Genomic DNA, 57,671 nt, shown 5'->3' with positions numbered 1-57,671 from the left:
TAATACGGCTTCGTTCATGGGGATTTATAGTGATAAAGTAGCCAATCAATTTACATGGTCGTACATTCGTCCGCAAGAATGTGGTAACAAAACCGATGCACGATGGATTCAATTAAGCAATCAAAAGAATAGCTTGACTATTCGCGGAATGCAACCTCTTAGTTTTAGTGCTTTACCGGTTAGTGCCGAAAGTTTAGATCCAGGGGTAAAGAAAAACCAGCGCCACACCAACGATGTGCATCCAGAAAATAAAATATATTTAATGGTTGATTTGCTGCAAAGTGGAGTGGGCGGTGATACCAGTTGGGGTGCCTTACCACACGCACCTTATCGATTGAGCGCTCCCCAATATACCTACAGTTATACACTGAGTTTGGAAGGCAATTAAAGCTATTATTTTTTGTTTTATACATCCCAACCTTACTTGTTTGCTTTAAAAACGAGTAAGGTTTTTTTATAAAATCGAATTTTTTTAGGAATATTTTAAAATTAGAGAGGCAATATTTATGGTTTTTATAGGTTTATAATAGAACTAAAAAAAGAGCTAAATGCATGCTTTTTTTTGAAAAAGTGAAGATTTTATATTCCGTAAAAACGAATCAACAGGAAACAAAAAGTTGTTTTATTAATTAGAAAAATATGAAGAAAATTGCGTTTATATTAATTGGGCTAGGAAGCATTTGCTCTGTAGCCGCTCAGGATGAACTGAATAAAAATTTCAAACCGATTCCGCCAAAAAAAGCAAATGTTGAAAAAGGTATTCCGCCCCAATCGCAACCACAAGTTATCGATTCGGTTGCGGTCGCACCCAATCCCAATCCGTTATATGTGAATCCTGACGAGCTTTTTAAAGATACTAACAAGTACAAAAAAGAAAGCAATTCGGCGGGTGTTTTGTATCGAAGAAATCAGTTTTTAGGTAATTTCACTACCAATTCGTTTACTTCGACAGTTCGTTTTCGTGATGCTGCTTTTGTAGATGGGGATAAAGTGAGGGTTTTGTTAAACGATAAAGTAGTATCGCCCGAAACAAGTTTGGAATCTGACTTTGAAAGTTTAAAATTAGATTTGGTGCCTGGTGTAAATAAAATAGATATCGAAGCCTTAAACGAAGGTTTTGCAGCACCCAACACGGCCGAATTACAAATTTACGACGACAAAGGCAAAGCGATTTTAGTAGATCAATGGAATGTAGGGACGGGTTATAAAGCCACCATTGTAATTATTCGAGAATAAAAAATCATAAAAAAGGTCAAAAAAAAGAGCCGCATCATTAAAATTGATACGGCTCTTTTTTGGTTTTATAAAGGTTGAGGTTACATTTTAACAGCTCCTTTTTTAACTGCTTTACCAATTTCAGTTTTAGGTTTTAAGTTGGATGGTAATTGAATATTCTCACTCGCATTTCCGTCAATAGTTACTGCTTTTGCTGAGGTTGAATTAAATTCGATGTTTTTTAAGACCATGTTTTTACCATTATAAATCTGGAAAACGTTTGGTTCTTTAATATCCAATTTGAAATTCTCCAATTTAATTCCCTTGGCATCAATGATAGAAACTCCTTTTTCAGCTTTTCCAGTTAAATTTGAAATCTGAATGTTTTCTAAATTCATTTCTGGTAAACCTTGTAAAAATACAGCTTGTTGAGCACCATCAATAAAAACGTTTTTGATCACGATATTTTTAAACTGAGGTGTTTTTTCATCAACAGGAACCGACGCTTGAGCAACAGCATCACCGCCTTCGGCTAATTTTTCAGCAATAGATTTTCCGCCATAATACAAATCAAACGATACAGCTTGTGAAGGAATGTTAATCATGTAAATATCGGAAATGTAGATGTTTTCAACCACACCACCACGACCGCGTGTACTTTTAAAACGAAGACCTACATCAGTTCCCATGAAAGAACAGTTTGAAACGTGCATGTTTTTTACACCACCCGACATTTCGCTTCCTACCGTAACACCTCCGTGTCCGTGATACACTACGTTGTTTTTAATGATGACATTTTCGCAAGGAATACCACGATCACGACCGTCTTTATCTTTTCCTGATTTCACACAAATAGCATCGTCTCCCACATCAAAACTTGAGTTTTCAACCAATACATTTTTACATGATTCTACATCAAGTCCATCACCATTTTGCGAATACCAAGGGTTACGAACGGTTGTATTTCGAATGATTAAATCTTCAATCATAAGCGGATGAATGTTCCAAGCAGGTGAATTTTGAAAAACTGGGCCATCAAATAAAACACGTTTGCTATTTTGAATGCTCACCATAACTGGACGCAAAAAGTCACGAATTTTCTCAAATTCTTCTTTGGTTTTTAAATCTGGGCGAACGTTTTGATCGGCACCTTCAATAGCATCTTTGTATTGTTGCGACGGATACCAACTTACTTTTTTATCGTTTAAAACACCTCCCGAAGCTACTAAATCTTTCCATTGACCTTCGGTTAGTTTTCCTTTTTTTACCATTCGCCATACTTCGCCAGAACCGTCCCAAACACCATTTCCAGTAAAGGCAACATCTTCTAGGTTTTTTCCATAAATAGGCGAAATACAACGCCACGTATCCAATCCTTCAAAACTGGTTTCTACCAAAGGATATAAATCTTTGTTCGGAGAAAATTTAATCAAAGCGCCACGTTGTGCGTGTAATTCAATTTTACTTTTTAAGATAATCGGACCGGTAAGCCAAATTCCAGGAGGGATTATTACTTTACCGCCACCTTTTTTTGAAACCGCATCTATAGCATCGGCAAAAGCTTTGGTACATAAAGTAGTGCCGCCATTTACAGCACCAAAATCAACAATGCTTACCGTATTATTCGGAATTTTGGGTTCGTTAATTTTATTCATTTTAAACTCAATTCCGCTATACGAATCGGATGTGTTTTTTTTGCTTTGAGCCAAAACCGTTTCAGAACAGCTTGTAAGAGCCACAACGGATGTGAAAAATAATAGTTTGGTTAACTTAAGTTTCATTTTGTTTGTAAAGTATTTATTTGTTTAGAATTTTATATGGATTTGCGGTTGATGAAATTAAAAGGCACTTTAACTTGTCCTATTTCTTTGTTTAAAATCATTCTCGCCGCCGTTTCGCCCATAACTTTAAAATCGGTCGACATTACGGTGATGCCCAACAACTCTTTTAATGGGGTGTCGTTATACGAAATAACTCCAATATCCTTGCCAAGTTTTAATTTTTCGCTTTTTATTTGTTTTACCAAATTCACCAAATCTGATTCTTCGATGGTGATAAATAAGTCGCCTTTTTTTAATACAATATCGTCGTAGACTTCGTGTAAGATTTCGTAATTAATTTCAAATTCGGCACAAAATTTTCTAAAACCATGTAAAATTCGGCGCGGATACGGATAAACGGCTTTTTCGGGATATACTAAAATCAAACGTTTGTAGGCTTTGATTTTTTCTAGTCCTTCTTTAAGTGCATTGTAAATATCATTTTCAAAATCTTGGTAAATTTTAGTCACACTACTGTCCATTCCTAATTTGATATTATCCATGATAATCAATTTCTCTTTCGGAATTTTATTGATTGCGTTCACGACTTCATCGGTAAAACTCAAGTGTTTTAAATCCTCGGTTTTAAAGTGAGTGGTAATAATATAGTAATCGTAGGCTCCTTCGTATTTGTCAAGTAAATTCAGAAAAAGTGTTTCGTCGCAGTGGTAAATTTGCAAATCGGTATGTGCATTGGCGCCAATGGCATTTACAAATGCATTATAAGTCGCCATTTTGTAGGAGCTCAATTTGTTGTATAAAAAGAGCACATTTACTTTCGAAACCAATTTGGTTCGGGTAATATAATACCCTTTTCCGCGAATCGAAGAAATGATTTTACGCTCTTTTAAAATGTTGTATGCTTTTTCAACCGTATCACGAGACATGTAAAATTCTTCGCTAAAACTATTAATAGACGGAATTTTTTGATTTATTTTCAAATTTCCGTTAGCGATATTTGTTAAAATAGAATCTACAATTTGTTTGTATTTCGGCACACGAGAATCTTCGTCTATTTTAATAATTTTTATCATAAAAAAGCGCTTTTCGAATGTTTCTTTACTAAAATCACTTTATAGAATATCCAAATTAAATAAGGATATTTATAAAGTTGAGCGTCAACTTATAGGGTGTTGATTTGGGGTTGTGCGTCAACAGTTTTGTTTCATTATAATTAAAAAAACAACTTCAGATTCTGTAAATTTTATAAAAAGTTAAACATGTAATCGATTGCCCAAATATATACCTTAAAATTAGTTATTCGAAATAATTGGGGTTGTTTTTTTAAAATTCGCTTAAAATTAAACACTTAATAATTAATAGTGAAAAAAATCAGGGCTAAAATATCGATATTTCTCAAAATGTAATTTTTTTACAAAATTCTTCTTACAAAAGGAGAGTTTGAAAGCTTGTTTCATCAATAATTTTTTTGCTAAAAAAGAATTGGCTTTGTGATAATCATTTGTTTAAAGGATAGTACAGGATAGTTTTCTTTTAGCTATTCTATTATTTTACAATCCAAATTATTACTAACTAACCTAAAAAAGTACATTTAATGGAATCAATACTAGGAATTTTGTATCACTCCATAGGGGGTTTTTCTTCTGGGAGTTTTTATATGCCTTTCAAAAAGGTAAAAGGATGGGCTTGGGAAAGCTATTGGCTGGTAGGAGGAATTTTCTCTTGGCTAATTGTTCCGCCATTGGCAGCCTATCTTACCATTCCTAATTTTGCCGAAATTATTAGCACTGCCTCTCCAACCATCAAAATGTTTACCTATTCGATGGGGTTAATTTGGGGAATTGGAGGTTTAACCTACGGATTAGGAGTTCGTTACCTAGGAATGTCGTTAGGAAACTCGATAACCTTAGGATTTTGTTCGGCTTTTGGTGCGTTGATTCCGCCAATATATTACCAATTTAATGCGGTTCAAGGGAAAGAATCCATCGGAGATATGTTTTCGAACCAAGGTGGACAATTGGTTTTACTGGGTGTTTTAGTTTGCATTGTCGGTATTGCCATTTTGGGAAAAGCGGGCATTCTTAAAGAAAAAGATTTTGCTAAAGATATAGAAGAACATGATAAAGAGTTTAGCCTTGTTAAAGGGTTGATAATAGCCATCGTTTCGGGTATTTTAAGTTCATTTTTTAACTTCGGAATTGAAGCAGGTAAACCAATGGCTGAAGAAGCCGTAAGACAAGGATTTAATCCGTTGTTTCAAAATAATGTAACGTATGTAGTATTGCTTTGGGGCGGATTGACCACCAACTTTATTTGGTGTGTGTATCTAAATTTTAAAAACAAAACAGGATCTGATTATACCAATAAAGCAACGCCAATTAGCAAAAATGTAATGTTCTCGGCATTGGCAGGAACCATGTGGTTTTTACAGTTTTTCTTTTACGGAATGGGTGAAAGTAAACTCGGAAATGGTGCAAGTTCTTGGATTTTGCACATGTCAACCATTATTCTTACGGCAAATTTTTGGGGATTTTATTTAAAAGAATGGACCGGAGTGTCTAAAAAAACATTCAATACATTTCTGTTAGGAATTGCCTTGATGTTTCTCTCGATTGTGTTAGTCGGAATTGGAAATTCATTATAAACAACCAACATATAAATATTTATACAAATGTCAAATACAAATACAGAAAATATGACTTTTAAGCATGTGAGCTATCTTTGGGATGAAGCTAAAGCACAAGAATTAGCAGGAGATGAAGTAGCGCTTTTTATTTATCGCTCTAATTTGTTAGGAGCTGACTTGAGATTAACCAATTATGGAGGAGGTAATACATCTGTTAAAATTACTGATAAAGATCCTTTAACTGGTGCTGATACAGAAGTAATGTGGATTAAAGGTTCGGGTGGTGACATCGGAACATTGACTAAAGCTGGTTGTGCCGCATTATACTTAGAGCGTTTGCGTAATTTAGAAAACGTGTACCGCGGAATCGAATTTGAAGACGAAATGGTGGAATTATTCAACCACTGTATTTTTGATTTAGCTTCAAAAGCGCCTTCTATAGATACGCCTTTACACGGTTTTTTACCGTTTAAACATATTGACCACTTGCATCCAGATGCGGCAATTGCTATTGCAGCAGCAAAAGATGGTAAAAAAATCACCGAAGAATTATTTGATGGCGAAATCGGATGGGTAGGATGGCAGCGTCCAGGCTTTGACTTAGGGCTTCAATTGAGAGCTTGTTTAGAAGAAGCGGAGAAAAACGGAAAAAAATTACGCGGAATCATGTTAGGTTCTCACGGGTTGTTTACTTGGGGAGATACTGCATACGAGAGTTATGTAAATACTTTGGAAGTAATTGAAAAATGCGCTGAATATTTAGAAAATAACTACGGTAAATCACGACCAGTTTTTGGAGGTCAAAAAATAGATAGTTTAGCACAAGAGGCTCGTAAAGTACAAGCAGCCAAAGTAGCCCCAATTTTAAGAGGTTTCTGTTCTTCAGAACGTCAAATGATTGGACATTTTACAGATGATAATCGTGTGTTAGAGTTTGTAAATTCAAATGATTTAGATAAGTTAGCGCCGTTAGGAACTTCTTGCCCAGATCACTTCTTGAGAACTAAAATCAGTCCGTTGGTATTGACTTTAAGTCCAAACGAAGATTTGACCGATGTGGCAGCTATTAAAGAAAAATTAGCGCCTGCTTTTGAAGCATACCGCAAAATGTATTCGGATTACTACCAAGCTTGTAAAAGAGACAATTCACCTGCTATGCGCGATCCAAACCCAGTGGTAATTTTATATCCTGGAGTAGGAATGTTCACTTTTGCTAAAGATAAAACAATGGCGCGTTTAGCATCAGAATATTATATCAATGCGGTTAATGTAATGAAAGGGGCTGAGGCAGTTTCAGAATATACTTCATTACCTCACCAAGAAGCTTTTGATATCGAATATTGGTTGTTAGAAGAAGCTAAATTACAACGTATGCCAAAACCAAAAGCATTATCAGGTAGAATTGCTTTGGTAACGGGTTCTGGTGGTGGAATTGGAAAAGCGATTGCTAAAAAATTCGCCGAAGAAGGTGCTTGTGTAATCATTAACGATATTAACGAAGAGCGTGTTCAAGCTACTTTTGAAGAATTTACTAAAAAATTCGGAAAAGATGCCGTGTCTAAAACCTTATTAAATGTAACCGATACCGATAGTACAGTCAATGCCATTGATGATGCTAGCTTAGCATTTGGAGGAGTGGATATTATTGTAAACAATGCCGGAATTAGTATTTCAAAATCAATCGCAGAGCATTCATTAGAAGAGTGGGACAGGTTATACGATATTTTAGTTAAAGGACAATTTATTGTGTCTAAAGCGGGTATCGAAGTAATGCGTAAACAAGGCTTTGGTGGCGATATCGTGAACATTGTATCTAAAAATGCAGTAGTTGCAGGACCAAACAATCCGGGTTACGGTTCGGCTAAAGCGGCTCAAGCACATTTAACACGTTTGATGGCGGCCGAATTAGGAGCCGATAAAATTCGTGTAAACACGGTTAATCCAGATGCGGTAATCTCTGATTCAAATATTTGGTCAGGTGGTTGGGCTGAAGGACGTGCAAAAGCATACGGTGTAACCGTGGCCGAATTACCAGCGTATTACGCTAAACGTACTTTATTAAACGAAATCATTTTGCCAGATGATATTGCTAACGCTTGTTATGCATTTGTAGGTGGCTTGTTGAGCAAATCAACAGGAAATGCTTTAAATGTTGATGGTGGTGTATCAATGGGCTTTTATAGATAAAAATTTTAAGTTTGGTTTATTGGTTTAACCTTGAGAGTCTAACGCTCGATATTTTTTCGGGCGTTGGCTTTTTTAATCCGTAAATTGCAAACACTAAAAATAAAAAACAAGTAGCATGTTACTAGATTCATATAAAATAGCAGCGCACAATGACGATTTATTAAAAAGTCATTCTAATAAATTAAACTTTACACTTTCTGAAATTGCTAATGCTGAAGCAATTATTCAAAAGTTAATCGATTTTCAAATCGCAATTCCGTCTTGGGCTTTAGGTACTGGAGGAACGCGTTTTGGTCGTTTTGCAGGGGGAGGAGAACCTCGTTCGTTAGAAGAAAAAATAGAAGATGTCGGCTTACTTCATGCTTTAAACAACGCTTCAGGAGCTATTTCGTTACACATTCCTTGGGATATTCCTCAAAATTATAACGAAATCAAAGCTTTGGCAGCGCAACATAATTTGAAATTTGATGCGGTAAATTCCAATACATTTCAAGACCAAGCCGACAGTAAATATTCGTACCGTTACGGTTCTTTGCAAAATGTGAACAAAGCGATTCGCAAACAAGCTGTCGATCACAATATCGAAGTAATCAAACATGGAATCGAATTGGGCTCTGATTCGTTAACAGTTTGGTTGGCCGATGGATCTAATTTTCCAGGACAATTAAATTTTAGAAATGCTTACGAAAACACCTTAGAAAGCCTTCAAGAAATTTATGAGGCTTTACCAGCAGATTGGAAATTATTTTTAGAATACAAATCGGCTGAGCCTAACTTTTATTCTACCACTGTTGCCGACTGGGGACAATCGTATTCGTATGTGCAAAAATTAGGAGACAAAGCCAAAACGTTGGTCGATTTAGGGCACCATTTGCCAAACGCAAACATCGAACAAATTGTTTCCTTGTTGTTGATGGAAAACAAATTAGGTGGTTTCCACTTTAATGATTCGAAATATGGGGATGACGATTTAACTGCTGGTGCATTAAAACCATACCAATTATTCTTAATCTTTAATGAATTGGTTGAAGGTATGGATACTCGCGGAATGAATCATGCTAAAGATTTAGGATGGATGATTGATGCTTCTCACAATATTAAAGATCCTTTAGAAGATTTATTGCAATCGGTAGAAGCGATTATGATTGCGTATGCGCAAGCATTATCAGTGGATAGAAAAGCATTAGTACAAGCACAAGCTGAAAATGATGTGGTACGTGCGCAGGAGATTCTACAAAATGCATTCCGTACAGATGTTAGAGCATTAGTTGCCGAAGCTCGTTTACGTTCTGGTGCAGCTTTACGTCCGGTAGAATTATACCGTCAGTTAAATGTTCGTAAAGAACTTATTGGTGAGCGTGGACTTAAAACTATGGCTACCGGATTATAAAAAAGCAAATCAATGAATGTAGTTGCAATTTTTGATATCGGTAAAACCAATAAAAAAGTATTTCTTTTTGACGAAAATTATAAAATTGTTTGGGAGAAATCGGTAAACTTTCAAGAAACTGTTGATGAAGATGGTTTCCCATGTGAAAATATCGATTTACTCACTAGTTGGATTCAAGAACGGCTGTCAGAAATAAAAGGTCTGACAGCCTATGTTTTAAAAGCGATAAACTTTAGTACCTACGGGGCAAGTTTTGTGTATCTTGATGAGAACGGAAAAGTTTTAACGCCGCTTTACAACTATTTAAAAGAGTATCCCGAAAGCTTAAAAAAGGAGTTTTACGACACCTACAAAGGCGAAGAAATTTTTGCAGTAAAAACAGCCTCGCCGGTATTAGGAAGTTTAAATTCGGGAATGCAAATTTATCGTCTTAAAAAAGAACAACCAGAAGTTTTTGAAAAAGTTAAATATTGTTTGCATTTGCCACAGTACTTAAGTTTTTTATTGACAGGTCAGTTTTTTACTGATATCACCAGTATTGGATGTCATACCAATTTGTGGAATTTTAAAAAGATGAAATACCACAAGTGGTTAAAAAAGGAAGAAATTCTGCCTAAACTCCCTCCGTTGCATTACGGAAAAGATGTCATTAAAAACGAAGAGGGTTTGGCAGTAGGAATTGGTCTTCATGACAGTTCCTCAGCTATGATTCCGTATACAATTAATTTTACAGAGCCTTTTGTTTTATTGTCTACAGGAACTTGGAGTATTTCAATGAATCCTTTTAACAACAAACGATTGACATTTGAAGAATTAGATCAGGATTGCTTGTGTTATTTGCAATACACCGAAAAACCAGTAAAAGCAGCACGTTTATTTGCGGGTAACGAACACGAAGTGCAAGCGAAACGTTTGGCTGAACATTTTCAGGTTCCATTTGATACCTTCAAAGAAGTGTATTATGACAAAAAAATTATATCCAATTTAAGAGCTTTAAATTATAACTTTGCTGTTTCGGGAGATGTTGAAGAGGATATTTTAACGAATTGTCCTTTTTCCGAAAGAGATCTCAATCAATTTAAAAGTTATGAAGTTGCTTACCATCAATTGATTTTGGATTTGATAGAGCAACAAGTTTTTTCGACCAATTTGGTCATCCATAATAGTCCGGTGAAAAAGATTTTTGTAGACGGCGGATTTAGTAAAAATCCGATTTTTATGAATTTATTAGCCGAGGCATATCCGAATATAGAAGTCTACGCGGCATCTATGGCACAAGCCAGCGCGCTCGGAGCAGCATTGGCAATCCACGAAAATTGGAATCCAAATCCACTGCAAAACGACTTAATAGATTTAAAATTTTACAAACATTAAGATCATGAAATTCGCATAATAAATTCTAAATCAAAAGATAAAGAAAGTTATGCGAATTTTGTTTTTCAATAAAAACAAAAAGGAGGAAGAAATGAAGGTTGGACTTTTTATACCCTGTTACGTTGACCAATTTTATCCGAATGTAGGTATAGCTACTTACGAATTATTACAAAAATTAGGATGCGAAGTTGATTTTCCTATGAATCAAACCTGCTGTGGGCAGCCTATGGCTAACAGTGGTTACGAACACCTAACAGGAGATTGCAACACAAATTTTATTGCAAATTTTTCTGGATTTGACTACGTTGTCTGCCCATCCGGAAGTTGTACACTACATGTTAAAGATCATTTACACAGTGATTCTGAAGAACCAAAAGCAGAACATATTCGAAAAACGGTTTATGAATTAACCGAATTTTTGACAGATGTATTAAAAGTTGAAACGATTGAGGGCGAATTTCCATACAAAGTAGGAATGCACCAAAGTTGTCACGGTCAGCGTGGTTTAAAACTGGCACAAATGACCGAATTAAATGCAACCCCTTTTTCTAAACCTGGTCAATTATTGGAAGGAATTAAAGGGTTAGAATTGGTGTCGCTTTCCAGAAAAGATGAATGCTGTGGTTTTGGTGGTACTTTTTGTGTAACCGAAGAAGCGGTTTCGGTAAAAATGGGGCAAGATCGAATCAAAGATCATGAAAAACACGAAGTACAGTTTATTACCGGAGGAGATATGTCCTGTCTAATGCATTTAGAAGGAATTTTACGCAGACAAAAAAGCCCGATTAAAACCATTCATATCGCCGAAATTTTAAATACACTTCAAGTAAAATAAGAAGATAAAATGAAGAAATTCTTTGGCTTTTTTAGTATTGTTTTAGTAATTAGTTGTTTTTTTTCTTTTACGGAAAAAGATAATGAAATTGCATTAACCGAAGTAAAAGTTACCGCTCCATTTGAAATGCCGAGTATTTATATTCCGAATTTTCAAAACGCTAAAAAGTTCGTGATTACTAAATTTGGCGCAAAAAAGGAAGACAAAGTAGCTACTTCTGAAGCAATTGCCAAAGCAATTGATGCAGCCAATAAAAATGGCGGTGGTATTGTAGTTATCCCAAAAGGGGAATGGCTTACCGGTAAAGTTCATTTGAAAAGTAATGTGAATCTACATCTAGAAAAAGACGCTATTCTTTTATTTTCTGATGATCCTAAAGATTATCTACCAGCAGTTCGTTCTACTTGGGAAGGATATGAATGTTATAATTATTCGCCTTTAATTTACGCTTACAATTGTAAAAAAGTAGCAATCACAGGCGAAGGTGAGTTAAAAGCGAAAATGGACGTTTGGAAAACTTGGTTCACAAGGCCTAAACCTCACATGGAAAATTTAAAACGATTATACTATTCGGCTTCGTATCAAAAACCAGTTGAAGAACGTCAAATGGTAAATGATACTGCCAATTTGCGTCCGCATTTTATTCAATTCAATCGTTGTGAAAATGTATTGTTAGAAGGGGTTAAGATTACCAATAGTCCTTTTTGGACCATTCATCCATTCTTGTCTAAAAATGTGGTGATCAGAAATATTCAGGTATATGCACATGGTCACAATAACGATGGAGTAGATCCCGAAATGTCTCAAAATGTATTAATTGAAAATTGTTTTTTTGACCAAGGGGATGATGCAATTGCGATAAAATCGGGTTGCGGAATTGATGCATGGAATTTGAACACACCTTCAAAAAATATTGTTATTCGAAATGTAACGGTGAAAAATGGGCATCAATTGTTAGCTTTAGGAAGCGAACTTTCGGGCGGAATCGAGAATGTGTTTTTAGACAATTGTCAAGTTTTAGAGGGAGCCAAATTATTTCATTTGTTATTCATTAAAACCAATGAACGAAGAGGCGGTTATGTGAAAAATATTTATACCAGCAATATTACTTCCGGAAAAATTGGCCAAGGTGTTTTAGGAATTGAAACCGATGTTTTATACCAATGGCGTGATTTGGTTCCAACAATTGACCGTAAATTGACACCTATCGAGAATATTTATTTAGAAGATTATAATGTTAAAGAAGTTAAATTCATTGCCCGAATTTTAGGTCAGAAAGAATTACCTGTTAAAGATGTTTTTCTAAAAAATATTAAAACGGAAAAGGTAACAGAACAAAAATATATAACCGAAAACGTAACGAATTTTTCGGATAAAGAATAAAAACAAAACAAAATGAATTCAGACAAAACGATCCAACATAGTGATGCGGCTACCGTTTTTAATAAAAACGTTGAGCGTGTTAATTGGCACGATGAAACACTTTGGTTTGTGCGTGAAAAAAGAGATCGCTCAGCACATCAAATTCCAGAGTGGGAATTGCTGCGCGAAACGGCTTCTCAAATAAAATTTAATGTATTATCCAATATTCATGATTATTTAGTTGAATTTGAGGAAAATGCTAAAAAAAATGGAGTAATTGTGCATTGGGCAGCCGATGCAAAAGAGCATAATGAAATTGTACATTCCATTTTAAAAAAACATGAAGTAACGCAATTGGTAAAATCAAAATCAATGCTTACCGAAGAATGTCATTTGAACGATTATTTAGCCGATAGAGGTGTCGAGGTTATTGATTCTGATTTAGGGGAATACATTGTACAACTTCGTAAAGAACCACCAAGTCATATTGTATTACCTGCTATTCACCTCAAAAAAGAAGATGTTAGCGAGACTTTTCACGAACATTTAGGAACCGAAAAAGGGAATATTGATCCGCAATATTTAACAGAATCGGCCCGTCAGAGTTTGCGTAATACATTTTTAACACGTAGAGCGGCTTTAACGGGGGTAAACTTTGCAGTAGCAGAAACAGGCGAATTCGTAGTGTGTACCAATGAAGGAAATGCCGATATGGGCGCTCATTTAGCCGATGTTCATATCGCGAGCATGGGATTTGAAAAATTAGTTCCAAAACGTAAACACTTAGGTGTATTTTTAAGATTATTGGCCAGAAGTGCTACAGGACAACCGATAACTACTTTTTCAAGTCATTTTAAAAAACCAAGAGAAGGAAAAGAAATGCACATCGTAATTGTAGATAACGGAAGAAGTGTGCAATTAGGGCGACCAGAATTTAAAAATTCATTAAAATGTATTCGCTGTGGAGCGTGTATGAATACGTGTCCGGTATATCGTAGAAGTGGCGGTCACAGTTATCACAATGCGGTTGCAGGACCTATTGGTTCTATTTTGGCACCCAATTTAGACATGAAAAAAAATGCCGATCTACCATTTGCGAGTACGCTTTGTGGTTCCTGCACGAATGTTTGTCCGGTAAAAATTGACATTCACGACCAATTGTACAAATGGCGTCAGGTTTTGGTAAAAGAAGGATATACGCCAAAATCCAAAACCATTGCGATGAAAACGATGACTACTGTTTTAGCCAATCCAACCGTATTTGAAATAGCTGGTAAAACAGGTCGATTTATGATGAAAAATTTTCCAATGGTGGTAAATAATAAATTGAACAAATGGTACGATAACCGCGAAATGCCCGAAGTGCCAAAAGAATCGTTTAGAGAATGGTATAAGAAAAACGGCAAAGCCAATAAAGGGAAAAAGGATGAGTAGTAGAGAATCAATTTTAAATAAAATAAAACAAAACCAACCCAAAGAAATTAACGAACTTCCAGATTTGGAACCGTTGAAAGCATTTGATGGGGATGTTGTAGGGCAATACAAAACCGTTTTAAAAGGAATAGGCGGAAATCCTGTTGAAGTAAATAATTACGAGGAAATTATTCAGTACATTCAGTCGAATTATGCTATTCAAAAAAGGGTTTTAACTACTTTGCCGGAGTTGGCTTCTATTGCCAAATTAGATTGGAAAACGGATGATCCGCATTCGTTAGAAAATGTTGAATTGATGGTTGTAAAAGCACACTTTGGGGTGGCAGAAAATAGCTCGCTCTATGTTACCGATGCTATAATGGGACAACGGGTTGCTACTTTTATTCCGCAATATTTGGCTATTATTGTCAATAAAAAAGATATTTTGCCCAAAATGCACCATGCTTATGAACGAATTGGGGACTTAGATTATGGCTTTGCCACTTTCATAGCGGGTCCATCAAAAACAGCAGATATTGAACAATCATTGGTTTTAGGTGCCCATGGAGCCCGAAGTTTAACAGTGTTTATTGTAGCGTAATTTTAGAAATAGTAAAAATTTAAAAGAATAAAATTGAAAACAGATTTTAATTTAACCGATAAAGTAATCGTAGTTACTGGCGCTACAGGAGTTTTAGGCGAAGCTTTTGTAAATAGTATTGCAGCCGCAGGAGCCATAGTTGGGGTTTTAGGTAGAAATGAAAAAGTAGCCAACGAGAGAGCCAATGCCATAATTGCAAATGGTGGAAAAGCAATTGCGCTTATTGCCGACGTAACTATTGAAGCCGATTTAGTAAAAGCAAAAGATTTGGTTTTGGCTACTTACGGTCGCATTGACGGATTGGTAAATGCAGCTGGTGGAAATATGCCAGAAGCGGTTATCCAACCTGAACAAGATATTTTTGATTTGAATATGGATGCATTGCAAAAAGTGATGAATCTGAATTTATTCGGAACTTTATTGCCAACACAAATTTTTGGAAAAGCCATTCAAGAAACCGCAGGTACTGGTAGTATTGTTAATATTTCATCAGTGGCACCAGTCCAGGCTATTACCAAAGTTTTAGGTTATAGTTTGGCAAAATCAGCCATAGATTTATATACCAAATGGTTCGCTGTAGAATTATCTAGACGTTATGGAGATACTATTCGTATGAACGGAATCGTTCCTGGATTTTTCTTGACCGAGCAAAATCGTACATTATTAACTAATGAAGATGGAAGTTTAACCGAAAGAGGTAATTTGATTATTAAAAATACACCTTATAAACGTTTCGGAAATCCAGACGAATTATCCGGTGCTTTAGTTTGGTTATTAAGTGATGCTTCAAAATTTGTAACGGGTTCTAATGTTACTATTGATGGAGGTTTTACCATTTTTAGTGGGGTTTAATTTTATTTAGAAAAAAGATATGTATAGAATGATACAAACCTGGAGATGGTTCGGACCAAATGATCCAGTTAGTTTACCTTATGTAAAACAATCCGGAGCAACCGGAATTGTTTCTGCTTTACATCACGTTCCGCATGGAGATGTATGGACAGTTGAAGAAATTAATAAAAGAAAAGCTGAAATTGAAGCAGCTGGTTTAACTTGGGATGTGGTAGAAAGTATCACGGTTCATGAATCTATTAAAACCAGAAGTGGTAATTTTCAAGAGTATATCGAAAAATATAAACAAAGTATTCGTAACGTAGCTGCTTGTGGTATTCCGGTGATTACTTATAATTTCATGCCGGTAAACGATTGGACTCGTACACAATTGGATTACGTGATGCCCGATGGTTCTGAGGCCTTATACTTTAATTGGGTTGATTTGGCTATTTTTGATATTTATATTTTACAAAGAGAAAATGCCTCGGCTTCTTTTCCAGAAAATATAGTTGCCAAAGCAAAAGATAAACATTCTAAAATGTCGGCTCAAGATTTACAAGATTTAGCCGATGTGGTAATGTTTGGAATTCCAGGCGAAAAGAAAATGACTGTTGAAGGAATGCGCGAAGCATTAAAAGCATACGATAACATTGACCGTGACGTTTTACGTAGCAATTTGACTTATTTTTTAAATGAAATTTGTCCTGTTGCTGATGAAGTAGGAGTAAAATTAGCGATACATCCAGACGATCCACCGTTTGATATTTTAGGTTTACCTCGCATCGTAAATTGCATGGAAGATTATGAGTATATTTTATCAAATGCACCGTATAAGTCTAACGGAATTTGTTTTTGCACAGGATCTTTAGGAGCCAATACTAAAAATGATTTACCAGAAATTGTAAAGCAATTAGATGATAAAATCCATTTTATTCATTTAAGAAACGTGCGTTCTGACGAAGAAGGAAACTTTTTTGAAGCCGATCATTTAGACGGTAATACAGACATGTATGCCGTTGTAAAAGAGTTGTTGTTAATGCAACAAAAACACCAACTTGAAATTCCGTTCCGTCCAGATCATGGTCACCAAATGTTAGATGATTTAGGAAAAGTGAATAATCCTGGATATTCTGCCATTGGTCGCCTTCGAGGATTAGCCGAATTAAGAGGATTAGAAGAAGGAATTATCCGTTCGTTATAAAAGTAAAACCCCTGTAAAAGGAATATGCCTCAAAAGTTACATACTTTTGGGGCATTTTTATATTGTCAAATCCATTGTAGTTAAACTCTTTTTATACACTCAATTTTCCTCTAAAACCTCGGGCAGCATAATATGATTCTGCACCATTATGATACACAAAAACTGTATCAAAACGAAAATCACCAAATATAGCGCCTCCCAATTTTCTTATGTTTTCAGGGGTTTGTAGCCACGATGATGTTTTGGCATCAAAAGTACCTAACGTTTGTAAAAAACGGTAATCACTTTCATCCAGAAGTTCAATTCCTATAGATTTGGCAGCTTCTACAGCACTATTTTTGGGCTTATTTTCTTTACGCTTATCCAAAGCTTCTTTATCATAACAGTAACTACGTCTTGATTTTGGGCTCTCGGCTACACAATCAAAAAATAAAAACTCGTTTTTGGTTTGATCATAAGCTACTACATCAGGTTCACCATCTGTAGTTTCCATTTTAAGCAAATTAGATAATTTATCAGGATTGGCTTTTAATTTATCTTCTACATCGCTCCAATTAATCGCCGTATGACGTTGTTTGTTTTTTTCAAAACGCACTTTTAGAACAGATAAAAATTCTTTTTGTTCGTTTTCGGAAAGTGATTTCATTTTAGATATTTTAGTAATTAGCAAACTATAAATTTATAAAAAGAAATGGATGTTTGTAAATCACTTTTTCAGAATATATGTTTTGAAGTTTTTAGATTGAATCGATTTTCCTTTATCCGTGATAATATAGAAATCGTACTGTGGATAATTTTTAAGAAATGGTAATGCCTTTTCTTTTCCTAAAACCATAGCAGATGTACTCAAACTATTTGCAGTTTCTGCATTTGGACCTATAATAGTAACACTACACAAACCGGTGGCCGGATAGCCTGTTTTAGGATTGATGATGTGAGAATAACGTTTGCCATTAAAGATTACAAATTTTTCGTAAGAGCCAGATGTGGTGATAGCGCCATTGGTTAGGCCTACAATTTTTACGATTTTTTGTTTTTTAAACGGATTGGTAATACCAACTTTCCAAGGTTCTCCATTGGGTTGGGTACCCCAAGAACTAATATCACCTGTAGCATTTATTAAACCCGACTGAATGCCTTTTGCTAACATCATCTCTCTGCATTTGTGAGTAGCATAACCTTCACCCAATGCTCCAAATCCTATTTTCATTCCTTTTTCTTTTAAAAAAACGGTCGAATTAACACTGTCTAATACGATTTTTTGATAGCCAACTTTTTCCACCGATTTTTGGATGGCTTCCGGACTAGGCATTTCGGTCATCGATTCGTCAAATTTCCAAATCCGATCCATCGCGGCAAAACTAATATCAAATGCGCCATCGGTTACTTTAGAAAAATGCAAAGCTCTTTTGGTAAGTTCAAAAACTTCAGTATCCACTTTTACCGGCTGTATGCCTGCATTTTGATTGACTTGCGATATTTGCGTTGTTGTAATCCAATCGGAAATTAAATATTCAATTCGACTAATTTCGGCAATAATGTCATCAATACTTTTTTGTGCTGTTATAGAATCTTGCGCTACAATAGAAATTTCAAATCGACCACCCATTAGTTGAGCCGATTTTTTACATAAAACTTGTGCATTTGCGCTACTATTGGTTAGTAAAACAAAAAGAATACAAAAGAGGAAAATGAACTTCTTTTTCAAAATATAATTTTTTACAAGCTTTAAAATTGGTTTAACCTAAAAACTAATATTAATAACAATCGGTTAAAATTTGACCTTTGCCTATATATTCGGATAAAGTTTTATTGTGGTGAGCTAAACAAATAGCATCTAAAACATTTTCTACATCAAACTGCATTTTTAAGGCACCACAAATCATAATATGACCGCCGTTTTCGAGTAAATTGGCAAAAAAAGTTTCGTCTCTTTTAACCAAATCCATAACATAATGGTGGTCTTTTTCACGCGAAAAAGCCAAATGAAAATGAACCAATCGTTTCTTTTGGAACATTCTGTTAGCAAAATTTTGATAGTAAAGCGTAGTTTCATTTTCTTGGCGAAATCCACTATACAAATGAATCGGCGTGTTTTTTTTGTTTTGAGCAATCATTCCTAAGAAAGGGGCAATTCCCGTTCCATTCGAAATAAGTACCACTTCTTTGGCTTTTTTAGGAAGATGAAAAGCTGGATTATTTACAATTCGTGCTTTGATGGTATCACCAATTTTCAGATTGTGCAAAAAGCCAGATCCCAAACCATGTGGGTGTAATTTTATGGCCAATTGCAGCATGCCATTGTTATTGGCTATCGAATACAAACGTTCGCGGTTGTCATTATTCGGATAAATCGCCAACAAGTCTCCCGATGTAAACGGGCAGGCAATACTGGTTTTGAAAGTGATTAAAAAAGTTTGATCGCTAGCGGTAACTTCTGTTTTGTTTACAACCATGAATTTTTGTAAACTATTCGGAACCGTGTTGTAAAGTGAAGGTGTGGTAGATAAAGAAAAGTTGGTTTTGGCATTCCAAAGTTTTACCCAATTTACAAATTCTTCTGCCGATTTATCATTTACGGTTTGCACGTCGAGCAAACGGTTGGCCCAATTTTTATTTGCCAATTCAATGTCGATTTTTTTGGCGTAACCACAAAAATCGGGATATGATTTGGAACCAAATCCGACTACACTGTAGTTAATGTTTTGATTTTGCGGAATTTGATGGACTAAGTTTTCAAATTTGGTGGCATTTGATGGCGCATCGCCCAAACCATAAGTCGAGCTAAAAACAATTAAATTTTCGGCTTTTGGATAACTTTGGTATTCGTTCATTTGGCTAATAAAAGCCGTTTCGCCTTGCCCAATAAGTTGCTTGTAAATGGCATTGGCAAAACGCAAGGAACTTCCGTTTTCCGAACCAACTAATAAAATATGTTTGCTTTCGGTTGCTTTAAATTTGTTTTTTATACGTACCGCGCGACGTTTAAACGTCATAGCAAATCCGGAGTAAATAAAAAAGAGAATGTTTGCGCTGGCCAAAGCTAAAATGAATGCCCAAGCCATATTAGCGCGACCCGTATGCAAATCCAAACTCAGTTCCGATAAAAGCGCTGAAGTAGCATAAGGCTCGTTTTTTAAAATTTCGTATGAATATTGATTGACCTCGATTTTGCGGTCGTTCAGTTCAAAAATGTAAAAATCTTCTTCGTCATCTGAAAACGGAAATTCAATTTTTTTAACCTCGGATAAAGGCGTGTTTTTAAAATCAAATTTTGAATCGGAAGTGGCTTCAACAGGTGCTTTTTTAGTTTCTTTCGAATCGAAAGCTTGGAATCGATTCAAAGATAAATACGTTCCTGAAAGCGCAATGATTAAAATGGGAACCAAGGCGATTCGACCCAAAACAACATGGTAATATTGTGCAAAATAGTCCTTGACAATTTTAGAAAAGAATTTCCGAATTCCCTTTTGCCTTTTCACTACTAAAACGAGTCCAGTTAAGGCAATTAAAACCAAAATAAACGAATTAATTCCGATTAAGATGCGGCCAGTTTCATGTAAAAATAAAGAGCGGTGTAAACTGGTAATCCATTGAATAAAATTGGATTTTTTTGATGCTTTGCCTAAAATTTTTCCGGTAGTAGGATCAATATAAGCATGAACATCGTTTCCTTCTTTATCAATAGCTTGCAAGGTTACAAATTGATTGTGATCGATGCTTAGCTCGGTAATTTCGGGATATATTTTGCGTAAGTTAGGAAGGCTTTCCTGAAGGGTAATAGTATCAAAATGACCCACTTTATATGGTGGTGTTTTCTCGCAAACGGCATCGACTGCCAAAATAATTCCGGTGGTAGCCGCTAAGAATAAAAATACAGAAGAAAACACCGCCAAGGCTAAGTGTAAATAACGCCAAAAAGAAAGAGTCATTTAGAGAATTTTATATTATAATTTACTAAAACGTACATAACGAATGTATCCTTTACCGTCTGTTTTGGCAGCCAAAGCTTCTGTAGTAAGTGGTAATTCGACATCGGTTACATGGTATTTTTGGTCTTCTACAGCTGATTCAAATCGCAATTTGTATCCGTTATTGATTTTAGCATTTTCAATTTCGAAAGTTGTAATGCTACGGTCGCCACCCGTTACGGAAGCACCAGTAATAGCACTTAAATTACTTGGTTTTTTTGTTTGAAATTTATGCCATTCTTTCAAGCTATTGTACCATTTTTTATCATCGCCCATCACATAAAGGGTCTTTTCGTAAGTGCCTTTTGCATCTATTAGTGAGACTACGATGTAGGCTCCTTCACCCGTGTAATTGGCCATTTGCAACATGCATTTGTATTTGCTGCTTTGCGCAAATGTGGAAATAGTAACGAATAAAAAAAGAATAGTTACAGTGGCTAATTTTGAAATTGATTTCATTTTATGATTTTAAAAATTCTACAGATACGTTTTGTTTGGTTAGGGTTTCGTTTTCTTTGGCTAACGCGTAGGCGGTTTCGTCAAACTCGGTTTTGGTTTCTTTTTGTGCTCCAATCGAAAGTAGGTATTTCAACAGTTGGTCATCGTTAGAAACCATAGCCGCTTTGTGTAATGCTGTCAACCCATCGGTGTTTTTTGAATTAACATCAATTTGTAAAGGTTGTAATTTTTTGACCAAATTGAGGTCGTTTTTTACTACTGCAAAATGATACAAAGTACTTCCGTCTTTTTGAGCTGCTGCCAAATCGAGTCCGCTTTTTTGCAACAAATCACTTTTAGCTTCAAATGGGTCTACTTTTGGACCTTCATTGTTTTCTGGACCTCTTCCTCCCATTTGTGGACGATACGATTGAATTAAATAGTACCCTAAATTATAGCCTTCTTTGTCTAAAATTTGACTGTTGGCTTTGGTGTTTAATAAAAGTTCTACCGATTTAGGTGATCCCGATTTTACCGCCATCGTTAAGGCTGATTCTCCTTTGATGTTTTGTGTATTGATGTCTTTCGTTTTCGAAATAAACAACTCCAAAGCCTCGGTATCTCTACTTGTAGCTGCCGCCATTAAGGCCGTTGTACCCGAATTATCGGCTTTGTTTACATCAACACCTTTGCTAATAAAATAATTGATTACTTCGGTTTGTTTTGGTTTGTTGGCAACAAGATGCAAAACAGTTGCGCCTTCTTTATTGGTTACTTTAGGATTGAGTTTTGCTTCTTCCACCAAATAACGGTAGACTTCCAAACTTGCTGCGTCACGACGTGAACCTTCGGCTGCAAAAATAATAGCGTTATCCGTGAATTTAACTCCTTTAGAAGCTAAGGTTTTTAAAAACGCCAAATCGCCAGATTTAGCCGCATAATCCAAAACGGTATTACCATCATTATCGGTATCTTTTAAAGATAACCCTTTTGTAATAAGGTAATTGGTTATTTTTAAGTCTTTATCGCTAGCAATGGCCAAGTGTAATAAATTAGCACCGTTTCGGTTTCGGTATTTGTGTTTCGGATTGATTCCAGCTTTAAATAAAGCATCATAAACTTCCGTATTAGTTTGTCCAACGCCAGCAGCAAAAGTTATGGGAGTGGTAGCGTGACTGTCTTCTAAATTAACATCAGATCCCTTATCGATCAAATAATTTACAATTTCGGCATTGCCTTTGTAAGCTGCCCAGTGTAAGTAAATTCGATTATCGTGTGTGGATTTGTTTACCGAATTGCCCGGTTGATCCAATAAAAATTTGATGGTTTCGTTAGGCGCATCGTTATTAATAGCATAAACTACCGCATCAAACGAACGATCATTCGATTCGGATGGGTTGTTTCCTTTCGCTATTTCGGCTTTAACCGCTGTAACATCGGGTGCGTTTTTCCAGAAATTCGGATTAAGAAGGGTGTTTTTTTGTTGCGCATTCAGCCATACACTAGCCGCTAAAGCAAACGAAAGAAAAAGCTTTTTTTTCATGATATAGAATAAAAGGTGTTTGGTAAAAAGTTATAGCGTTTTTTCAAATCTATTTAGAATAAATAAAAATAAATGCAAATATAGAAATATTATACACTATACCAATTGTCTCTTTATGAAATGTAAGTTAAAACACAAATAATTCTTTTTCTGTGAATAGAAGCGTTACGAATCTAGTTTAAGAAGCACGTTTTTTTGAAAATGAGTCGGATTAATATGTTTTCTTTTTTTGAAATAATTAGACAAATGACTTTCATCGGTAAAGCCAAATTCGTCTACTATTTGTTTGATAGACAATTGTTTATTTTGAAATCGTTTTTCGAGTAAACTCAGCCTTAAATTATGAATGTATTCACGGTAACTTATAGAAAAAGTCCGTTTGAAATAAGAACTAAAATAACTTTCGGCAATGTTAAAATGATTCGAAATGACTTTAATCTGTACCAATTTTGGATAATAAATATTTTGATGGATATAACTGGCAATTTGTTCGTTGTTCGCGTTCTTGGAGGGTGTACGCAAATTCATGCAGCGAATCGTTTCTTTTATCAAACCAAAAATGGAAAGAATTTGATAAAAAACAATGGGGGAGTGCGTTATATCGGCTTTGCAGTTGTATGCCGTAATGTTGTCGATGGTATTTTTTAAAATGGTTTTGCAAGGTTCATCAAAATGCAAAACGGTTTCTTTTAAAAGTTGATCGCGCATGAAATCTTCGGGCGAATTGACTAATAAATCGTCGCAGGATAAGTTTTTATTGGAGTTGAAATAGTTATCGGTGAACTTGATGTAGACAAATTGCGTATGCCTTTTGATGTCAAAGTAATGTTGGTCTTCGGGCGAAATCACAAATAAATTGCCTTGTTTGTAAGGCAATAAATTGTTGTTAATATGATGAATACCACTTCCTTTTTTAATGTAAATAATTTCGTAATAGGTATGCGAATGCGGCGGAAGATGAAATTGGTCTTCTTCGAATTCATCAATCAAAAGGGTTTCGAATTGTTTTAATTTAGGCATGTAGTAAATTTACAAGTTTATGTAACAAAAATACAAATTTTCAGCTAGTTAGTAACCGTAACTTTGTCGACTAAATATAGAACTCCTATTATATGAAAAAAAGTTTGATAGCGCTTGCTTTTGGTGGATTAACCATTGGCATTACCGAATTTGTGATGATGGGCTTGTTGCCTGATATTGCTTCCGATTTAAAAGTTAGTATCCCGGTTGCTGGATATTTAATTTCGGCTTACGCTTTAGGCGTAGTGATTGGAGCTCCTTTGTTGGTGGTGGCAGGACGCAATCAGCCTCCAAAAAAAATGCTACTCTTGTTGGCTTTAATGTTAACGGTTTTTAATGCCTTGTCTATTATTGCCCCTAATTATAATTTTTTATTTGCTTCGCGTTTGTTGTCCGGATTACCGCATGGCGCTTTTTTTGGAGTAGGAGCTGTAGTGGCAAGTCGTTTGGCGGAAAAAGGGAAAGAAGCGCAATCCATTGCCATGATGTTTTCGGGACTGACTTTAGCCAATTTAATAGGAGTGCCTATTGGTACCTATATCGGGCATCATTTTATTTGGCGTTATACGTTTATTTTAATTGCGATGGTCGGATTATTAACGTTTTTAATGATTTATTTATGGTTACCTAATTTAGAAAAAGCCGAAAAAATCAACTTAAAACAGCAATTGCAATTTTTTAAAAAGAAAGAACCTTGGCTTATTTTTAGCATCACGGCTATTGGTTTTGGTGGTTTGTTTGCCTGGATTAGTTACATTGCGCCATTGTTGATTCACATCTCTAATTTTGAACCCGAAGAAGTTTCTTCTATCCTCATTTTAGCAGGACTCGGAATGGTAGTGGGGAATTTTTTAGGCGGAAAATTAGCCGATCGATTTTCACCTGCGCCTACAGTTTTATTACTGTTGTTTGTAATGGTAATCGATTTGGGATTGGTTTATTTTTTCTCGGCCAATTCGTATATCTCCTTATTTTTAACATTTACCACAGGTGCGGTATCCTTTTCGGTGATTGCACCCATACAAATGTTAATGATTCGAACGGCCAAAGATGCTGAAATGTTAGCTTCGGCCGCTTTACAGGGTAGTTTTAACATTGGGAATGCTTTGGGGGCTTTTTTGGGCGGATTGCCTTTGTCGGCCGGAATGAGTTATGCTTCGCCAAACTTAGTAGGAATTGGAATGGCGTTGGTCGGCATGGGGTTAACCGTACTTTTTATTCGATTGACTCAAGGAAAAGTAAAATTTGAAAATGCTTAACGATCGGATTTTGGTTTTTTGCTTAGTTCGGCATTGGCTTTTTGCAATCCGATAACGCCCGATTTGCTTTTGTTATACGTTTTCTCAATCAGTTCAAAAAAAGGAATGGCCAGTTGGGGTCTTTCCGTATCCAAGCAATAATTGCCCATCCAATCTAAATAACTTTCAGAAGGTTGAAAAGGGAATCCTAAATCGGCTGAAAGTTTTTGGAATTGTTGTGTGACCAATTCACTTTCGTGAGCAGCCTGCTTTACTTCGACTAAATGATTTTTAAAAATGAAACGCAAACCATCATATTCGGCCGGAATAGGAATGGTACCATGATCTTCGTTTTCGTAAAAATGAAAACCCCAACGCAAATTTTGCGGTTTTTTGGTTTCCAGTAAAAGTTTAAATTTTTCAATACCTCTCGCCATATCGGTAGTGGTGTCTTGCGGAATGGCTCTTTTGTTAGCCATGGCTACGTAAATGTTTCTTTTTTCAAAGTCCTTCGAAGTAAAAATACTATCCGCTTGTTTATTGAGCAATTCGTTATCCCACCATAAACTAGGGTCAATTATCACATAAGCATTAAATAACGAGCTATGGTTTAAAAGAATATTGGTAGCGGTTAATCCTCCAAAGGAGTGACCATTTAACAAATTATACCCCGATGTTCTGAATTTTGAATCGATATAAGGGCGAAGTTCTTTTTCTAAAAAAGCAATAAAATTTTCGTTGCCGCCTGTGGCCTGCGCTTTTTTTCGATTTTTGCTAAAAAAGGCTTGTTTATTGGCTTCGGTTGGTGTTAAATCTCGGGTGCGATCGGTATTGCAAATGCCTACTACAATCATTTGAGGAATGCGAGAATAAGGTCCTTTTGCTAAATTCTGTATAATTCCAGTAAACGAATGAAAATTACTTTCGGCATCTAACAAATAGGCAACAGGATAACGTGCAGGTTGGTATTTTGTGTTGTTATAATCGGCTGGCAAATAAACCCAAATAGTTCTTTCTTCGTTTAGAATTTTGGACGGAATTTTGTGTATACTACCAATGTTAATGCTGTCTTGTGCGTTTGAAATAAACGAAAAGAGAATCAGAAATAGTGTTTGTATTAAAAAACGTGTTGTCATTATATTTTTTTAAGCGTTTGTTTTTTTGTTTTTTTTCCGGCGACCGTACCAAATTATAAATCCAGTTATGGGCAAGCAAGTGCAAACTAATCCAACTAAAAAAGTAAGACATTTGCCCCACCATCCGTACCAAAAACCAATGTGCAAGTTCATGTTCGTATTGTCTATGCTCAAACCATTTAAAAGTTTATTTGGAATTGGAATTGCATTTCCGTCATAACGATTAATTAAATAAACTTTTCCATCATGCAGCCCTTTTAGTCCAATGTTTTTAGCAGCAATAGCCATGTAAGTGGTTGCGCTATCTTTTTCCGGAATCGACATTTTTACTTGTTCGGCAGAGGCATTTTTTTTAAATAAATCGGTAATGATGGGCTGTATCGAAGTCCATTTTTTGGTTTTATCATATTCGGGTGCGAGTTCTCTAATTTTTCGGAAAGCAGCTGGTGTTCCGTCAAATATATGATGGGTGCTTTTTTGAAGCGGTTTGTTTACAATAATTAATCCAGTTATGGTTATGAGTAAAGCCGGAATCAGACTATAAAAGCCGGGAACATTGTGTAAATCATAGTTAAGTCGCTTAAAACTACTTCCGGTTTTGATGGTGAAGCTTTGTTTACGAGTAGTTTTGTTCCATTTTTTGGGCCACCACAAAATTAGTCCGGTGATGAGTTCAATAAAAAAGAGCCAAACGGCAATTTCTACAATAAGATTTCCAATAGCACCAAAAGGGATATGACCGCTATGAATGTGAGCAATAACATAAAAGAAGTCATAGGCTTGATTCGAATCTAAAATCTTTCCGGTATACGGATCCATCCAGGAAAATTGAAACTCACGATTTTCAGTTTCGGATGCAATTTTTACCGTGCGTTCAGGGTCTCGGTAGTGAATATAGGAAAAAGGTGTTCTTTCAGGAAATTGCTCTTTAAAATGAGTAATTAATTCTTCGGGCGAAAGTCGCTGTTCTTTAATATCGGGAACATACCAAGCTTTGTACGATATAATATCAATAATATCATCACAAAATACAAAAATCACCCCAGTGAGTGATACGATAAAAACAATGATGCCAGATGATAAGCCGAGCCATAAATGCAACCATGCGTTGAGCTTACTACCACGACTTTTTGTTTTCGGGTTCTTATTGGGTCTTGTTTTTTTAGGCGGAATGGGCTTGGTAATTGAAAGGCTTGCAGTTTCCATGATAAAAAATACCGAGTTTTAGATAGGGACTTCTAAAACCCGGCAGTTACTAATTAAAAAAATTAAAACTTAAAGGTAAAGTTGGCTACAAAATGTCGGGTTGGCATCATGTTAGACCAGTAATCGGTTGTCCAATATTCGGTATTGGCTATATTGTTCAATTTTAAACCCAATCTAAATTTAGGGTTTTCGTAAAATACAGTTCCGTTTAATACGGTATATCCGTCTACAGTAAAAGTGTTGGCATCGTTAGCAAAACTGTCACTTTGTGTATTACCTCCAAAGCCAAATCCTAAACCTTTTACTTTTCCGTTTAATATTTTATAGCTCATCCATAGATTGGCCACGTTTTTAGGAGCCGCATAGGGCGTTTTTCCATTAGCAGTCCCAGAAGTGTATTGGCTATCGTTATAACCATAACCCATTATGATATGAAATCCTTTAAATGGATTGGCAATCAAATCGGCTTCAAAACCTGTGCTTTTTTGTGTTCCATCTTGTATTTGATAATTGCCGTCCCAGCGTATTTTATCTTTTACGGCAATGTCGTAATAACTTAGAGTACCGTTTAGTTTTCCTTCTATTAATTCAACTTTTACTCCAGCTTCCCATTGATTAGCTTGTTCAGGCTTAAAATCAATCACCACACCTGGAGCTGTTTCTCCGCTTCCGGTATTTGCAAAACCATTCATGTAGTTACTGAATAGGGACACTTTATCTTTGACAATTTGATATACAATTCCTAGTTTTGGCGAAAAAGCATTTTGGTTATAATTGGTAATTTTGTTTTCATTGTGATCAAAACGGCCACTAAACATCACATGCAATCTGTCGTAAACACTAACTACATCTGAAGCATAAATACTGGTGGTTCTTAAATCTCTATTATTCACTACAGAGGGAGCAGGCATGGCTGCAATAAATTGTCTGTATTTATCGTAATTGATAAAAGGAGCATTGCCATTAATTGGCGTTAAAGGATTTCCAGCTGATGCATCATAATTGTTTATGGTCCAACGGTTGTCATTAGTGCTCACGTAGGTATAATCAGCTCCTAATAATAATCTGTTTTTAAAATTACCTACTTCGATAGTATTGATGAAGTTTTGTTGAATTTGAGTAGTTTTAAAAGTACTGTTGATATTCATTAAACGGCGTTGTAAAACCGGAATTGTTTCGCCAGCAGCAGGATTGTTAATCAGTAAAAACAAATAATTGGCTTTGTTATCGGTAAATGAATTGGAAAAATTGGTTTGTGATAACCAAGAATCCGACATTTTATAAGTGAATCGTGTAAATACATTGGTTGTTTTAGCTTCCGATTGTAATTCGTCTGTAGTGTATGATTTTTTAAAATCGAAATTCAAATCATTAAAACTTTTGAAAGTTGAATTATCTGGATTGAAATTTCCTAATCCTGTGTAGGTTGCATTTCGACTGCCATTATACACTTCTAAATCCAAATCGGCAGTAAGGCGATCATTGATATGATAGGTAAAAGACGGCGCTACCATAAATGTTTTGCTTTTGCCATAATCTTGCCACGTTTTTTGATGGTCTAAAGCGGCATTAATTCGAAATAACATCGTTTTATCTTCGTTAACGGGTGTATTCAAATCAATAGTAGTGCGACTCAATGCCCAACTTCCAGTAGTATAACTTACTTCGCCTTTAAAAAATTCGAATGGTTTTTTGGTGACACGATTAATTAATCCGCCATAAGTGGTTAAAGTCGAGCCAAATAAAGTCGCTGATGGCCCTTTAATTACTTCAATACTTTCTAAATTTACAGGATCGGTCATCGTTACCCAGTTCGTATTCATACCATTACGAATAGAACCTGCTGCCGAAGCGCCACTAAAACCACGCATACGCAAACTCAAACCTACACCACCAGAACCAACACTTTGTGTAACATTACTCAAGCCAGGTGCCGTAGTTAACGCACTTCTAAAATCGGTAGCAATTTGTTCCTGAAATAATTCTTTTGGTACTACAGTGTATACTTGAGGATTCTCCAGATTACTAATAGGCAAGCGAGCCACATATTCACTTTTTTTCTGGGCAAATTTTTGTGCGCCCGAAACCACAACAACTTCTTGTAATTGTTTTAAGGACGTTTCTAATTGTACGGTAAGTTGTGCCGTTTGATTGCTGCTCACTGTTACGTTTCGGGTTAGTGTTTCATAACCATTAAGTGCTAATTGCAGTGTATAATTTCCAGCAGGTAGTTTATGAAGGGTAAAATTTCCTTGATCATCGGTAATAACAGACTTACTCGTTCCTACAATATTTACCACGACATCTTCGGCAGGATGATGGTCAGAGGTTAACACGTTTCCTTTAATAACACCATTTCCTTGTTGGGCAACGGAGAAAATGCTTATCAGTAAAGCGAAGAACGTAATCCATTTTTGAAATACGGGAATGGTTTTTTTCTTTTTGGTTTGTTCAAAAAACATGGTTATTATTATTTAGATTTATTAAAAATAAGTTAATTTTGTGCAAAAGTAAGTCCTTAACTAGTGGGGAAACTATCGTAAAAAGGATTAAAATAAACGCAAAACGGATTTTTATTAATTGTTTTAAGTGCAATTAATAACTTTTAAAAAGCGGGTTAAAAATCAAGTAAATGACAATGACGTATGAAAACAATTATGAAAAGTGCCATTTTTGATAACAAAGTCGTGGTAATAAACGACCCAATTTTACAAGAAAAAGCGGTTTTTAAAGAAAAACGAATTCCGCTTAATGAAAATGGTATTGAGGGTTGTATTACGGATATTTCTTTAAACGGTGTGCATCTTGTAAGTCGTGATATAAGGATAGCGAACGGAAACTACGCAGTGCAAATTGAGCACGATTTTTCGTTTATTAAATTGCATTTTGAAATGGAAGGGGATAACCGTTATGTGCCAAAAAACAAAAAACAACGCGGAATTTACATTCCAAACAGACATTATAATTTGTTTTATTTGCCCCAAATTAAAGGCGAATTACAATACCAAACCAGCCGCAGAAAAACCCTCGAAATTACCTTTACAGAAAGTTATTTAAAAGAATTGTTCTTTCCGAATTTTGAGTCGACTATTCCGTGTTTGGCCAAAGCCATTCAATTGCAAAAAGAATTTGTAATGTGGGAAAACAGCAAACCCATTTCGCCAAAATTACATACCATTATCAACGATATTTTACATTGTCAGTATACTGGAAAAATAAAAAAAGCCCATTTAGAATCAAAAATTGTAGAAATTTTAGTGCACCTGTTTTCCATAATTCTCAATGAAGAAACTACCGAAAAGACAACTGAAATTAACGATATTGATTTGCAAAAAATTATAGTTATCGAAGCAATTTTAGCTTCACAATTTAAAGCAAAACACAGTTTAAAAAGTTTGGCTGCAACAGTAGGATTAAATGATTTTAAGGTAAAAAAATACTTTAAATTGGTTTACGGCACAACTGTTTTTAGCTATCTCAATCAACTTAAAATGGATTATGCTAAGCAATTTTTACTGGAAAATAATTGTCCCATAAGCACGGTTTCGGAAGAATTAGGATATAAAAATCCGCATCATTTTACAGTGGCCTTCAAAAAAAAATTTGGATACTTACCGAGTAAATTAAAAGGTAAATAGTGCTATAAAGAAATTATATATAACATTCTTATTGTTTATTTTTGTGAAAAATCAAAAGAAAATGGATTTAAAAAAGGCACAATTAGACGTAGATAATTGGATAAAAGAACACGGAGTTCGCTATTTTAACGAACTAACCAATATGGCGCAACTTACCGAAGAAGTGGGCGAAGTGGCTCGAATCATTGCGCGTCGTTATGGCGAACAATCGGAAAAAGAAAGCGATAAAAACAAAGATTTAGGCGAAGAATTAGCCGATGTGGTTTTTGTAGTTTTGTGTTTGGCCAATCAAACTGGAATTGATTTGCAAGCTGCTTTTGATAAAAAAATGGATTTGAAATCGGTTCGCGATAAAGACCGTCATAAGAATAACGAAAAGTTGCAATAATGTGATAAGGCCAAAGGAAACTTTGGTGTATTCTTTTTTTAAGATAAATTTGCGCAACTCAAAAAACGACCAAATGAATGTATTAGTTCAAACCAATCAAGCTGATTTACAAGGAAAAATCGCTGTGACGGGTTCTAAAAGTGAAACCAACCGCTTACTATTATTACAAGCTTTATTCCCGAATATTACCTTAGCCAATATGTCCAATTCCGACGATAGCGAAGTAATGCAAAAAGCGTTAAAAGGTAATGATGAAATAGTCGATATTCATCATGCCGGAACTGCAATGCGTTTTCTTACGGCTTATTTTGCGGTAAACGAAGGCAGAGAAGTGGTATTAACGGGTTCGAAACGAATGACAGAACGCCCTATAAAAGTGTTAGTAGAAGCTTTACAACAATTAGGCGCTCAAATTTCGTATGAAAAAGAAGAGGGTTACCCGCCAATCCGAATTAAAGGACAAAAAATTACGGCTCACAAAGTGAGTATACCGGCAAATGTGAGTAGCCAATACATTTCGGCTTTGTTGTTGGTAGCTCCCAAATTAGAAAATGGAATAGAACTGACGTTGGTGGGAGAAATAACTTCTATTCCTTACATCAAAATGACTTTGGCGTTATTGAACGATTTGGATATTAAAACGAATTTTGAAGGGAACGTAATTACAGTTTTTCCTAAGGAAAAAGTGGACACGAAAGAAATGGTAGTGGAATCCGATTGGAGCTCGGCTTCGTATTTCTTCAGCTTAGTGGCACTTTCCCAATCGGCTACAATAAATATCAGCAGTTATAAAGCGTCGAGTTTACAAGGCGATTCGGCTTTAGTAAAATTGTATCAAGAATTAGGCGTAAATGCTAGCTTTGAAAACAACCTGTTAACACTAAAAAAACAAGCTGATTTTCAACCCAAATCCGTTACTTTCGATTTGAATCACACGCCTGATATTGCGCAAACCATCGTGGTTACGTGTTTTGGTTTAGGAATTGGTTGCCATCTTACAGGTTTACATACCTTAAAAATCAAAGAAACCGACCGTTTAGAAGCCTTATACGTAGAATTAACCAAATTAGGCGCTTCGATTTCGGTAACAAACGATAGCTTAACCCTAGAACCTTCTACAAGTATTAATAAAAATGTCCATATTGCTACCTATAACGACCATCGTATGGCTATGGCATTTGCACCTTTGGCCTTAAAAGTGCCTATTATTATTGATAATGCCGAGGTAGTTTCTAAATCATATCCGGATTATTGGGAAGATTTTAAAACCTTACAATTTCAAGTTTCAGAAATATAACCCAACCCATTATTTATATAAGACTCTAGGATTTCCTGGAGTCTTTCTTGTTTTAAGCACTTGGAAACTATCAGTAAATCAGACTCTTTTGAAAATAAAAGGCAAAACACTTGACAACGCCTATTTCACAGTCGTATATTTGCAGCCTAAATAAATAGACTTCATGAAATTATCAAATTTTAATTTTAACTTACCTAAAGAACTTCTTGCAGAATTTCCGGCGGAAAACAGAGACGAATCTCGTTTGATGGTCATTGATCGTAAAAAACAAACTATCGAGCATAAAATGTTCAAAGATGTTATTGATTATTTTGATGACGGCGACGTTTTGATTTTGAATAATACCAAAGTTTTCCCTGCTCGTTTATACGGAAACAAAGAAAAAACAGGAGCTAGAATTGAAGTTTTTTTGCTGAGAGAATTAAATTCAGAGCAACGTCTTTGGGATGTTTTGGTAGATCCAGCTCGTAAAATTCGTATCGGAAATAAATTGTATTTTGGTGATGATGACTCGTTAGTGGCTGAGGTGATTGATAACACGACTTCACGTGGGCGTACCCTTCGTTTTTTATACGATGGTTCTTATGAAGAATTCAGAAATAAATTGACCGAACTAGGAGAAACACCCATCCCGAAATACATCAACCGCGAAGTAACGGAGGAAGATGCAGAGCGTTACCAAACTATTTATGCTAAAGAAGAAGGAGCTGTAGCAGCGCCAACGGCTGGTTTACACTTTTCGAAACACCTTTTGAAACGTTTGGAAATTAAAGGAGTAAATTTTGCTGAGGTAACTTTACATGTTGGTTTGGGAACTTTTAACCCAGTTGAGGTAGAAGATCTTTCAAAACACAAAATGGATTCGGAAGAGTTGATTATCAACGAAAAAGCCTGTGAAGTGGTAAACGAAGCCAAAAGCAAAAAGAAAAAAGTATGCGCCGTAGGAACTACTTCTATGCGTGCTATAGAAAGTTCGGTTTCTTCGGCTGGAACTTTAAATCCGTATGAAGGTTGGACAAACAAATTCATTTTTCCTCCTTACGATTTTAGTATCGCCGATTGCATGATTACCAATTTTCATACACCAAAATCAACCTTATTAATGATGATTTCGGCTTTTTGTGGACATGATTTGATGCGCAAAGCCTATGACGAAGCCATCAAAGAGGGATACAAATTTTACTCCTACGGAGATGCGATGTTGATTTTATAATTGACTTAAAAGATAAAAATAAGAACTCGTCATTTTGACGGGTTTTTTTATGCCTAATTGTTAGTGTTAAATTTCGATTTCTTTTCTGTAAAAGATGTTATTTTTACAAAAAACTGCAACCTATGAATTTTCAAAATACACGCGAATTTGCTCAAGAACTCGACCAAAAAGACGTTTTAAACAAATACCAATCCGAATTTATTTTTCCAAAAGTTAACGACAAAAAAGTCATTTATTTTACAGGAAATTCGTTAGGATTACAACCCAAACGCACCAAAGCGTATGTGGATGAAATCATGAACGATTGGGCTAATTTGGCTGTAGAAGGTCATTTTTATGCCGAAAAACCGTGGTGGGATTACCAAGAACGTTTTGCCGAACCGTTAAGTAAAATAGTGGGAGCTCTTCCTTCCGAAGTCACGGTGATGAACACGCTTACGGTAAATTTGCATTTATTGATGGTGTCATTTTATCAACCAAAGGGCAAGCGATTCAAAATTATTTGTGAAGAAAAAGCATTTCCTTCCGACCAATATTTGTTTCAAAGTCAGGTGAATTTTCATGGCTATAAACCCGAAGAGGCAATAGTCGAAATTAAACGACGTGAAGGGGAACACAACATCAGAACGGAAGATGTTCTGGCCAAAATTAAGGAAGTGGGACAGGAATTGGCTTTGGTTTTAATCGGAGGAGTAAATTATTATACCGGACAAGTTTTTGATATGAAAACGATTACTGCGGCGGGTCAAGCTGTCGGTGCCAAAGTAGGTTGGGATTTGGCGCATGCTGCCGGAAACATCAAACTCGAATTACACGATTGGAACGTTGATTTTGCCGCTTGGTGCAGTTACAAGTACATGAATTCGGGGCCAGGCAATGCATCGGGTTGTTTTGTTCACGAAAGGCATCACCATAGTAATTTACCTCGTTTTGCAGGTTGGTGGGGACATAACAAAGAGCGCCGTTTTAAAATGGAGCCAAATTTTGACCCAGTTCAAGGTGCCGACGGTTGGCAAGTGAGTAATTTGCCCGTATTATCTTTAGCACCTTATTTGGCTTCGGTAGAAATGTTTGCCGAAATTGGAATGGATACTTTAATCGAAAAACGAAATTTAATTACGGCTTACTTAGAATTTATTCTTCACAAAATAGACAAAGAAGTTAACAGTACTTTCGAAATTATAACCCCACAAAATCAAGAAGAAAGGGCTTCTCAGCTTTCTGTTTTTCTGCACGGAGAAGGTCGAGCTCTTTTTGATTATTTAATGAAAAATGGCGTGATTGTCGATTGGCGAGAGCCCAATGTGATTCGCCTTGCTCCGGTACCGTTATATTGTTCTTTTGAAGATATGTACGAATTTGGGCAAATTCTCAAAAGAGGCATTTTAGGTAAATAAGCTATTAAAATTGTATAAAAAGCCCTTTTAATTCTATAATACGTCTTAAAAAGGTGTGTTGTTACTTTGTAAGGTATTCATTTTAAAAACGAATAGTATGAAAACCTTATATAGTTTAGTAGTGGTCACATTCATGTTGTTTTCTTGTCAAAATCAGCAACAATCCGATGTGGCATTGGCCAAAAAAGCAACCATTGATTCGATGAAAACCGCACACGAAAAACAACGTGTAATTGATTCAATGCAAATGGAAATAGCAAAAACCGAAAACAAGGTGCAACAAGATCGAACCACAACCAAAGTCATTACACAAACGGCTCCTGCTGCCGAACCACAACGAAAAGGCTGGAGTAATGCCGCTAAAGGTGCTGTAATTGGCGCGGGTGTGGGTGCGGCTACTGGAGCACTAACGAGTAAGAAAAAAGGCGAAGGTGCTGTTATTGGTGGTGTTGTCGGCGCTGGTGTTGGAGCCGGAACGGGAGCAATAATAGACGATTCTAAAAAATAAAAGTAAAGGCTGAAAGGAAAGATTCAGCCTTTTTTGTGTTAACACAATTCAATAAGTGCTCTTTTTACTTCAGCTAATTGCCCTTGAATTCTTTTTTTATCGTTCTTGAAATACGAAATTGTATTCATTAAATTTTCATAATAAGCAATGCCTTTTAATACATGATTTTTGAAAAGAAGTATTTTATTAAGTTCTTTTGGATGATCTAATGCCGATTTTAAAACAATTTCATTTTGGAAATAATGCAAATACAACTTCAATTCTTTTATAAAAAAGTGAGGTCGGTTTTCGTTATGAAGTACTGATTTTCGACCATAAATATGCTGAACCATATCTGGCAGCGAAACTTCTTTGTCAAAATAAGCCAAATTCGGACCGGGACAAACTACAACGCCCTGATCTTGTCCTTTTATTTCAAGACCATTTTCCAAATACGACGGATTTGCAAGTCCCACACACAAACAGGATTTTTGCGTGATGCTTTCTTTTTGTTGAAGGTAATTAACTTCAGAAAGTGCGTTTTTGCTCTGTTCTAATTCGGATAGTTTGTAATCTTGGTATTTTTTTGAAGCGGTACAAACGCCTTGTTCACCGAGTTCTTTGCTCAGGGCTAAGAATTTTTTCGGGCAAGAACTGCCGGCTTTTTGTTCGTTTATTCTTTGTTGCTTCAACCATTCGTTAGTGGTGCCTTTTACAGTATTAAACGGAACACCCAACGGCGAGATGTGACTCAAATAAAAGTCAGATTCTTGGGCTTGGGCTAATAAACGCCTGGTAGCAGCATCTACCGACGTAGCTTCGGGAACCAATAAAAAGGGCGATCCCCATCCTACGGAATCCATATTATAATAATCAAGTAAAAATTGATGTTCCTCAGCGGTTCCCACTCCTCCTTGTACGGTCAATTTTAGCGGTAAGGGTTTTTCGGGAATAGTTTTTCCTTTATTCGCTAAAGCATTACACCATAATTCATAAACACTATTTTGAAGTTCCTCGCGCTTAGTTTTAAATTCTTCTAAAATGGGGCCTAATAAATAGCCTTCTGTGGCAAAAGCATGTCCGCCGCAATTTAACCCCGATTCTATGCGATTCTCGGAAACCCAAAGTCCTTTTTTGGCTAAAAAGTTTCCTTGAATCAATGCAGATCGGTAATCACTTACTTTTAAGGTAATTTTTTTAGTAAGTTCACCAAATTCATTCGGAAAAAAAGCGTCTAATTCTGCAAAATAGCCGAACAATCGCGGATTCATACCTGCCGATAAAATTACCGATGAATTCAGATTGCTGTTTGCAAAACCTCTTAAAGCGGCATGAGCATCGTTAAATTTTGATGGTAACGCTTCCTTTTTTATGAAATTCGCTTTATCCAATTTGGTCATGATGTTTACGTCAATTGCTCCTGCTCGTAAATGGTAGTCGATATAATTTTGTAAAGACTCTTTACTTTCAGAAATCCAATTGTGAAGGTTCTTTTTTAAAGTAGCCGAATCCGGAAGCATTTCCAAATAAGCATCCAAAGCGGTTTTGTTTTTGACTAACTCGGTTTTTAAATTTTCGTATTTTTTTGTTACAATTGTTTGTACTAAATTAAGATACGATGTAATGCGTTTGGCTCTATAATCGGCTATTTTAGTGCTGATTTCTTGATACGGGAGTTGGAATTTTTCGCAATAAAAAGCATTCATTTTCTCAATTAAATCGTCATCCGCAAGGGCTATAACCGATGAAATACCATATTGCGCTACTCGTATTGGGCTGTCTATGGTGAATGCCAATCCCATTACGGGAATATGAAAAGTGTGGAGGTCGTTTTTTTGCATAATTACATAACTAAACGACAAAAATGATTTTTTTTAGAAAAGTATAAGCTGATAATTATCAGGTTATTGATTTTAAATTAAAATCTTCTTAAGCGATTCGGCCACATTTCGCCATAAAAAGTTATAAAATGACTTTTCTTGAATGCGCTCCACTTCCATAGTACAGGTTTTGGCTTTATTATCGGAGTCCTTTTTTACAAAAAGATTAGCCAAACCACTTTTTAGTTTCGATTTTTTATGTGGCTCCTTCTTTTTATAAAGTGTTACGTCCAAATTGTCGTAATAAAGGGAAGCATTCCCTTTCGAATTGATGTCATTTCCCCAAATATCAAAATGATAAGATTTGAATTTTCCGTCAAAAGAGGCATTCATATAAGGTCGCGTAAAGCGTTTCATGGCATTAACATCGAAATTGGCAATGCTGCCTTTAATATGAAAACGTTCGGATTTGTCTAAAACATTAAAATTCCAATCTACTTTTAAAGCCGAATTTTTCATAAAAATGCAATGAATGGCAATAGTTAAATCGTCCGTTTTTTGCAAACCCAAGCCACTTTTTATGTTTTTAGCTTTTAAATTAAATCGATCAAAAGTTAGAATGGCTGGGCCTTTGTCAAAAGTAACTTCTTCTTCATACACGATTTTAGAATCACGCATTTCCAAGCTTCTAACATCCAAAGCAAATTTTAAATTACGTAAAACTTCGCTGTAGAGTTTTTTCTTGCTCATGTCATCAGCTGGAATTTTATTGCGGTAAATATTAGCATCCACCTGATCTAAAAGAACAGCATTGGCTTTAAAAAATAAATTTTCTTTTTTGAATCCCCAAGACAACTGGTTTATAGCCAATTCTTTTGCTTTAACAATAAACAAATCTTTTTCTTTTTTGGCTTGAGCCACAAATTGATGACGGTTTAAAAGCGGAGCTAGTTCAAAATTTGTAGCTTTTAATTCGTGATTTTTGGTGGCTATTTGCCCAATTTTAATTCGGTAAATAGGATTGGGTTGGTATACCATCGAATCCATTTTTACATCATAATTTGTTAATTTAAAAGGGATTTTTTGTTGTAAGGTGGTCTTGTTGATAACTATACCTTCTAAATCAACTTCAATGTTTTTAACTTCAAAAAAAACCTGACTGGTTTGGGTTTCTAAAAGTGTCAAATGTCCTTTTTTAAGTTGCAGGTTTTTTACTTTTATAATTTGTTGAAAGGGGGCAACTACATCATTTCGAACATGCGACAAACGGTCTTTCTTTTTTTCTTTTTTATAATATAAAATGGTTTCGGGTTTGAAAATTTCAATATTGTCGGCACTAATGGTGTTGTGAAAAATTAAATTCCAAACACTAAACTGATTGATGGTAATTTGTTCTATAGAAGAATAAATGCCCAATTTTTCATCACTTTTCTGTGGTTTTATTTTGGGTTTAACTACAATGCTATCTGCTTGAATAGTGGCCGACCACACTTTGATTTGGAGGTTTTGATAGCCAATTTCATAAGGAGTTTGGTTGTTATCTTGTATGATTTTAGGAAGTCGTTTTTGTAAATAAAAATTCAAACCAAAATTGGCTGCTACAAGAATTACTAGAAGTGCTAAAACGCCAATTGCTATTTTTTGATATAATTTCATTTGCTTGAATTTCAATTTTAAAAATACGCTATTTCTATCACGTATTAATTACAAAAGCACTAAATCTATTACATAATGCCCATATCAGGAGATTGTAATAAAATCCCATGGGTTTGTGATAAATGCTGTGATTTCTAAATATTTCCTTTATTTTAAAGTCATTCTTTTAGATTATTAGTATTTTTACGGCCTTAAATTTTAGACATTTTTTGATGCAAACACCACTTAAAATTGCGGTAGTAGGTTCTGGATTGGTTGGTTCTTTACTGGCAATTTATCTAAAAAAAGCAGGACACGAAGTACATGTGTACGACCGAAGTCCCGATATTCGGAAAATTACGTTTTCGGGACGCTCCATTAATTTGGCTATGTCGGATAGGGGTTGGAAAGCTTTAGATGGAGTAGGTGTGGGCGATGCGGTGCGAGAAATTGCCATTCCGATGGACAAGCGAGCCATTCACTTAGTGGATAAATTGAATTACCAACAATATGGTAAAGATGGAGAAAGCATTTATTCGATTTCCAGAGGTACGCTGAACCGGAAAATGATTGATTTGGCCGAAGCTGCCGGAGCCGAATTTTATTTTGAACAAAAAATTTGGGATGTTACCTTGAGCGACGCTACCTTGCATATTGGCGAAACCGAACGTGGCGAATGGGAAGATAAAAAATACGATTTGGTATTTGGTGCCGATGGTGCTTTTTCCCGTGTCAGACACCGCATGCAACGGCAAAGCATGTTTAATTATTCGCAGGAATTTTTAAATATGGGATACAAAGAATTGCATATTCCGGCAAATCCGGATGGGTCGCACAAATTAGACAAACACTCGTTTCATATTTGGCCACGCGGCGAATACATGTTAATTGCCTTGCCTAATTTAGATGGCAGTTTCACCTGCACTTTATTTATGCCTTTTGAAGGAGAAAATTCCTTTGCTGAATTAACTAATCAAGAAAGTGTTACCGATTTTTTCGAGAAAAACTTTCCAGATTCTATTGAAGTAATTCCAATGTTAACGGAAGATTTTTTCAAAAATCCAACAAGTACTTTGGTTACGATGAAGTGTTTTCCGTGGACATTTAAAGATAAAGTGGCACTAGTTGGCGATGCTTGTCATGCTATTGTGCCTTTTTATGGACAAGGAATGAATGCAGGTTTTGAGGATATTACGGTTTTGTATCAATTAATCGAAAAATATGGCGATGATTGGCAAACTGTTTTTTCTGAATACGAAAAGGAAAGAAAGCCAAATGCCGATGCAATTGCTGAATTGTCGTACCGCAATTTTATGGAAATGAGTACCAAAACGGCTGATGAAAAATTTTTATTGCAAAAAAGGATTGAAAAACATTTTTCTGAAAAATACCCTGAGAAATGGATTCCGTTATACAGTAGGGTAACTTTTAGTGATAGGCCCTACACGGAAGCATTGGCTATCGGAGATTTTCAAAACGAAATCATGCAAAAAATACTGCAATTAGAAAATATTGAGCAAATCTGGGATTCTGAATGGGTAGAACAAAAAATACTCGCTGCTTTGGAGCAAGCATAAAAAAATGGCTGTCTTTTGAGGCAGCCATTTTGGTATTTTTGCTATACTTATTTTTTAAGCATTTTAGATAAAATTCCAAAAGCACCACGAATAAAAGTGGCACTGGTTAAAACTTTTAAAACCGATTTTCCTACCACATCGGCGGTGCTGGGTTGTGGTTTTGCTTGACGAGTGGTTTCTGTTTCGGTTTTCTTTTCTTCAGCAACCGTTTCGGCCTCGTTTATTTTTTTAGTAAGTATTTCGTACGCACTTTCACGGTCAATTAATTCGCTGTACTTTTTTACCAATTTGGATTTGGAATTGATTTCCTGAATTTCGCTTTCTGATAAAATATCCATCCGACTTTCAGGTGCTCTCATCATGGTGGCAACAAGTGGCGTGGGAGTGCCTTTTTCGCTTAAAGCTGTTACCAAAGCTTCGCCTATTCCCAAACTGGTTAACAATTCATCTGTTTTATAAAATTCAGAAGTAGGGTAGTTATCGGCCGTCTTTTTAATGGCTTGTCGGTCATTGGCGGTAAAAGCACGCAATGCATGTTGTATTTTTAATCCTAATTGTGCTAAAACCCCACTCGGAATATCCATTGGGTTTTGAGTCACAAAATAAATTCCAATTCCTTTCGAACGAATAAGTTTGACAATAGATTCGATTTGTTCCAATAAAACCTTACTGGCTTCATTAAATATGAGATGTGCTTCGTCTATAAATAGAACCAATTCGGGTTGGCCTGCATCTCCTTTTTCAGGCATTTGTTGGTAAATTTCGGCTAACAAACTCAGCATAAAGGTTGAAAATAGTTTCGGTTTATCCTGAATGTCGGTTAAGCGTATAATGTTTACGTAGCCGTATCCGTTTTCGTCAATTCGCATTAAGTCGTCAATTTCAAAAGAGCGTTCACCAAAAAACACTTCGGCACCTTGTTGTTCTAGCTCAATGATTTTACGTAAAATGGTTCCAGTAGTAGCGGTAGAAATTTTACCGTAATGTGCAATAATTTCCTCTTTGCCTTCCTCTGTGATATAATGAATTACTTTTTTAAAATCTTTTAAATCCAACAAGGGCATTTTTTTGTCATCGCAATACTTAAAAATAACGGCAACTACACTCGATTGTGTATCGTTTAAATCTAAAATACGCGAAAACAATACAGGCCCAAATTCGGATACAGTGGCGCGCAAACGAACCCCGCTTTGCTCGGAAAGCGAAAGTAATTCTACTGGAAATGCAGACGTAGTATACGGAAGATTAATTTTAGAATGTCTTTCGGTGATAAAGGGTTTTTCTTCTCCCTCTTTTGCAATACCGCTAAAATCACCTTTTATATCCATCATCAAAACGGGAATTCCAGCTTTCGAAAGTTGTTCGGAAAAAACCTGAATGGTCTTCGTTTTTCCTGTTCCGGTAGCGCCGGCAATTAGCCCATGACGGTTAAGTGTTTTAAGCGGAATTTGTACAAAGGTGTCGGCAAGGGGTTCCCCATCTAATATAGCACCTCCTAAAATAAGGTGTTCGCCTTTGGTTGCATAACCCGCTTTAATAGCGGATTGAAAGTCTTCTTTTTTACTCATGTAATGTTATTTTTAAAGGTATAGGTGCCGTTTCTCGTTATAAATATAAAAAATGTAGGGGTTCTTTGTAGTAGAATTTTTTTAGAAAAAAATACTGATAATTTTTTTTAAATTAACATTTAATGTGGTTTGTTGATTTTTTATAAAGTTTTAATGGTAACTTTTTAAATTTTTAAGTTAATATTTGATGATTTTTATTTATTTGAATATCCCTAATGAAATAAGGCGATATATATTTTTAAATTACAGTTAAATTAATTGCAATAAAATTAAAAAAAGTTTTTTTATTTCAATGAAACATATAAATTTGCTCCACTACAAGTTTATTATAACTAAAAAATAAAATTATTTAAAACTATTAAAATTTAAAAAAAAATGGCAAACGTTAAAGTTGAAAAGAAAAGCACTTCAAATGGAGGAGGAATGGTTTCAGGAATCATTATTGCGGCATGTGTTTTTGTTGGTTGGTTAATTTGGCAATTTATCATGGGATCTCCTGCTAACTTTGAAGGAGGAACTCCAGAAGGACGTCCGTTGAATACATTAGGTATGGTTTACCACGGAGGTTTCATCGTGCCAATCTTATTGGGTATGTTGTTAATGGTAATTGTTTTTTCTTTCGAAAGATTTTTTGTAATCTCTAAAGCGGCTGGTAAATCGAACTTAGATACATTCATGACTAACGTTCAAAAAAATATTAAAGAAGGAAACATTGAAGGTGCTATTGCTTTATGCGATAAACAACAAGGTTCTGTTGCAAATGCAATCAAATCGGCTTTAATTAAATATCAAGATGTTAAAAAAGAAGGTTTCAATTCTGAAGAGGCTTCTGAAACAATTCACAAAGAAATCGAAGAAGCTACTTCTTTAGAAATGCCAATGTTGGAGAAAAATATGACAATCATTTCTGCATTAGTATCTTTAGGAACTCTTGGAGGATTATTAGGAACAGTATCGGGTATGATTAAAGCGTTTGGTGCGTTAGCTTCTGCTGGATCTCCTGACCAAGCGGCTCTTGCAACTGGTATTTCTGAAGCACTTGTAAATACTGCAACTGGTATTTGTACTTCTATCTTTGCAATTATTGCTTACAACTTCTTTACTTCTAAAATTGATGATTTAACTTACTCTATTGATGAAGCTGGTGTTACTATCGTGAACACATACAGAAAATTCAGAGGAAGTTTAAAACAATAAATTAATTTTATTGGCATGTGAATTTTATACATGCCGATTTTTTAAATAAAAGAGAATGGCGAAAATAAAAATGAAAAAAAAGTCAATGTCTACAGACATGACTGCCATGTGTGATGTTGCGTTTCTATTGTTAACATTCTTTATCTTAACTGCTACTTCAAAAGTGCCTGAGGCTTTGCCTGTAGATACGCCTGCATCAACAGTTGAAACAAAATTACCAGAAAGTGATTTGGCAACATTAATAGTAGGTAAAGACAAAGTATTCTTTGATTTGAAAGGTAAAGATGTTCGTATCAGAACCTTGGAATTGATGGAAGATAAATATGGTGTAAAGTTCTCTGAAAGCGATAAAACAGAATTCTCTTTAATGTCAGATTTTGGTGTGCCAATTGCAAGTTTGAAAGGATTAATCGATATGAAATCGTCAGATCGTATTAAAGCGGATCAGCCAGGTATTCCAAAAGATTCTACTGATAACCAATTAAGAGAATGGATTTTGAACGCTCGTAAAGCAAATATTGAAGTGGCTAATAAAGAACTTAATTTTGCTATTAAAGGAGATGCTCAAGAAAATTACCCTGCAATTCAAAAAGTAATGGATGCTTTACAAGATCAAAACGTAAACTCATTCAGTTTGATTACAGGTAAAAGAGGAAAAGATTTTTAATTAAAAAAAATAAACTAGAATGGCTGAATTAAATACTGGCGACGGTGGTGGTAAGGACGGCAAAGTAAGGAGTAAAAAGCTAAGTTCCAAAGTAGATTTAACGGCTATGGTGGATTTGGCATTCCTTTTGATTACCTTCTTTATGCTTACAACTACGTTGTCAAAACCTCAATCCATGAGTTTGGCTTTACCAGATAAAGATGATAACGAAATTAACAATAAAGAAGTTAAAGTAGATGAAAATCGTACCATGACTTTGTTGTTAGGTGAGAATGGTAAATTAGTGTATTATATGGGTTTAATTACAAATCCACTTATTGCACCTAAAGATATAGCTTACGGTAAAAACGGAATTCGTCCGGAATTGATAGCTAGAAAAAAATCGGTATTAGAGTATACTGGTAATCCTGAAAAAGGAATTATCGTAATCATTAAACCGAGTAAAAAGTCGAAATATAAAAATTTAATTGATATATTAGACGAGATGGCAATTACTGATGTAAAAACATATGCAATCGTAAATGATTTTTTACCAGAAGAAACGAAATTGTTAGAGGGTAAATAAGCCCGGCTTATTATCTTTGATAACCTTATAACTAAGAAAAATGAAATTAGATATTATTAAAAATCAATGGCTTGACATCGTTTTCGAAGGGCGTAATAAAGTCTATGGTGCTTATCAGTTAAGAAAAGAAAACCGATCAACTACATTCAAAGCGCTTTTGATTGGTGCGTTTCTTTTTGCTCTAGCTGTTGCAAGTCCACTTATTATAGACTTTATTAAGAACAGCGAAGGTTCTGAGGATACGGTTCATATTGATAAAGTCATTAAAACGGTAAAATTGCCGCCTAAACCTAAAAAGGTTGAGCCGCCAAAGCTTAATATGCCACCACCACCACCGCCTGCTCCTAAAGTAGATGTGGTAAAGTTTGTAAAACCAGTGGTCGCTAAGGCTGAAGAGGTTACTGAAGAACCACCAAAAATCACTGAATTAAAAGATAAAAATGTTGGTGATAAAAACATCAAAGGGGATCCGAATGCCGAACTAGTAGTTAACCCTGTTGCTTTTGGTGATGGTCCTAAAGGAGGACAAGTAACCGAAGAGGCTCCAGAACAAATTTACAACGTAGCAGGTATCGAGGTAAAACCAGATTTCCCTGGAGGAATGGAGAAATTCTATAAGTTTGTTGCTAACAACTATAGAGCTCCTGAAGAAGAGGGATTGAAAGGGAAAGTATATGTAACCTTTGTTGTGGAAAAAGACGGATCTTTAACCGATATTAAAGTACTACGAGATATCGGGTACGGAACTGGTAAAGAAGCGATCCGTGTTTTGAATAAATGTCCTAAATGGAAACCAGGTATGCAAAACGGTAAGCCAGTAAGGGTATTATATTCGTTACCAATTGCTATTCAAAGTGCCAACTAAAATGTTTGAGAAAGTACTTGAAAAATATAAGAAGAAATCGCTTCAAGGGCGATTTCTTCTTGTTTTAGGGATACTCTTTTTTTTATTATATTTGGTTTTGGGTTTGTTTATCATGTTTTCCAAAACCCTCCCAATTGATATGGAACGTCCTTATAGGATTGCTTTTGGACTTCTTTTAATTGTGTATTCCTTTATACGGTTTGTGAGGCTAATTAATCAAAATGAATGATTATTATGTTAAAAAAATGTAATCTGTTTGGATTCTTGATTTTTATTTTTTTTCTTGCTTCTTGCAAAGAGGATAAAAGTAAGGAGACAATTCTGAAAGGAAATGTTACGGTAGTGACCGATGAATCTATTTTGCCTATTGTGGAGGATGAATTGCTTATTTTTCAAGATCGATATAAAGCAAATGTAAAAATTGAAAGTAATGCTGAGGCTGAAATAGTAAGGGATTTAACAAACGGAAAATATAAAATTGCTTTTATGTCACGTTCCTTAAACAAAGAGGAATTAGACGTTTTTGAGCAAAAAAAAATTATTCCAAGAATTACCCCTTTTGCAACAGATGCTATTGTTTTTATTGCGAATAAAAAGACTACTGATACCGTTGTCGATTTAGAAAGCGTTATTTCTTTTTTAAAAGGAAATGCCGACTCTAAAATAAAGGGATTGGTTTTTGATAATCTCAACTCTAGTACGGCTCGTCAGATAAAAGAGTTGGCTAAAATTGAAGATTTTCCGTCAGAAGGTGTTTATTCATTTAAATCGAACGAAGAGGTTATCAAATTCATTACCGAGAATGAAGGTATGATGGGAGTGGTAGGTTACAATTGGATTACACAGCCTACTCCAGAAATGGAAACATATTCAGATAAATATGTTGTTTTGAGTATTAAAGGTGTGGGTAAAACAAAAAGTTATTCGCCATCGCAATTTAATTTAGCAAATAATTTGTATCCATTGTCAAGAGATTTGTATATTGTCAATTGCCAAGGTACAGCTGGATTAGGAATGGGTATCGCATCCTTTTTTGCAGGCGAAGTTGGACAACGAATCGTTTTGAAGTCTGAATTGTTGCCTTACAAAACACCTAGCAGAAAGATTATAGTTAGAGAAGCTATTGAGAAAAAAGAACAGAATAATTAACTTAATAAAGATGAATAAATTTAAAATTTTTACTCTTGGATTGATGGTTGCTACAGCAGCAGTTCAGGCTCAAGATTTAACAGAAGCTAAAAAGGCGATTGATGCAGAACAATTTGAAAAGGCAAAATCACTTTTAAAAAATATTATTAAAGATAATCCAAAGGAAGGAAAAGCTAGTTTTTTACTAGGAAATGTATATTTAGCTCAAACGGTAGTTGATTCAGCTAAGTTGGCTTATAATAGTGGTTTAAAAGCAGAAGATGATGCTAATTTTAACTACATTGGTTTAGGTCAAATTGACTTGAATAACAAAAAAGTAACTGAGGCTAGATCTAATTTTGAATTAGCTGCCAAAGACATGCGTCGTAAAGATGTGGAGGAATTCATTTACATTGGTAGAGCTTATTTAAATGCGGAAAATCCAGATTGTAAAAGTGCTATCACTATCATTAACCGTGCTTTAGCAATTGAACCTCAAAATGCAGAAGCTTTATTGGCTTTAGGTGATGCTCACTATTGCGATAAAAATCAAAACGAAGCTTATAAAGCATACAGTAGCGCTTATGATGCAGATAAAACATTATTAAGAGCAAAAATGCAAATGGGTGTCCTTTTAAAAGGGGCTAATTCTTGGGAAGAAGCAATCAAATCCTATAATGAAGTAATTGCTGTTAATCCAAATTACGGACCAGTTTACAGAGAGTTAGCAGAGACGTACTACAGATGGGCTCGTAACAAACCAGCAAAAGCAGGTGAGAACATGCAAAAAGCACTTACCAATTATGATAAATACATGAGTTTAACGGATTATTCTATTCACTCTAGAATGAGACGTGCCGATTTCTTGATTTTGATTGGTGATTATAAAGCGCTTGAAACAGAAGCGAATAAAATGATCGAATTGGATAAAGTAAATCCTCGTATTTATCGTTATTTAGGTTATGCAGCTTACGAAAACGGAAATGTTGATGTAGCTATTAAATCAATGAACGATTTCATCAATAACCCAGATACTAAAAAAATTGCTAGCGATTATATGTTTTTAGGTTTAGCAAAAATCAAAAAAGGGATGGCTGCTGATCAAAAATCGGTTGATGCAACAGCTTTTAACGAAGGTTTGGGAGATATTAAGAAAGGAATTGCGTTGGATGCTACTATGACAGATCCAATTTCCAAAGAAGCTAAAGACCTTTTCGGGAAACGCATCTTTAAAGAAGCTGCTTTGCTTTTTGAATTTGGCGCTAACGTGAAAGATTCTTCAAATTACTTGGAAGATAATTTATATTTTGGTTTAAGTGCTTACTACGCAAATGTAAATGCCGATCCTAAAGATATGGATTTGTTAAAAAGAGGTGACGCTGCTTTTGATCGTGTTCTTGTAGCAAAACCAGATTATTATGAGGCTTTCTTATACAAAGCGCGTATCAATAGTGCTATGGATAATGATGCTGTAATGGTAACTAGTTATGAAAAATATTTAGCTGCTGTAAATGCAAAAGGAGCTGAAGAAGTTTCAAATCCTGCAACCAAAGCTAAAATAATTGAAGCGTATAACAATATGGGAGCTAGTTTTGCAAATACGGATAAAGCAAAAGCAATGGAGTATTTCAATAAATCATTGGTTTTAGATCCAACAAACCAATATGCTACAGAATCTTTAAAATCGTTACAACAATAAAGATTACATATGTTTCATAAAACCCGATAGTGATTTGCTATCGGGTTTTTTTTATCCTTTTTTAAATGTTTATCTTTGCGGCTTAATTTATAATGATGGTAGCAAAAGATATTCAAATAGCAGTTGATAAAGGGGCAATGTTGCCTTTGATGGAGGAGTTTTATACCATTCAAGGAGAAGGATATCATACAGGAACCGCTGCATATTTTATTCGAATTGGAGGTTGTGATGTGGGTTGCCATTGGTGCGACGTGAAAGAAAGCTGGAATGCCGAATTACATCCGCCTACTAGTACCGACTTAATAGTGGCTAATGCTAGTAAATATGCCGATACAGTGGTGGTTACCGGTGGAGAGCCCTTAACTTGGGACATGACACTTTTAACAAAGCAATTAAAAGAAAACCATAAGAAAGTTCATATTGAAACTTCGGGAGCTTATCCGCTTTCAGGTGATTGGGATTGGATTTGCCTTTCTCCCAAAAAAAATAAATTACCCACCCAAACCGTTTATGACAAGGCGCACGAACTAAAAGTCATCATTCACAACAAACACGACTTCATTTTTGCCGAAGAACAAGCCGAATTGGTCAACGATAACGCTATTTTATTCCTTCAACCCGAATGGAGCAAAAAAGAAGAAATGACACCGCTAATTGTAGATTATGTAATGGCCAACCCAAAGTGGAGAGTGTCCTTACAAACACACAAATATTTGAACATACCGTAATCATTATAAGGCTCATTTTCCAGATGAGCCTTATTTTGTAAATGAAGAATAGGTATGATGAAATATTTTTTAAAGTACTAAAAGTGGTACGGTAGTACTGTTTATAGATTTCCGGAATTTGATTTTTCTGTAGAAGGAAACTATCAAATAGGATTTTACTTTCCCAATTAGCCAAAAAAATCGGCCACAGGCCACCGCCGATTGATCAAAATTTTCATCTCGAGCGCATTCGAGAGATGATAGTGCTCTAGGGTAAGCAATTCTTGCATTTTTAACATTTTCAGAAAGGTTATCTGTTTTAAGTATTTCTAATTCAAATATTTTTCCTTTCAGTTGTTTAATTGCATTTTCAGAAAGATTATTAAACTTTTTTTTTTGAAAAAAGTCAATTTCGCGATATATGTTTTTATTATTATTTAGAAGTCTACTTTCCGATAAATATTGACTAAAGTAATCAAGTAATTGGCCCTTAGTAAAAGAATTTTTCAACTTACCAAATAACGAATTTGAGATAAGATTATCATTTTTGAAATTTCTTGATCCAAGAAAGTATCCTGCGAGACTATTTTCAGTGACACTTTGATTGTTACTTTTTAAAAAGTTCTATCACGGTTTTTTATTCTGTTTCATCAATTGTAATAGTAGGTAGAAATTGATTTTGATTTCCAACTTTTAAAGTATCAATGGCAATTTGTAATGCTCTAATTACATCACGTTCATTTAAAACAGAATCATTTCTAACTAGTTCGCCTGTTGTAGGAGAGCAACCTGAAGCTATGTCTTCTAATATTTCTAATGCACGAATTTGATCCATATTCTTTTTAGTTTATAACACTCCACATCGTGATTTACTTAATTTCAATCTTCTATTTTGACTTATTTTAACCTACCTTTATAAAGATGTAGATTTTTTAATAATACAAAAAAAAGTAGGTTTTTCAAGATGGTTTGTGCAAAAGAATGAATTTAAATAAAATTTTCAATACGAAAGTTAATGTTTTGAATTAATATCTATTGAAAAACTTAATTTATGAAATTAAGGTCTCAATTAAATTTGTTTACCCCACCGACATTTTAGCAGATTCTTTCCATAAGTAATTTGGCATAGGTTCGTTGAGTTCCCATTTAATACTCATCGGTTTTGAACCTTCGTGTTCTAGGTAGTTTCCTTCTCCAATGAATACATAGCCCATTGTATTTCCATATTCATTTTTAGCCTTTTCTCTCACAAAAAGCAAAATGCGTTTTCCAATTTTATTGTGATTGATATATGTTAATCCTTTTCCTGTATCTGACCTAGTTTGGTTTTGTGACTGCCAGTGGAATAAAATCTCATTAATGGCATAATCATCATACATCGTCGTAGGTGAATAGTCTTCTTCGGATTTTATTAAATCAATGAAAAGTAATTCGGTATTGATTTTATCAATATAGGAAACTCCCTCACGATTAGAAGATTTTTTTTCGAATGTACTATCACCAAACGCTACTAAAATTTGATCACGTGTATAACGCGCGTGTACTTTTAATGGCTGAGTATACGGAAGTTCAATATCAATTTCTTTGAAATCTACACGATCTATGAGGATTTCAAGGACTTCAATAATTTCAATTAGTAGTAATTTGTTTTTTCCAATTTGACCTATACTTTCTTCAAGAGAATTAAATTGCTCTGGATTTTGCCAAACATCATAGTGAAGCATTAAAAGCATAGCTTTTTCATTGTCTGAAAATTCAGCTAGGTTGATATTAAAACCTCGCTTGGCAATTTTAAGAACGAAACTGAAATAACTTGTTGAGTTGGTTGATAGCCATTTTTTGTTGATAGCAGAATAAATTTGTTTTTCATTCACATTATCAAAATCACTAATAATTCCTGCTTTTTGGCAAAGACGAGACCAGCTGTCTTTTTTATAAATAGCCTCTAAAGGGATATGATTAAAATCAATAAAATTTTGTAGTGTTAATGGTAATGCACTTTGATGCTGAAAATTACTTATTTTAGAAAGCAGTTGATTAATGTTTAATGAAGTTGCTTTTCTAATATTTTCAAGAATAGTTTCCTTTGCTTTTTTCTCTAAAACAATTGCACAACCTAATGGTAAGTGAGGGAAATCATCTTCAATTTCTTTTCGTACAGATGTTGTTGTTTTGCCAATTAAAGCCCTGAATTTATTTTCAAAATCGTATTCTGGTCTTGCATTACCTACAAAATCAAGAACTGTTAAGCAGTCTTTTCCTTCTGCTAATCGTAAACCACGACCTAATTGTTGAAGGAAAATTGTTAAGCTTTCGGTAGGCCTTAAAAATAAAACGGTATCGATTTCCGGTATATCCACACCTTCATTAAAAATATCTACGACAAATAGATAGTTGAGTTCTTTTTTTTTGAATTGTTCTCTTAATGTATCTCTTTTATTAGAGTTCTTACTCGTTAAATATTGTGCCTTAAGCCCTGCAAGTTTGAACTTTTCCGCCATAAAAACTGCATGTTCTACAGATACACAAAAACCAATGGCACGAATCTCTCGAATATCATTAGTGTACTTTTCTAAACTATTTATGATTTCTCCAACTCGAATATTGTTTTTTGTATATATATTGGTTAATTCACTCGCAACATATCTTCCTTTTTCCCACTTTACTTTGGATAGGTCTATGCTATCTGAAATGCCAAAATATTGAAAAGGACAGAGTAATTTTTTGTTTAAAGCTTCCGGTAATCTTATTTCAGCAGCTATGCGATTGCAAAAATCTTCTAAAATATTTTCACCGTCCATTCTTTCAGGAGTTGCTGTAAGACCAAGTAAAACCTTTGGTTTAAAATAATTTAAGAAAGGTCTATAACTCGAAGCAGCACCGTGATGGGCTTCATCTAAAATAATGAAGTCATAATATTCTGAGGATCGGTTAATGTCTTTCAGGCTGTTTTTTAAAGTTTGAACAGATGCAAATACATATTCGTTGCTTTGAGGTACAAGTCCATCTACCCATAATTCTCCAAAATTATTGTCTTTCAATACTCCTTGAAAAGTAGCTCTAGCTTGTTGAAGGATTTCTTTTCGATGCGCAACAAACAATAGTTTAGAGGAGTTATTGTTACTTCTAAACCTTTTATAATCAAATGCAGAGATAACTGTTTTTCCGGTTCCTGTAGCTGCAACGACTAAGTTTCTATTGCGGTTATGTATGGTTCGTTCTACTTCTAATTTTTCAAGTATTTCACTTTGATAATGGAAGGGTTTTAAATCAAAGTAAGTTGTAGGTAAGATATATTCTTTGGAAAATTTACCTTCTTTTAAAGCGCTAATTAATTTTTCGGAATGTCTTTCTTTATTGTATGATTCAAAATCTGAGTTTTGCCAATACGTTTCGAATGTTTTTCGAAACTTATCAATGATATGTCCGACTTCTTTTGTTGTAATTTTTAGATTCCATTCTAAACCATCAGTCAAAGCAGAACGAGAAAAATTGGATGAACCAATATAGCCGGTATGAAAACCCGTGTTTCTTTCAAATAAATAGGCTTTGGCGTGCAATCTTTCGTTTCCGGAGTTATAGGAGACTTTAACTTCTGTGTTTTTCAAGGATGCTAAAAAATCGACTGCTTTAGAGTCGGTAGCTCCTACATAGGTGGTCGTTATCACCCTTAATTTTCCGCCACGATTGGTGAATTCGGTCAACTCTTTTTCGAGGATGCGAATTCCTTTCCATTTAATAAACGAAACTAATAGATCGACTCTATCTGCAGAAAGTATTTCTTTTCGTAATTCGCTTTCTAATGTAGTACCTGAATTTCCACCTGTAAAAAGTTCGCTGTGAATTAATCGAGTATAAGGCGTAATTTCTTTTAGATGTAAATCGAGGTCTGAAAAATGAGCATCAATTTTAGTAAAAACAGCTTTTAGAATTTTACCTTCCGTTTCAATTAGATCGTCTTCAAACTCTTCTTTTTTTAATTCTTCCTTTAAGGATAGAATAATTTTATTAGCAATTTCAATCTGCTTTTCAATTATTTTTTCTCCTTTTATCAAAGAGAAAGCATATTGAATGTTAGCTGCAATATGTTGTGATAAAATTTGAGATGCCTCAGCCTTATCAATGTTAGTTGTTTTGACTTGGAAAGTATTTTTATCCAGTTCGCTAAGTTTGATATTGATAAGTTTTGTAACTAATTGTTCGTATAAACCTTGATTCATAATGCTGTTTTGATAAATTCTTCAACAATTGGTACATCGGCTTCGGCCCAATCTATGTTTAATAACTGCTCTATTTCTAATAATTTATAATCTGTATGTTCCATTAATACAATATCACCTGACACATAATTGGCTACAAAAGGAATTAAATTAATTTTGAAATCTCCATAGTCATAAATTGAATCAGAAAGTTTACAAACAAGTTCAATATCTATGCTTAACTCTTCTTTAATTTCTCTGTTAATGCAATCTTCTTCACTTTCGTTATTTTCCATTTTTCCACCAGGGAATTCCCACTTTAAAGGAAGTTTCATTTTCTCACTTCGCTGGACAACTAATATTTTTTCATTGATGCGAATTATGGCGCAGGTTACTTTGATCATAATTAATAATAAAAATTAACAATCAAAAATAACTATTTAATCTGGTACAGTTTTTTTAATCTTAAACTTTAAAAAAAACAGATGAAAAGTTATTGTGTTAAGTGTCTTTATTTTTACAAGAGTTAATAAAATAGTGATTGTTTTAATGTCAGAGAAAGGAAAAAAATCCTAAATCTCACAGCACTAACCCGACTGATGTTTGACCACTGTCCACTTTTTTCTTTTCCTTCGGCCTTAGATTCCGTAGAAGAGTGTCAAATGTTTGAATAATCCGAAGCGCGAGCGTAGTAAACTGTTGTAGTAAGACAAAAAAAACTTTGATGTTCTTTACAGCGAAAATTTTCTACACCGACAGCCAAACTCCTTTGCGACTTTGCCCCTTCGCGGTAAAATGTCCAAAGCCGACAGACAACTGAAAACCAAAAACTGACAACCCATAACTGTCTCTCAAAACCCACAACTCAAAACTCATAACTTTTGAGACAAAAATGCTGAAAGCTCAAAGCCGACAGCTCAAAGCTGACAGACAGCTCACTGCAACCGCGCCAAATAATCATAATTCTCCCCTTCGCAAACCAAAGTACAAGTCAAGCCATTAGCGGCGGCGGCATTTTGAAGCGTATTGAAGTCGAGATACAACCAATCAAAAGGAACTTCTTTTTCATTTTTGTACGTGATGTCAAATGTCAATTCGCCATAATAACCATCAGCCGGAATCTCGTAGGCACCGTCTTCATCTTGGTCAAACATATAAATGAGGTCGGAACTGTCAATTAAAATTTGACCACCAGGAAGTAGGAGCGATTTTAATTTTTGCAAGTACAAATCGCACTGTGACAATTTCCCAAAAATGCCCGTTCCATTCATTAATAATAAAATAGTGTCAAATTTTTCGGAATCATAATCCAAAATGTTTTGCACAAAGGCTTTTTTTACACCCCGTAAATGACAGGTTTGAATTGCGTTTTCCGAAATATCTAGAGCACAAACAGCTAAATTTCGTTCGTTTTGCAAGTACAAACTATGACTGCCAGCGCCACAACCAATGTCAAGGACTTTTCCGAAGCAAAGTTGCAAGGCAGTTTGTTCAATTAAAGGCATCTGAGGATAATCGCGAAACAAATAAGCTACGTCCATTTCATCGGCTTCAGATATCGAAGTTTCGGTAATAATATTTTCAGGTGCGTTGTGGGTTTGGTAATCCAACATGGCTTTTCCAAATAAATCTAACATTTTAGATAAAGTTTAAGGGTTCAATTTGTCAAGTTGAGTAACTTTGCAATTCAATTTTAATTACAAAATTTGAAACCAGCACTCACAGACCTTCGCAAATTAGCCAAAGATAAGCATATCGAAAACAAAAAATATTTTGATAAGCTAAAAAAGAAAACACCCAAAAATTTAGATTACGTCATGCAAGATATTCATGAGGCAGAATTCAAAAAAACCGATTGTTTGTCTTGTGCCAATTGCTGTAAAACCACAGGGCCTTTATTCACTTTGGCCGATATTGAGCGAATAGCAAAACATTTACGTCAAAAACCCCAACAATTTATTGCCCAGTTTTTGCGTATAGATGAAGATAATGATTATGTTTTGCAATCGGTTCCTTGTCATTTTCTCGATAATGAAAATTTTTGTCTAATTTATGATGTTCGCCCTAAAGCGTGCAGGGAGTTTCCACACACCGATCGTAAAAAGTTTCATCAAATTTCGAATCTTACCCTCAAAAATGTCGAAATGTGTCCGGCAGCTTTTAATATTGTAGAAGAAATGAAAAAAAGGATGCCGCTTTAATGCGTTAAGTTGTCTTATTGCCAATAGTAATCTTTGAGTAATAAACCGTACTTTTGAAATAACATTCTTGATATAAATTAGATCCAATTGAAATTCGAATATTTAATCGCCAAAAGGCTTATTACCGCTAAAGAAAATAAAAGTAGCATTTCGGCTCCAATTATAAAGATTGCCATTTCCGCAATTGCCATCGGTATGATTATGATGATTATTTCGGTAGCTACCGGAATTGGATTACAGCAAAAAATACGAGAAAAAATTTTGGCCTTTAACGGTCAAATTATTATTTCAAATTACGACAACAACCAATCCGATGTAACGCTAAACCCAATTGCGCTACAACAAAATTTCTACCCCAAATTTAAAAACATCCAAGAAGTTGATCATGTACAGGCAATTGCTACGAAAGCTGGAATTATCCGAACGGAGAATGCTTTTGAGGGAATAATTTTTAAAGGAGTTGGAAAAGACTATCGCTGGAATAATGTAAAGGAATATTTAGTAGCAGGTAAATTACCCAATTATACCGATGGTTTAAACGAAGAAGTGCTAATTTCAAGTTATTTGGCCAATCGTCTTAATTTAAAATTGGGAGATAAGTTCAATACTTTTTTTGTAAAAGAAGAAGAAAATAAAATGCCCAACATTAGGCGTTTCAAAATTGTAGGTTTGTTTAATTCCGGATTTCAGGATTTTGATGCAACGTATATTGTAGGAGATATTCGGCATATTCAGCGAATGAATAAATGGAAGGCGAATCAAGTGGGCGCTTTTGAGGTCTTTATAAATGATTATGATCAAATCAAGCCAGTAGGGGACAAAATCTATTCCGAAATCCCAACCTATCTCGATGCAGCTACAATTATTGATAAATACCATTATATATTTGATTGGCTCAATTTATTCGATTTTAATATTGTGGTTATTTTGGTAATCATGATTGTGGTGGCCACGATTAATATGGTAGTAGCGCTATTGGTTTTGATATTAGAACGAACTCAAATGGTCGGAATTTTAAAATCACTAGGCGCCAATAATTGGATGATACGAAAAGTTTTTTTGTACAACGCACTCTATTTAATAGTAAGAGGATTGTTTTGGGGAAATCTAATCGGAATCGGAATTTTAGTGATACAACAACAATTCGGGATTATTAAACTTAATCCCGAAAACTATTATGTCAACCAGGCTCCAGTATATTTAAATTGGTTTTATATTTTCGGGCTAAATGCTCTAACGGTAGTAATTTGCTTTTTAGTATTATTAATCCCTTCTTATATCATAACTAAAATTTCTCCCGTAAAAGCCATGCGTTTTGATTAATTGGAGTGTTTATAAGAAGTCGCTTTAAATTCCCAATAAAAAAAGCTTTCCCTCCCGCAGCATGAGGAATCACATACAGCACTAAAATATTCTATAGCTGTTACAGGACGGGTCACAGGACGGGTCAATTCACCATTCACCATAATAGTAATGCATAGATAAAGCATGGATAGTGCATGAGTGATGCATGAAAACGGTACAGTGTCGCAATAGTGATTTCAAGAACACTTTTTTGCAGGATTGTCAAAGTTGTAAGATAGAGCTAAAGTATTTTAAAGCAGCTTAGTATTAATAGGATTCATTTAATAATGAGCATAGTTATTTTAGAACCCTCAAAAAACCGAAAACCGAACCAATAACCATTCCCACCACCCAAAACCGACAACTCACAACTCATGAATAGTGTTGTCCTGCCCAAAAGCAACAATCCAGCACTATAAAAACCCAAGTAACACAAAAACTTTTAAAAAAAGTTAGGATGTAAGTAATGCAGGTATAGCGAGTTAAGTATTTGTATTAAGCGACTATTAAAAAAAGAATAAAAAAAGGCTTGTTTAATTGAATAAAGTGTCTACTTTTGCACCCGCAACAGCGAAACGTTCTATAGTTATTGAGATTGATTTTGAGTTATTGATTGGGTTTTAAAAACTTTAAAAAATATCGAAAAAAAAGTTTGTGTAATTAGAAAAAGCGTTTTACATTTGCACCCCGCAAACGGCGCAAGTTATT

Annotated in this window: 47 protein-coding genes (1 of these 47 running past the window's edge); 29 read left to right on the top strand and 18 right to left on the bottom strand. The window is 35.1% G+C overall.

Translation table 11 applies throughout. From position 1 onward, the window contains the following. Together I5M07_RS05385 and I5M07_RS05380 are read left to right on the top strand one after the other, a co-directional pair. Positions 1–388, top strand: partial view of a glycoside hydrolase family 2 TIM barrel-domain containing protein gene (locus tag I5M07_RS05385; RefSeq protein ID WP_200105200.1) — the end only. The gene continues 2,711 nt to the left of window position 1, outside the view; 388 of the gene's 3,099 nt are visible here — the last part of the coding sequence; the start codon falls outside the window, past its left edge; the stop codon is at positions 386–388. A 251-nt stretch (positions 389–639) separates the two neighbouring features. After that, on the top strand, positions 640–1,236 hold the full coding sequence (locus tag I5M07_RS05380) for a hypothetical protein (RefSeq protein ID WP_200105199.1): 597 nt from the start codon (positions 640–642) through the stop codon (positions 1,234–1,236). Positions 1,237–1,316: 80 nt separating this feature from the next. On the opposite strand, the gene I5M07_RS05375 is transcribed toward I5M07_RS05380, so the two are convergent. Both I5M07_RS05375 and I5M07_RS05370 read right to left on the bottom strand, forming a co-directional pair. Beyond that, positions 1,317–2,996 (bottom strand): glycoside hydrolase family 28 protein, encoded by a 1,680-nt coding sequence (locus tag I5M07_RS05375; protein WP_200105198.1) that lies wholly within the window; start codon positions 2,994–2,996, stop codon positions 1,317–1,319. 32 nt (positions 2,997–3,028) lie between these two features. After that, positions 3,029–4,069, bottom strand: coding sequence for a GntR family transcriptional regulator (locus tag I5M07_RS05370; protein WP_200105197.1), 1,041 nt, complete (start codon positions 4,067–4,069; stop codon positions 3,029–3,031). A 521-nt stretch (positions 4,070–4,590) separates the two neighbouring features. Between I5M07_RS05370 and rhaT the strand changes: the two genes are divergently transcribed. The 10 genes from rhaT to uxuA all read left to right on the top strand — a co-directional run bounded on the left by rhaT (position 4,591) and on the right by uxuA (position 16,819). Further along, positions 4,591–5,640, top strand: a complete 1,050-nt coding sequence (gene rhaT / locus I5M07_RS05365) for an L-rhamnose/proton symporter RhaT (protein ID WP_200105196.1) — start codon at positions 4,591–4,593, stop codon at positions 5,638–5,640. Positions 5,641–5,667: 27 nt separating this feature from the next. Then, entirely contained in the window at positions 5,668–7,809 is a 2,142-nt protein-coding gene (locus tag I5M07_RS05360) for a bifunctional aldolase/short-chain dehydrogenase (protein WP_200105195.1), read from the top strand. Between the two features lie 115 nt (positions 7,810–7,924). Beyond that, positions 7,925–9,199 (top strand): TIM barrel protein, encoded by a 1,275-nt coding sequence (locus I5M07_RS05355; protein WP_200105194.1) that lies wholly within the window; start codon positions 7,925–7,927, stop codon positions 9,197–9,199. Positions 9,200–9,211: 12 nt separating this feature from the next. Further along, positions 9,212–10,573 (top strand): FGGY-family carbohydrate kinase, encoded by a 1,362-nt coding sequence (locus tag I5M07_RS05350; protein WP_200105193.1) that lies wholly within the window; start codon positions 9,212–9,214, stop codon positions 10,571–10,573. Positions 10,574–10,664: 91 nt separating this feature from the next. After that, positions 10,665–11,408, top strand: a complete 744-nt coding sequence (locus I5M07_RS05345; RefSeq protein WP_200105192.1) for a (Fe-S)-binding protein — start codon at positions 10,665–10,667, stop codon at positions 11,406–11,408. 9 nt (positions 11,409–11,417) lie between these two features. Then, positions 11,418–12,791, top strand: coding sequence for a glycoside hydrolase family 28 protein (locus I5M07_RS05340; RefSeq protein WP_200105191.1), 1,374 nt, complete (start codon positions 11,418–11,420; stop codon positions 12,789–12,791). A gap of 12 nt (positions 12,792–12,803) precedes the next feature. Beyond that, positions 12,804–14,204, top strand: a complete 1,401-nt coding sequence (locus tag I5M07_RS05335) for a lactate utilization protein B (protein WP_200105190.1) — start codon at positions 12,804–12,806, stop codon at positions 14,202–14,204. After that, entirely contained in the window at positions 14,197–14,784 is a 588-nt protein-coding gene (locus I5M07_RS05330) for a LutC/YkgG family protein (RefSeq protein ID WP_200105189.1), read from the top strand. The genes I5M07_RS05335 and I5M07_RS05330 overlap by 8 nt, the downstream gene beginning before the upstream one ends. Positions 14,785–14,817: 33 nt before the next feature. Beyond that, positions 14,818–15,636, top strand: coding sequence for an SDR family oxidoreductase (locus I5M07_RS05325; protein WP_200105188.1), 819 nt, complete (start codon positions 14,818–14,820; stop codon positions 15,634–15,636). Between the two features lie 28 nt (positions 15,637–15,664). Then, a complete protein-coding gene (uxuA, locus tag I5M07_RS05320) occupies positions 15,665–16,819 on the top strand; it encodes a mannonate dehydratase (protein WP_200105187.1) in 1,155 nt (384 codons plus the stop codon). 91 nt (positions 16,820–16,910) lie between these two features. Here uxuA and I5M07_RS05315 read toward each other — a convergent pair whose 3' ends face one another. From I5M07_RS05315 to I5M07_RS05290, 6 genes are all read right to left on the bottom strand, one after another. Then, positions 16,911–17,465 (bottom strand): DUF4256 domain-containing protein, encoded by a 555-nt coding sequence (locus I5M07_RS05315; RefSeq protein ID WP_200105186.1) that lies wholly within the window; start codon positions 17,463–17,465, stop codon positions 16,911–16,913. A 60-nt stretch (positions 17,466–17,525) separates the two neighbouring features. Next, the gene (locus I5M07_RS05310) at positions 17,526–18,527 is read right to left on the bottom strand and encodes an FAD:protein FMN transferase (RefSeq protein WP_233621961.1); all 1,002 of its coding nucleotides are present in this window, start codon (positions 18,525–18,527) and stop codon (positions 17,526–17,528) included. Positions 18,528–18,576: 49 nt separating this feature from the next. Further along, complete coding sequence (locus I5M07_RS05305) at positions 18,577–20,751, bottom strand: PepSY domain-containing protein (RefSeq protein WP_200105185.1); 2,175 nt, start codon at positions 20,749–20,751, stop codon at positions 18,577–18,579. Between the two features lie 15 nt (positions 20,752–20,766). Continuing rightward, positions 20,767–21,249: a DUF2271 domain-containing protein gene (locus I5M07_RS05300; protein WP_200105184.1), complete on the bottom strand. Its 483-nt coding sequence runs from the start codon at positions 21,247–21,249 to the stop codon at positions 20,767–20,769. Position 21,250: 1 nt separating this feature from the next. Continuing rightward, positions 21,251–22,771 (bottom strand): ankyrin repeat domain-containing protein, encoded by a 1,521-nt coding sequence (locus tag I5M07_RS05295; protein WP_200105183.1) that lies wholly within the window; start codon positions 22,769–22,771, stop codon positions 21,251–21,253. A 165-nt stretch (positions 22,772–22,936) separates the two neighbouring features. Next, entirely contained in the window at positions 22,937–23,791 is an 855-nt protein-coding gene (locus I5M07_RS05290) for an AraC family transcriptional regulator (RefSeq protein ID WP_200105182.1), read from the bottom strand. Positions 23,792–23,883: 92 nt separating this feature from the next. Here I5M07_RS05290 and I5M07_RS05285 point away from each other — a divergent pair, with 92 nt between their 5' ends. Further along, positions 23,884–25,050, top strand: coding sequence for an MFS transporter (locus I5M07_RS05285; RefSeq protein ID WP_200105181.1), 1,167 nt, complete (start codon positions 23,884–23,886; stop codon positions 25,048–25,050). Here I5M07_RS05285 and I5M07_RS05280 read toward each other — a convergent pair. The 3 genes from I5M07_RS05280 to I5M07_RS05270 form a co-directional block, all read right to left on the bottom strand. Beyond that, positions 25,047–26,165 carry an alpha/beta hydrolase gene (locus tag I5M07_RS05280; RefSeq protein ID WP_200105180.1) on the bottom strand — a complete coding sequence of 373 codons (1,119 nt, stop codon included), beginning with the start codon at positions 26,163–26,165 and terminating at the stop codon, positions 25,047–25,049. The two genes, I5M07_RS05285 and I5M07_RS05280, sit on opposite strands and share 4 nt — an antisense overlap. A gap of 9 nt (positions 26,166–26,174) precedes the next feature. Further along, positions 26,175–27,371 (bottom strand): PepSY-associated TM helix domain-containing protein, encoded by a 1,197-nt coding sequence (locus I5M07_RS05275; RefSeq protein ID WP_200105179.1) that lies wholly within the window; start codon positions 27,369–27,371, stop codon positions 26,175–26,177. A gap of 62 nt (positions 27,372–27,433) precedes the next feature. Continuing rightward, the gene (locus tag I5M07_RS05270) at positions 27,434–29,833 is read right to left on the bottom strand and encodes a TonB-dependent receptor (RefSeq protein ID WP_200105178.1); all 2,400 of its coding nucleotides are present in this window, start codon (positions 29,831–29,833) and stop codon (positions 27,434–27,436) included. A gap of 183 nt (positions 29,834–30,016) precedes the next feature. Between I5M07_RS05270 and I5M07_RS05265 the strand changes: the two genes are divergently transcribed. The 6 genes from I5M07_RS05265 (at position 30,017) to I5M07_RS05240 (ending at position 35,812) form a co-directional block, all read left to right on the top strand. After that, on the top strand, positions 30,017–31,009 hold the full coding sequence (locus I5M07_RS05265) for a helix-turn-helix domain-containing protein (RefSeq protein WP_200105177.1): 993 nt from the start codon (positions 30,017–30,019) through the stop codon (positions 31,007–31,009). A gap of 61 nt (positions 31,010–31,070) precedes the next feature. Beyond that, positions 31,071–31,397 carry a nucleotide pyrophosphohydrolase gene (locus I5M07_RS05260; protein ID WP_200105176.1) on the top strand — a complete coding sequence of 109 codons (327 nt, stop codon included), beginning with the start codon at positions 31,071–31,073 and terminating at the stop codon, positions 31,395–31,397. 73 nt (positions 31,398–31,470) lie between these two features. After that, positions 31,471–32,694 (top strand): 3-phosphoshikimate 1-carboxyvinyltransferase, encoded by a 1,224-nt coding sequence (gene aroA / locus I5M07_RS05255; RefSeq protein WP_200105175.1) that lies wholly within the window; start codon positions 31,471–31,473, stop codon positions 32,692–32,694. Positions 32,695–32,857: 163 nt separating this feature from the next. Next, positions 32,858–33,907, top strand: coding sequence for a tRNA preQ1(34) S-adenosylmethionine ribosyltransferase-isomerase QueA (gene queA / locus I5M07_RS05250; protein WP_200105174.1), 1,050 nt, complete (start codon positions 32,858–32,860; stop codon positions 33,905–33,907). A 122-nt stretch (positions 33,908–34,029) separates the two neighbouring features. Then, on the top strand, positions 34,030–35,304 hold the full coding sequence (gene kynU, locus I5M07_RS05245; protein WP_200105173.1) for a kynureninase: 1,275 nt from the start codon (positions 34,030–34,032) through the stop codon (positions 35,302–35,304). A 97-nt stretch (positions 35,305–35,401) separates the two neighbouring features. Continuing rightward, entirely contained in the window at positions 35,402–35,812 is a 411-nt protein-coding gene (locus I5M07_RS05240) for a YMGG-like glycine zipper-containing protein (protein ID WP_200105172.1), read from the top strand. Between the two features lie 38 nt (positions 35,813–35,850). Here I5M07_RS05240 and I5M07_RS05235 read toward each other — a convergent pair whose 3' ends face one another. Continuing rightward, entirely contained in the window at positions 35,851–37,632 is a 1,782-nt protein-coding gene (locus I5M07_RS05235) for a hypothetical protein (RefSeq protein ID WP_200105171.1), read from the bottom strand. A 72-nt stretch (positions 37,633–37,704) separates the two neighbouring features. Further along, complete coding sequence (locus tag I5M07_RS05230; protein WP_200105170.1) at positions 37,705–39,267, bottom strand: hypothetical protein; 1,563 nt, start codon at positions 39,265–39,267, stop codon at positions 37,705–37,707. A gap of 212 nt (positions 39,268–39,479) precedes the next feature. On the opposite strand from I5M07_RS05230, the gene I5M07_RS05225 reads away from it, so the two are divergent. Beyond that, positions 39,480–40,823: an FAD-dependent oxidoreductase gene (locus tag I5M07_RS05225; RefSeq protein ID WP_200105169.1), complete on the top strand. Its 1,344-nt coding sequence runs from the start codon at positions 39,480–39,482 to the stop codon at positions 40,821–40,823. A gap of 47 nt (positions 40,824–40,870) precedes the next feature. Here the strand turns inward: I5M07_RS05225 and I5M07_RS05220 are convergent, their stop codons facing one another. Then, on the bottom strand, positions 40,871–42,391 hold the full coding sequence (locus I5M07_RS05220) for a helicase HerA-like domain-containing protein (protein ID WP_200105168.1): 1,521 nt from the start codon (positions 42,389–42,391) through the stop codon (positions 40,871–40,873). A gap of 375 nt (positions 42,392–42,766) precedes the next feature. Between I5M07_RS05220 and I5M07_RS05215 the strand changes: the two genes are divergently transcribed. The 7 genes from I5M07_RS05215 (at position 42,767) to I5M07_RS05185 (ending at position 49,240) form a co-directional block, all read left to right on the top strand. Next, a complete protein-coding gene (locus I5M07_RS05215) occupies positions 42,767–43,588 on the top strand; it encodes a MotA/TolQ/ExbB proton channel family protein (RefSeq protein WP_200105167.1) in 822 nt (273 codons plus the stop codon). A gap of 55 nt (positions 43,589–43,643) precedes the next feature. Then, positions 43,644–44,255 (top strand): ExbD/TolR family protein, encoded by a 612-nt coding sequence (locus tag I5M07_RS05210; RefSeq protein WP_200105166.1) that lies wholly within the window; start codon positions 43,644–43,646, stop codon positions 44,253–44,255. Between the two features lie 19 nt (positions 44,256–44,274). Continuing rightward, positions 44,275–44,820 (top strand): ExbD/TolR family protein, encoded by a 546-nt coding sequence (locus tag I5M07_RS05205; protein WP_200105165.1) that lies wholly within the window; start codon positions 44,275–44,277, stop codon positions 44,818–44,820. Between the two features lie 40 nt (positions 44,821–44,860). Next, positions 44,861–45,685 carry an energy transducer TonB gene (locus I5M07_RS05200; RefSeq protein WP_200105164.1) on the top strand — a complete coding sequence of 275 codons (825 nt, stop codon included), beginning with the start codon at positions 44,861–44,863 and terminating at the stop codon, positions 45,683–45,685. A 234-nt stretch (positions 45,686–45,919) separates the two neighbouring features. Further along, a complete protein-coding gene (locus tag I5M07_RS05195; protein WP_200105163.1) occupies positions 45,920–46,834 on the top strand; it encodes a PstS family phosphate ABC transporter substrate-binding protein in 915 nt (304 codons plus the stop codon). Positions 46,835–46,844: 10 nt separating this feature from the next. After that, positions 46,845–48,512 carry a tetratricopeptide repeat protein gene (locus I5M07_RS05190; protein WP_200105162.1) on the top strand — a complete coding sequence of 556 codons (1,668 nt, stop codon included), beginning with the start codon at positions 46,845–46,847 and terminating at the stop codon, positions 48,510–48,512. 95 nt (positions 48,513–48,607) lie between these two features. Further along, positions 48,608–49,240, top strand: coding sequence for a 7-carboxy-7-deazaguanine synthase QueE (locus I5M07_RS05185; protein WP_200105757.1), 633 nt, complete (start codon positions 48,608–48,610; stop codon positions 49,238–49,240). Between the two features lie 616 nt (positions 49,241–49,856). Here the strand turns inward: I5M07_RS05185 and I5M07_RS05180 are convergent. The 4 genes from I5M07_RS05180 to I5M07_RS05165 form a co-directional block, all read right to left on the bottom strand. Next, the gene (locus I5M07_RS05180) at positions 49,857–50,054 is read right to left on the bottom strand and encodes a hypothetical protein (protein ID WP_200105161.1); all 198 of its coding nucleotides are present in this window, start codon (positions 50,052–50,054) and stop codon (positions 49,857–49,859) included. 244 nt (positions 50,055–50,298) lie between these two features. After that, positions 50,299–53,439: a DEAD/DEAH box helicase gene (locus tag I5M07_RS05175; RefSeq protein ID WP_200105160.1), complete on the bottom strand. Its 3,141-nt coding sequence runs from the start codon at positions 53,437–53,439 to the stop codon at positions 50,299–50,301. After that, entirely contained in the window at positions 53,436–53,822 is a 387-nt protein-coding gene (locus I5M07_RS05170) for a (deoxy)nucleoside triphosphate pyrophosphohydrolase (protein WP_200105159.1), read from the bottom strand. The genes I5M07_RS05175 and I5M07_RS05170 overlap by 4 nt, the downstream gene beginning before the upstream one ends. Positions 53,823–54,353: 531 nt before the next feature. Next, complete coding sequence (locus tag I5M07_RS05165) at positions 54,354–55,055, bottom strand: class I SAM-dependent methyltransferase (RefSeq protein ID WP_200105158.1); 702 nt, start codon at positions 55,053–55,055, stop codon at positions 54,354–54,356. Positions 55,056–55,124: 69 nt separating this feature from the next. Between I5M07_RS05165 and I5M07_RS05160 the strand changes: the two genes are divergently transcribed. Both I5M07_RS05160 and I5M07_RS05155 read left to right on the top strand, forming a co-directional pair. After that, the gene (locus I5M07_RS05160) at positions 55,125–55,619 is read left to right on the top strand and encodes a YkgJ family cysteine cluster protein (protein ID WP_200105157.1); all 495 of its coding nucleotides are present in this window, start codon (positions 55,125–55,127) and stop codon (positions 55,617–55,619) included. Positions 55,620–55,706: 87 nt separating this feature from the next. After that, entirely contained in the window at positions 55,707–56,942 is a 1,236-nt protein-coding gene (locus I5M07_RS05155; RefSeq protein ID WP_200105156.1) for an ABC transporter permease, read from the top strand. The last annotated feature ends 729 nt before the right edge of the window (positions 56,943–57,671 follow it).

The organism is Flavobacterium agrisoli (assembly GCF_016522065.1).
In the GTDB taxonomy this organism is placed as follows: domain Bacteria; phylum Bacteroidota; class Bacteroidia; order Flavobacteriales; family Flavobacteriaceae; genus Flavobacterium; species Flavobacterium agrisoli.
The sequence above is the reverse complement of the archived record's forward strand: the minus strand, read 5'-3'. Positions and strand labels throughout refer to the sequence as shown.

Coding starts and splice junctions, on each gene's coding strand:
- I5M07_RS05280 (WP_200105180.1), bottom strand. CDS start 26,165: ATGACAACACGTTTTTTAATACAAACACTATTTCTGATTCTCTTTTCG.
- I5M07_RS05220 (WP_200105168.1), bottom strand. CDS start 42,391: ATGAGTAAAAAAGAAGACTTTCAATCCGCTATTAAAGCGGGTTATGCA.
- I5M07_RS05340 (WP_200105191.1), top strand. CDS start 11,418: ATGAAGAAATTCTTTGGCTTTTTTAGTATTGTTTTAGTAATTAGTTGT.
- I5M07_RS05360 (WP_200105195.1), top strand. CDS start 5,668: ATGTCAAATACAAATACAGAAAATATGACTTTTAAGCATGTGAGCTAT.
- I5M07_RS05350 (WP_200105193.1), top strand. CDS start 9,212: ATGAATGTAGTTGCAATTTTTGATATCGGTAAAACCAATAAAAAAGTA.
- I5M07_RS05290 (WP_200105182.1), bottom strand. CDS start 23,791: ATGCCTAAATTAAAACAATTCGAAACCCTTTTGATTGATGAATTCGAA.
- I5M07_RS05235 (WP_200105171.1), bottom strand. CDS start 37,632: ATGCAAAAAAACGACCTCCACACTTTTCATATTCCCGTAATGGGATTG.
- I5M07_RS05260 (WP_200105176.1), top strand. CDS start 31,071: ATGGATTTAAAAAAGGCACAATTAGACGTAGATAATTGGATAAAAGAA.
- I5M07_RS05200 (WP_200105164.1), top strand. CDS start 44,861: ATGAAATTAGATATTATTAAAAATCAATGGCTTGACATCGTTTTCGAA.
- I5M07_RS05240 (WP_200105172.1), top strand. CDS start 35,402: ATGAAAACCTTATATAGTTTAGTAGTGGTCACATTCATGTTGTTTTCT.
- I5M07_RS05305 (WP_200105185.1), bottom strand. CDS start 20,751: ATGACTCTTTCTTTTTGGCGTTATTTACACTTAGCCTTGGCGGTGTTT.
- I5M07_RS05205 (WP_200105165.1), top strand. CDS start 44,275: ATGGCTGAATTAAATACTGGCGACGGTGGTGGTAAGGACGGCAAAGTA.
- I5M07_RS05230 (WP_200105170.1), bottom strand. CDS start 39,267: ATGAAATTATATCAAAAAATAGCAATTGGCGTTTTAGCACTTCTAGTA.
- I5M07_RS05190 (WP_200105162.1), top strand. CDS start 46,845: ATGAATAAATTTAAAATTTTTACTCTTGGATTGATGGTTGCTACAGCA.
- I5M07_RS05345 (WP_200105192.1), top strand. CDS start 10,665: ATGAAGGTTGGACTTTTTATACCCTGTTACGTTGACCAATTTTATCCG.
- I5M07_RS05380 (WP_200105199.1), top strand. CDS start 640: ATGAAGAAAATTGCGTTTATATTAATTGGGCTAGGAAGCATTTGCTCT.
- I5M07_RS05170 (WP_200105159.1), bottom strand. CDS start 53,822: ATGATCAAAGTAACCTGCGCCATAATTCGCATCAATGAAAAAATATTA.
- I5M07_RS05285 (WP_200105181.1), top strand. CDS start 23,884: ATGAAAAAAAGTTTGATAGCGCTTGCTTTTGGTGGATTAACCATTGGC.
- I5M07_RS05215 (WP_200105167.1), top strand. CDS start 42,767: ATGGCAAACGTTAAAGTTGAAAAGAAAAGCACTTCAAATGGAGGAGGA.
- uxuA (WP_200105187.1), top strand. CDS start 15,665: ATGATACAAACCTGGAGATGGTTCGGACCAAATGATCCAGTTAGTTTA.
- I5M07_RS05295 (WP_200105183.1), bottom strand. CDS start 22,771: ATGAAAAAAAAGCTTTTTCTTTCGTTTGCTTTAGCGGCTAGTGTATGG.
- I5M07_RS05265 (WP_200105177.1), top strand. CDS start 30,017: ATGAAAACAATTATGAAAAGTGCCATTTTTGATAACAAAGTCGTGGTA.
- I5M07_RS05275 (WP_200105179.1), bottom strand. CDS start 27,371: ATGGAAACTGCAAGCCTTTCAATTACCAAGCCCATTCCGCCTAAAAAA.
- aroA (WP_200105175.1), top strand. CDS start 31,471: ATGAATGTATTAGTTCAAACCAATCAAGCTGATTTACAAGGAAAAATC.
- rhaT (WP_200105196.1), top strand. CDS start 4,591: ATGGAATCAATACTAGGAATTTTGTATCACTCCATAGGGGGTTTTTCT.
- I5M07_RS05195 (WP_200105163.1), top strand. CDS start 45,920: ATGTTAAAAAAATGTAATCTGTTTGGATTCTTGATTTTTATTTTTTTT.
- I5M07_RS05355 (WP_200105194.1), top strand. CDS start 7,925: ATGTTACTAGATTCATATAAAATAGCAGCGCACAATGACGATTTATTA.
- I5M07_RS05300 (WP_200105184.1), bottom strand. CDS start 21,249: ATGAAATCAATTTCAAAATTAGCCACTGTAACTATTCTTTTTTTATTC.
- I5M07_RS05165 (WP_200105158.1), bottom strand. CDS start 55,055: ATGTTAGATTTATTTGGAAAAGCCATGTTGGATTACCAAACCCACAAC.
- I5M07_RS05175 (WP_200105160.1), bottom strand. CDS start 53,439: ATGAATCAAGGTTTATACGAACAATTAGTTACAAAACTTATCAATATC.
- I5M07_RS05185 (WP_200105757.1), top strand. CDS start 48,608: ATGGTAGCAAAAGATATTCAAATAGCAGTTGATAAAGGGGCAATGTTG.
- I5M07_RS05335 (WP_200105190.1), top strand. CDS start 12,804: ATGAATTCAGACAAAACGATCCAACATAGTGATGCGGCTACCGTTTTT.
- queA (WP_200105174.1), top strand. CDS start 32,858: ATGAAATTATCAAATTTTAATTTTAACTTACCTAAAGAACTTCTTGCA.
- I5M07_RS05225 (WP_200105169.1), top strand. CDS start 39,480: ATGCAAACACCACTTAAAATTGCGGTAGTAGGTTCTGGATTGGTTGGT.
- I5M07_RS05370 (WP_200105197.1), bottom strand. CDS start 4,069: ATGATAAAAATTATTAAAATAGACGAAGATTCTCGTGTGCCGAAATAC.
- I5M07_RS05180 (WP_200105161.1), bottom strand. CDS start 50,054: ATGGATCAAATTCGTGCATTAGAAATATTAGAAGACATAGCTTCAGGT.
- I5M07_RS05315 (WP_200105186.1), bottom strand. CDS start 17,465: ATGAAATCACTTTCCGAAAACGAACAAAAAGAATTTTTATCTGTTCTA.
- I5M07_RS05270 (WP_200105178.1), bottom strand. CDS start 29,833: ATGTTTTTTGAACAAACCAAAAAGAAAAAAACCATTCCCGTATTTCAA.
- I5M07_RS05375 (WP_200105198.1), bottom strand. CDS start 2,996: ATGAAACTTAAGTTAACCAAACTATTATTTTTCACATCCGTTGTGGCT.
- kynU (WP_200105173.1), top strand. CDS start 34,030: ATGAATTTTCAAAATACACGCGAATTTGCTCAAGAACTCGACCAAAAA.
- I5M07_RS05210 (WP_200105166.1), top strand. CDS start 43,644: ATGGCGAAAATAAAAATGAAAAAAAAGTCAATGTCTACAGACATGACT.
- I5M07_RS05330 (WP_200105189.1), top strand. CDS start 14,197: ATGAGTAGTAGAGAATCAATTTTAAATAAAATAAAACAAAACCAACCC.